Genomic DNA, 57,325 nt, shown 5'->3' with positions numbered 1-57,325 from the left:
GCCGTCGATGACGCCAGGCGAAATGCCTTCGCGATCGAGGAAGACCTGCAGCGCGGCGACTTCAGCCTGCGGCTTCTTGGTTACCGCGATGATCGGTTTCTCCGGCTCCAGCTGCTGAAGCGGTTGCTGTTCGCGCTCGATGGAGGCGTAATCATCCTGCGGCTGCTGCTCCTGCGGATAGGGCTGCTCGTCGAGCGGCAGGCGCGTGATGGAGCCGGGACCAGGAATGGAGCCGGTGATGGAGCCCGGTTCCTCGGGGCGGTACTCGCGATAGTCTCGATAGCCGGCGGTGTCACGGTACTCGCGGTACCCGCCCGGTCGGGGCGGATACTGGTCGACCCGTTGCGGTGCATAACCGTCGTTGCGCATTTCGGTTGCCACCACGTTGCCGTAGCGGTCGATCAGGACGCGGCGTCCCGCCCGATCGCGGCTGATCACCACGTCACCCTGTTCGGGGATATAATCCAGGATCGCGCCATCCGGTGCCACCAGCATGGTGTCGGATGCGTAGGGATCGTAGATTGACTGAGCTGATACCGCCGAGGCGCCCTGTGTCGCCAGAAAGGCAAATCCGAGACTAGCGGTTAGAAGCCTTTTCACGTTGCCACCGACCTTCTTGTTGAACAGAGATGAAATTGCCGAGGCAGCGAAACGTTCCACTCGTGCATCAGCTGCCACAGACAAGCTAATTTTGACGCTAGTGTGAAAAAGGTGAATTCGTCATGAACGCGGCGTTAATTTTCGATCACGTTCTGATAACAGAGTCGTTTAGGGAGTGAGGAGTTGAAATGAAAGCTTTTTCCGCAGCCGCCGGGCCACGTCTTTTGCTGGACGAGACCTCCGTCATGGATATCGGCTCCTGCTTCGTCGCTGAAGTGGACGTCGCGCCAGGACGCGCGATCCCTGACGACGGCGACCCGCGGATCGACCATTCGCTGGAAGGCTTCCTCTTCACGTGCGGCCCGGATCACATCCGTCATCCCGAGCCGATCCCCGGGCGCCGCGATGGCAAGAGCTACCCGCTGCACGGTTCCTTCTCGTCCCATCCGGCCGAGGTTCTTTTCTGGGATGTGCAGGACGGAGGTGCGGAATGCCGCGCCAGGGTCCCGGTCGATCTCGCAGATGGTGGGCGGGCGCTTCTGGAGCGTCACTGGCGCATCAACGGGGAGAGCAGCGAAGTCTGTCTGTTCGACACGGTGACCAACACCGGCACCAAGCCCTTTCCGGCGGTCCAGATGTATCACATGAACATCGGCGCCTGGCTGTTCGACAGCGAGGTGAAGCTGAACGGCAAGATGCTGGACGGCAGCCTGCCCTGGAATTTCGGCGAGGATCCGGGCGGCGTGTTCTGCGTGCCTGCGGCGACGGATGAGAGCGGCTGGGCCGAGGTGAGCCTCGGCCCGATTGCTGCGATCGGTGGCGCGACGCTGAAGGTGAAGTTCCGGACCGACACGCTTCCGCATCTGCAGGTGTGGCGCAATCAGCAGGCGCCGGCACATGTGCTGGGGATCGAGCCGGTTTCCCATCGCTGTGTCAGCCGCAAGGAACTGGCGGAAAAGGGCGAGCTGAAGCCGCTGAAGCCCGGCGAGAGCATCGATTACGCACTGCGCTTCTCGTTCACCTGAAACCATCTCAATTGACGCTCCGCCGGTGGCAGCGTAATGCAGGGCCCACGTCCCATCCGGAGGAATTGCCATGGACATCCGACAGATCAACGACGAATATGCCGTAACCGGCCAGATCACCACCGAGGATCTGGATCAGATCAAGGCGATGGGTTTCAAGTCGATCGTCTGTAACCGTCCGGATGAGGAAGAGCCGGGCCAGCCGAGCTTCGGCGAGATTTCAGCCAAGGCGGCAGAGCTTGGGCTTGAGATCAGGCATGTGCCGGTCGGGCGCATGGGTGTCGACGTAGAGGCCGTCAACGGCATGGTCGACGCCTTGGACGAGCTGCCGCGGCCGATGCTCGGCTACTGCCGATCCGGCGCGCGCTCGACGGCAATTTACGAAAAGAGCCAGCACATTCGCGGCTGACATCTTTCGCGGCCGGCCCAGCCGGCTACCGTTTCCAAACACAAGATAATCAGGAGCATTAATGAGCATCAAGCGCATCGAGCCCGGCGCCCGCATGAGCGGCGCCGTCGTGCACGGAAACACCGTGTACCTGTCCGGTCAGGTCGGCGAAGGCGAATCCGTGAAGGAACAGTGCGAGTATGCGCTGCGGGAAGTAGACCGTCTGTTGGCCGCTGCCGGCAGCGACAAGTCGAAGATCCTGCAGACGCTGATCTACCTCTCCGACATGTCCTACTTCGCCGAGATGAACGCTGTCTGGGAAGCCTGGATCGATCCGGCGAACACACCGGCCCGTGCAACGAGCGAAGCCAAGCTCGCAGCACCGAAGTACAAGGTCGAGTTTACCGTAACTGCCGCCATCTGAGCTGTGACACCCTGAATCCAGAAGCCGGCGCATCAGTCTGATGCGCCTGCTTTTTTCGTCTCAGGCCTTCTCGCGGATCTGCGTCAGCGTCCGTGTCGGCGTGATCGCCTCGCTGTCGAGCTTCACCTCGATGATCGCGGGCTTGCCGCTCGCCCGGGCGCGCTCGAAGGCAGGGGCGAAGTCTTCCGTCTTCTCCACAAGCTCACCGTGGCCCCCGTAGGCCTTGGCGAAGGCGACGAAGTCGGGATTGACGAGGTCGGTTGCGCTGACGCGGCCCGGATATTCCCGCTCCTGGTGCATGCGGATCGTGCCATAGGTGCCGTTGTTCACCAGCACCGTGATGATCGGCAGGTTGTAGCGCACCGCGGTGACGAACTCCTGGCCGTGCATCATGAAGCAGCCATCGCCGGCAAAGCAGATAACTTCGCGTTCCGGGAAAAGCTGCTTTGCCGCAACCGCCGCAGGCAGACCGTAGCCCATGGAGCCCGAGGTCGGCGCAGCCTGTGTATTGAACTTGCGGAAGCGGTGGAAGCGGTGAACCCAGGTGGCGTAGTTGCCGGCGCCGTTGGTGAAGATCGTGTCGTCCTTCGTGTTGGCGTCGAGCCACTCCATGATCGGGCCCATCTGCACTGCGCCTGGGCCAGTCTTCGGCGGCGTGGACCACTTCAGGTACGCGTCGTGCATCGCCGACCTGCGCTCCGCCCGAAGCGGTGCTGCCGGTGGGTTGAGGTGCTTTAGCGCAGAGGCAAACTCCGCCGGTGCCGCGCAGATCGCGAGATCAGGCCGGTACACCCGCCCCAGTTCTTCCGGGTCCGGATAGACGTGAACGAGCTTCTGCGCGGGGTAGGGAATGTCGATCAGCGTATAGCTGGAGGACGGCATTTCCGACATGCGTGCGCCAACGAGGACCAGCAGGTCGGACTCCTTGATTGCCTTCGCCAGCGCCGGGTTTATGCCGATGCCCACATCGCCGGCGTAGCTCGGATGCAGGTGGTCGAACAACATCTGCCGTCGGAAGGAGCAGCCCACCGGAACCTTGAAGCGGCTGGCGAAGTCCTGGAACTCGGCGACGGCCTGTTCGTTCCAGCGCGTGCCGCCGAGGATGAACATCGGCCGCTGCGCATCCTTCAGCATGCCCTCGAAAGTCTGCATCTGTCTCGGACCGGGATGCGCTTCTACGGGCATATAACGCTGTGCGGCCGGCGCCTCGACCTCTTCCACCAGCATGTCTTCCGGCAAGGTCAGCACGACCGGTCCGGGACGGCCGGAGGTCGCCACGGCAAAGGCGCGCGTGACAAATTCCGGGATACGGCGGGCGTCGTCGATCTCGCCTACCCATTTGGCGAATTCGGTGAAGGCACGGCGATATTCAACCTCCTGAAAGGCCTCGCGTTCGCGAGCATCGCGCTGCACCTGGCCGATGAAGAGGATCATCGGGACGGAATCCTGACGGGCAATGTGCAGGCCAGCGGAAGCATTGGTGGCGCCGGGGCCGCGGGTTACCATGCAGATGCCGGGCTGACCCGTGAGTCTCCCCCAGCAATCTGCCATCATGGCAGCGCCACCTTCCTGGCGGCAGACGAGCACGTCGATGCCGCTGTCATAGAGCGCGTCGAGCACGGCGAGATAGCTTTCCCCCGGCACGCAGGAGATACGCTCGACGCCATTGGCCTTCAACGCCTCGACGATCAGCTGTCCACCGGTTTTCATGATTTCGTTCCCTTAATCTCGTTGATGTTCAATTCGGCCAGCACGTCGGCGGTATGTTCGCCCAGCTTCGGGCTCGAGCGGGTGTAGGTCAGCGGCGTTTCGGAGAGGACGATGGGGGTGCGAACACCTGGGATCATCGTGCCGTCTGCCGCCTGAAGGTCGACCCGCAGCTTGCGCGCCTGGACCTGCGGGTCTTCGAACATCTCCGCGATGGAGTTGATCGGCCCGGCCGGCACAGCGTTCTCGCCGCAGGCCGCAAGCAGCTCCGCCTTAGTCCACTTCGCGGTTTCAGTAGTGACGAGACGGCGCAGCTGGTGGCGGTCGGAGACCCGGGCGCGGTTGGTTGCAAAGCGCTCGTCGTCGGCCAAGGGCTCGAGCCCCAGGATGGTGCACAGCCGGCGGAACTGGCCGTCGTTGCCGACGGCGAGGATGATGTGACCGTCCTTGACCGGGATCACTTCATAGGGGGTGATATTCGGATGGGCGTTGCCGAGGCGGGTCGGGGCGGTGCCGGAGATGAGGTAGTTCATGTTCTGGTTGGCAAGCACGGCCGACATCACGTCGAGCAATGCCATGTCGACAAGCTGTCCTTCGCCGGTCCTCATTGCGTGGATCAGCGCCGCCTGGATGGCTGTCACTGCGTAGATGCCGGTGAAGATGTCGGCGATGGCGACCCCGGCCTTCATCGGCTGTCCGTCCGGCTCACCGGTGATCGACATGAAGCCGGACATGCCCTGGACGATGTAGTCGTAGCCCGCAAGGCCTGCATAGGGGCCATCCTGACCGAAACCGGTGATCGAACAATAGACGAGCTTCGGATTGAGCGCCTTCAGGCGCTCGTAGTCGAGGCCGTATTTCGTTAGACCGCCTTGCTTGAAATTCTCGATTAGGACGTCGGCGGTGGCCACGAGCCGGCGGACGATCTCCTGGCCTTCTGCCGTCTTTAGGTCGACGGCGACGGAGCGCTTGCCGCGATTGGTGGCGTGGTAATAGGCGGCGGAAAGGTTTTCGCCGTTGTCGCTCTCCACGAAGGGCGGGCCCCAGGCACGGGTGTCATCACCACCCTCAGGGTTCTCGACCTTAATGACGTCAGCCCCCATGTCGGCCAGCATTTGGCCGGCCCAGGGCCCAGCAAGCACGCGGGCGAGCTCGATGACGCGGATGCCGGCGAGTGGAGGTTGCTTTTCTGTCTTCTTGTTCATTCTCTGGGCTTCACGGTTTCACTGCGACGTCGGCGGTCGTCACTGGCTTTGAGGCGACGCGGCGTTCGCGCAAGATGATGTAGAGGCCGGAGCCGATGATGATCGAGATTCCCAGCCACTTGCCCGCATCCGGAAAGTCGCCGAAGACCAGCCAGCCGAACAGCGTCGCCGAGATGATTTCGAAGTATTGCAGCGGCGCCAGAACCGAGGCGGGTGCCACGCGGTAGGCGTAGACGGCAAGGATTCCCGAGAGTGCCGCGAAGAAACCGACGCCGATCATGAAGAACGTGCTCGTCAGGCCCGGCATAGAGGGCGCGATGAAGTCGATGCCGCTCCAGTTGCCGACGACGAGAAGTGCCGCCGAGATCGGGATGCCCCACACCGACATCTGGAACTGCATCGCCCACGGGTTTTCCCGTGGCGCCAGCGCCCGCGTCATCAAGGCGAAGATTGCGACGCAGAAGGCGGTGACGATCGGCAGCAGGGCGACGTAACCAATATCCTGGAAGCTTGGCTGGATGACGATTATGGCGCCGAGGAAGCCGACACCACAGGCGGTGTAGCGCCGCCAGCCGATGGTTTCCTTCAGGAAGATGCTGGAAAGGACCGTCAGGATGATCGGCTCCACAAAGAAGATCGCCACCGCATCGGCTACTTCCATGACCGCGAGCGTTGCGACAAAGCAGATCATGCCGAGGGTGATCAGGCCCGCCCGCACGGCGTGAAACGCACTCATCCGCCAGGAGAAGCTGCGCCAGAGGCGCTGCCAAACGACGATCGGCAGCATGAAGATCGCCTGAAAGACGAAGCGCCCCGCGGTGATCATCGTCGGCGAGCTGCTGCTGGTCGCAAGCTTGGAGAAGGTATCTATGAGCGGTGCCGCCAGCATCGCCAGCAGCATCAGGAGGAGGCCGTTGACGATCTCCGCAGAAGGTGTGTTCGGTGCGGCAAGGCCGCCGGCGGGCGCGTTCATCCTGATCCACTCTTACGAGGTGCGGCCGACATCCGCCGCCACGCTCAACCTATAGCCAACGGCCGATCCGCTGGCACTTGAAGAATTGTAAATGCATCATTCCGCCGGGCTGAGGGCCCCCGAAGCCCAGGAGGCGAATTCTTCCATCGCCTTGTGCCGGACCTTGTCCTTCAGCGTCTCGTGGCGAGTGTCTGGCCAGATCCGGCTGGTGAGGCGGGTCAGGCCCTTGCTCCGCAGTTGGTGGGCAAGCCAGGTGATCTCACGACCGCCGTTCGTCGCCGGGTCGGTGTCGCCGCCGACGAGATAGACCGGCATGTCCTTCGGCAGCCGGTCTATAAGGCGCGGGCCGCGGAAGGTCAGCGCAAAGACATCTAGCCAGAGCGAGACGCTGGCGTCGAAGCCGCAGAGCGGGTCGGCATTGTAGGCGTCGACTTCCTCGGGCTGACTGCTCAGCCAGTCTGCCTCCGTCCGCTTCTCGGGCATGGACCGCCCCCAGGCGCGGAAGGTCGCGATCGGCAGGATGGTGCTTGGCACGTCTGCGCCCTTCAATGCCTTCTCCGTCAACAGCACGCCTTGGGCGAAACGTCCGGCAGGACCCGGATGAAAGTTGGAGTTCCAGATCGAGAGGCCTTCGAATGCGCCCGGGTTGTCGACCGCGGCGTTGAGAGCGGCAAGGCCGCCCATGGAATGGCCAAAGAGGATGACCGGCAGGCCCGGATGTGCGCGGGCGGCCAGATCGCGTATCGCCTGCACGTCCTCCAGAACCTTGCCGACCCCGTGGCGCCTCGCAAACCGACCGACCGTCGCGTCTGGTGCGCTAGTGTGGCCATGCCCCCGGTGGTCGTGGGCATAGACATGGAAGCCCCGGCCGCTCATGAATCGGGCAAACTCACCGTATCGGCCGGAATGCTCCGCCAGCCCATGGCAGATCAGCAGGATACCGCGAGCGGCGCCAACGGCAGCCTGGTGTCGGTAGGCGAGGCTGGCGCCGGTCGAACTTTCCTGCCGATTGATGCCCTCGAACATTCCCCGCACCTCCCGCTCGCGCATTGCTCCTGGCGCCCGTTTCGCCTAGATAGCGTCCAAACCCCAAGACGCCGGAGCATTTTTTCTAATGGCACGCCAGTTCATTTACCACATGGCCGGACTGAACAAGTCTTACGGCAACAAGAAGATCCTCGAAAACATCCATCTGTCCTTCTATCCGGACGCCAAAATCGGCATCCTCGGCCCGAACGGCGCCGGTAAATCGACCGTGCTCAAGATCATGGCGGGGCTGGACAAGGAATGGACCGGCGAAGCCTGGCTCGCCGACGGCGCCACGCTGGGCTACCTGCCGCAGGAGCCGCAGCTCGACCCGTCGAAAACTGTCTTCGAAAACGTGATGGAAGGCGTTGCCGACAAGAAGGCGATCCTCGATCGCTACAACGAACTGATGATGAACTATTCCGACGAGACGGCGGAAGAGGGATCCAAGCTGCAGGACGTCATCGACAGCCAGAACCTCTGGGACCTCGAGAGCCAGGTCGAGATGGCCATGGAAGCGCTCCGTTGTCCGCCTGGTGACGCCAATGTCGAGAATCTTTCCGGTGGTGAAAAGCGCCGCGTCGCGCTCTGCCAGCTCTTGCTGCGTCAGCCTGACCTGCTGCTCCTCGACGAACCCACGAACCACCTTGACGCCGAAACAATCGCCTGGCTCGAAAAGCACCTGCGCGAATATCCGGGCGCCATCCTGATGGTCACCCACGACCGTTACTTCCTCGACAACGTCACCGGCTGGATCCTCGAGCTGGACCGTGGCCGCGGCATTCCCTACGAGGGCAACTATTCCGCCTATCTGCAGGCCAAGGCAAAGCGTCTGGCACAGGAAGAGCGCGAGGAAGGAAGTCGCCAGAAGGCGCTGTCGCGCGAACAGGAATGGATTGCATCTTCGCCCAAGGCACGTCAGGCCAAGTCCAAGGCTCGTATCCGCGCCTATGATGAACTGGTGGCCGCGGCGGAAAACCGTCGTCCCGGTGAAGCACAGATCATCATCCCGGTCGGTGAGCGGCTCGGCAACGTCGTCATCGAGGCTGAGAACCTCAGCAAGTCCTATGGCGACCGCGTCCTCTTCGAAAACCTAACCTTTAAGCTGCCGCCCGGTGGCATCGTCGGCGTCATCGGTCCGAACGGCGCCGGTAAGTCAACTCTCTTCAAGCTGATCACTGGCCAGGAGAAGCCGGATAACGGCGAGATCCGCATCGGTGATACCGTCGATCTCGGCTATGTCGACCAGAGCCGCGACTCGCTCGACGGCAACAAGAATGTCTGGGAAGAAATTTCCGGCGGCAACGACGTGCTGAAGCTCGGCAAGTTCGAGATGAACTCTCGCGCCTATTGCGGCGCCTTCAACTTCAAGGGTGGCGATCAGCAGCAGAAGGTTGGCAACCTCTCCGGCGGTCAGCGAAACCGCGTGCATCTTGCCAAGATGCTGAAGTCGGGCGGCAACGTCATTCTGCTCGACGAGCCGACCAACGACCTTGATACCGAGACGCTGTCGGCACTCGAGGATGCGCTTGAAAACTTCGCAGGCTGCGCCGTCATCATCAGCCACGATCGCATGTTCCTCGACCGTCTGGCGACCCATATCCTGGCCTTTGAAGGCGACAGCCACGTGGAATGGTTCGAAGGCAACTTCGAAGACTACGAACAGGACAAAATCCGCCGCCTCGGCCCGGAATCGGTTAATCCGAAGCGTGTGACCTACAAGCGCCTGACGCGCTAGCCGTCGAGCCTTCTCAAGAGGACGAGCCGCCATGTCACGGCCCGTCCTCGCCTCTCATTCATATGAGAATATGCGAGTATATCCATATTATTAGAAAACTTGCGGTACCGACACAGGGCCACGGATGATCAGTGCCATTCGATTGACGTCATGAGAAGACCTCAACAGGAGTTTCGCATGGGTCTGATCCAACGCCTTTCGTTTCGCCAGTCTCTAACCATCTTAACGGTTACGCCCCTTGCAGCCGCCATCACTTTCGGCGGGTGGTAACTTACGAAGCCTACAAGACACGGGCCGCAACGCGGATTGCGGTACTGCTGGAGCGCCTCGCCCGGGCTGGAGGGAAACTTGCCGTGCTTATTCCCGGGGAAAGCGGAGCAGGAGCTGACCAGCGCCAGGCCCTGCGAAAGGCGACCGATGAGACCAAGGATGCGCTGCTCGAGGCTTACCAAGATGTCGTCGCTGCTAGCTATTCCGACCCGGCGCTGGCGGCGTATTATCCTCTCCCGCTTCAAGCTAGGGGACATCGTTCAGCAACTGTGTGGAGCGACAGATCAGATGCGTGGTCGGTCCAGGATGGCGCCTGCGTCAGGCGGTCAAGTGCCAGCAAAAGTGACGTCACGTCCGGTAATGCCGCTGCCGCGGCAGGCGGCATCCGGCAACGCAGCACTGGCAACCGCACCTGCGGATGGCTGGCAGGGATTTTGAGCGAAAGGGAGGTCAGTGACTTCCGGAAGTGCGGCCGTTGTGCCGCCCTTCCTCTTTTTGGTTCCTGCCGCTTTTAGGGGTTGCCACCCTCATTCTCAAGATATAAACATATCTTTATATCTTGATTGTGAGGATCGGTGGGCATGGGACTTTCGCTCGACACTTTGGTGGACGTGCTGAAAACGGCAGGGGAGCCGACGCGGTTTCGCCTGCTGGCGCTTCTTGCCGCCGGCGATCTGACGGTCAGTGACCTGACGGAGATCCTCGGCCAGTCGCAGCCGAGGATCTCGCGTCATCTCAAGCTTCTCGCTGAAGAAGATCTTATCGAGCGCTACCAGGAAGGCGCATGGGCCTATTTTCGTCTGAAGCAGGACGGGAAGGCGGCTGCCCTGGTGCAGACGCTGCTGGCTGCGACGGTGGAGGACGAGCCTGTTCTTCTGCGCGATGGCGAGCGGTTGACGACGGTCAAGCGGGCGCGGGCGGAGAAGGCGCAGGCCTACTTCAGTCGCAACGCTTCCGAATGGGACGAGCTGCGGCGCCTGCATGTCAGCGACGCTGCTGTCGAGAAGGCCCTGCTGCGCCTGATCGGCAAGAAGCCAGTTGACTCGCTGCTCGACCTCGGCACCGGCACCGGCTTGATCCTGCAGCTGCTGTCGGACGTCTACCGGCGGGCTGTCGGCATCGACGCCAGCCGTGACATGCTGTCGGTGGCGCGCGCCAATCTCGACAAGGCAGGCATCCTGAAGGCTTCGGTGCGGCACGGCGACATCCTCAACCTTCCGGTGGAGGGGCAGGACTTCGACCTCGTGACCATCCATCAGGTGCTGCACTTCCTCGATCAGCCGGAGTTTGCAATCGCGGAAGCCGCGCGCGTGCTGCGGCCGGGCGGGCGGCTGCTGATCGTCGATCTGGCACCCCATAACCTGGAGTACCTGCGCGACGAGCATGCCCATGTGCGCCTCGGTTTCTCGCACCAGATCGTCACCGACTGGCTGGAAAAGGTCGGCCTGGAGGTGCAGGAGGTCGTCGATCTGGCTTCGGCGCAGAAGGCGGCACCTTCGCTGACGGCGACCGTTTGGCTTGCGCGCGACAAGCGCCTGCTGATGGCCTGCTCCAATTCTGCCGACGAACTCACCGCTGCCTAGGAGACAAAGCATGAGAACTGCTCACCAGTCGCGGGAGCCTTTCAGCGTCTCCTTCGAGTTCTTTCCGCCCAAAGCGCCCGAAATGGAGGCGCAGCTGTGGGAAACGGTCGAGGCTCTGCGCGCGTGGAACCCGGACTTCGTCTCCGTCACCTATGGCGCGGGTGGCTCCACCAAGGCGCCGACGCTGGCGACGGTACGGCGGCTGATCGAAGAGACGCCGCTGGTGACGGCCGCACATCTGACCTGCGTCGATGCCTCACGCGACGAAGTGCAGGCGGTGGTTGCCGATTACAAGGCGCTGGGCGTGCGCCACATCGTGGCCCTGCGCGGCGATCCGCCAAGCGGCATCGGTACAAACTACCTGCCGCACCCTGAAGGTTTCGGCGATACAGCCGAACTGGTCGCAGGCCTGCGGGCGCTTGGCGATTTCGACGTCTCGGTTTCCGCCTATCCGGAAAAGCATCCCGAAAGCTACAACATGGCCGCCGACATTGAGACGCTGAAGCGCAAGGCTGATGCGGGTGCAGCGCGTGCGCTGACGCAATTCTTTTTCGACAACGACGTCTTCGAGCGGTATCTGGAGAAGGTGCGGGCGGCAGGGATCACCATACCGATCGTGCCGGGCATCATGCCGATCCAGAACCTTACACAGCTGAAGCGGTTCGCCTCCCGCTGCGGAGCGTCCGTTCCGTCATTTCTGGACGCACGGTTTGAAGGCTGCGACGAGAAGCCGGCGGAGCGGGCGAAGGTCTCTGCCGACGTTGCGGCCGAACAAATGGACGACCTGCGTCGCCGCGGGATCTACGACTTTCACATCTACACGATGAACCGCGCACCGCTTGTGAACGCGGTACTCGAACGTCTTGGCCGCTCCCGACAGCAACCCCGGGCCGGTGCCGCGGCCTGAGTCAAACAAGCAGGCACGAAAGAAAAAACGCAGCCTCTTCGGAAGCTGCGTTTTTTGCTGTCAAACTTTTATCAGAGTGTCACGGATGCCAGATATGTCCCGTAGTGGAGAGATTGTGGCGCTCAGATGAAGAGCATTGAAGCCACGAACACAAACGCTGCACCGACTACCAGGACATTGAGAGAGTATGCACGTCCCATGTCTGCCTCCTTGTGCTGACCTGGTCAGTGTATGTCGGTTTCCAGCTTCTTGAAAAGCGGATTTTGTGCTGCGCTGCAGCGGCGCGATCCATTAGCCATACAGAATGTGATTGCTATCACCCTGATTAAAAAGGAAATTCCTGATTAACGAGTATGGTGAATAATCCCTGAAATTTCCTCTCGTGACGTTAAGAAGCGAAACATCACGTGACGGATTTCTGCGCGAACGGGCATTCGCTACCGCGCTGCGATAGCCGGGCGCCTGCGGAAAAGCCGCCCGTCGAGGATCAGGAGCCCAACCCCGATAAGTGCCATTCCCGCCATCTCCGTCCATTCAAGCCGCTCGCCCAGGAAGACGGTGCCGAGGAGAATCGCCGACGGTGGAACGAGTAGGGTGACCAGCGACGTGTTGGTTGCGCCCGCCAGCGTGAGGATCCGGAAAAGCGCAGATAAGCGAAGGCGGTCGAAAGCAGCGCGAGGCCCAGGATTGCCGAGATGGCGCCGAGGCTGGGGAGAGGCAGCGACCAGGGCTGGTCGGCGAGAACGGCAACCGGCAGCATCATCAAGGACGACGCCGTCAACTGCCCGGTGGCCGTGACCGGGGCGCGGATGCCGCGGAAGCGCTTTCCGAAGGTGCCGGCAAACCCGTAGCAGATGGCCGCCAGCACGGGTAGGACGAGCGCCCAGACGGGGGCATGTGTGGCGGATCCAAGGGCCGGTCCGATGAGGACGGCCGTTCCTGCGAGACCGGTCAGGCAGCCGGCGATCTTCGCCGCCGTCAGCTTCTCGTCGGTCGTCCAGCGATTGGCGATCAGCACCGTCCAGATCGGCGTGGTGGCATTGAGGATGGAAGCAAGGCCGGCGCCGATCTCCGTCTGGCCAAAGAAGATGAGCGTGGGGCAGGGCGTTGTTGATCAAGCCCATCACCGCAAAGGCACGCCAATGGGGTCGAAGCGTGTTGTAGAGGTCATGCCGCCCGTGCAGGTAGATGTGCAGGGCGACCGCCGCGAGCGAAAGCCTGAGGAAGACGAGCGTGAAGGGCGGAACCTCCAGCACGGCCACGCGGGCAAAGAAGAACGAGCCGCCCCAGATCAGGCCAAGCAGGAGCAGCAGGCTCCAGGAGGTCCTTGTCAGTCTCTGTTGCGGTTGTGCTGCCACATCGATTCTCCTTTGCCGACACGGGAGCAATAGCGAGCGCCTCCCGTGTGTGCCACCCGAATCCTGCGGCAGGCCGTCTCAGAGCGCGCTCAACAGATCCCGTGTGGGCCAGCCGTCTGCCGGCAGACCGAGGCGCGCCTGTTCCTTCTGGACCGCCTGGCGCGTGCCCGAACCGAGAATGCCGTCGATCTCACCGACATCGTGGCCCCGCTGCTGCAGTTTTGTCTGCAGCGCCCTCATGCTCGCGTCATCCAGTCCCGCTTGCGGATTTCCCTTCTGGTAAGCCGGCGCTCCCATCAGCCGAGTGGCGAAATAGGCGGCCGACGTCGTGTAGATGAAGGACTGGTTCCACTCCAGATAGATGCCGAAGTTGGGATAGGTCAGGAAGGCCGGGCCATTGCGGCCCTGCGGCAGAACAAGAGCCGCGGGCAAGTTAGCAAAGTTAGTGTTGCCGTCGCGCGGCGAAACGCCCATCGCGAACCAGTCGCCAGCGGGCTTCTCGTTGCCGAGGCCAGTCTGTTCCCATTCAAGGTCCTCCGGAAGGGTCACTTCCTGGATCCATGGCTCGCCCGGGCGGTAGCCGAGGCTCTGGATGAACCTCGCCGCCGTCAGGATCGCGTCCGGCGAACTGCCCTTGACGTTGATATGGCCATCGCCGTCGCCGTCTACACCATAGGCGATGATGTCTTCCGGGAGCATCTGGACCTGGCCGATCTCACCGGCCCAGGCGCCCGTGTTGGTTGCGGGCTCGAGGTCGCCATGCTGCACCATCTCGATCAACGCCAGAAGCTGCGGACGGAAGAGTTCCGGGCGGCGGCAGTCGTGCGCAAGCGTCACCAGCGCGTTGCGCGTGTTGAAGTCGCCCTGAACGGCGCCGAAGTCCGTCTCCATCGCCCAGAAGGCGGCGATGACGCCCGGCGGTACGCCGAACTCCTGCTCGGCGCGCTGGAAGACATCTGCATACTGCTTGAGTTTCTGCCGCCCGATGTCGAGCCGGGCCTGGCTGACGGTCCGCTGCGAAAATTCGAGGAAGGTCTGCTTGAAGACGCCTTGTGCACGGTCGCGCGACAGCACCTTCTGGTTGACGCGCGCACCGGCCAGGGCGCGGTCCGCGGCCTCTGCCGGGATGCCCTTGGCGACGGCTTCCGCCTTGATGCCATCAAGGAAGATTGCGAGGTCGCCACCGCAGGTCTGGGCGGCCGCCGGTAGGGCGAAACAGGTCGACATCAGGGCGGACATGGCGAGACGGCGGGCGATCGGCATAACGGTTCTCCATCGCAGGAACAGGTTTGTGCCGGTCTCAATGATCAATGTGACGGAAGCGCGGCGGCAGCACCTGGCCAGCGGTCTGTCTTACTCCGTGGCTGCAGCCACCCAGACGTGCCAGTTCTTTTCCGTACCCGCGAAGACGTTGATGTCGGTATTGCCGTTGACGCCCGGCACGACGCCGGTTGCCGTATACTGCCAGAAGGCCCAGCGGCGGGAGGCATAAGTGCCTTCCGGGTGCTGAGCGGTCGAGCGTAGCCAGAAGTGATAGTCCTCGAAGTGGCCGACGAGATTGTCGCGGTGGAAGTCGACCGTGGTGTAGATGATGGGGCGCTTGCCGTAGTGGGCTTCGATGCGATCCATGAAGCGTTGCATGGCGGCGCGCACGGTCGCGGGCGGCGGCCGCAGCTTGCAGGTGGGCGACGCGTGGTTCCATTCCACGTCGAGCACCGGTGGAAGACGGACCGCGGCCTTAGGCACCTTGCGGATGAACCAGTCTGCCTGATCGTCCGGTGTCGAGCAGAAATAGTAGAAGTGGTAGGGTGCATGCGGCAGACCGGCGGCGGCGGCGCCGCGCCAGTTTGGTTCGAATCCGCTGTCGATGCGGTCTTTGCCCTCTGTTGCCTTGATGAAGGCGAAGGCGACGCCGGACTTCTTCGCCGCCTGCCAGTCAATGTTGCCGTTCCACTTGGAGACGTCGATGCCGTGGATGTCGTGCCTACCGGGATGCTTGTGGCCGAAGTCGACCGGATCGTTGTCCTGGAAGCGCGGCTTGACGACGGAGGCGGTGCTGAGCGCGTCATAGCTTACGGCGCTGCATCCGCTCGTGAGGAGCATAGCGGCGAGAAGTGCAAAGAGCAGGCGTGGCATCCAAGGTCCATCTGCTGGTGCTGCGCGACCGAAGCCTCGCGTGAAGCCGCAGTTCGTATGCCATAACGCCGCAAAATGCGTATCATGGCAAGCGCCTGACCTCAGCTGCGCTTGCGCAGGATGGCGTGCCAAGCATATCCGCGGCCGATCTCTTCGAAGATCATATCCGCGTCGGCTTGCTCCAGCCTGTCCTCCAGTGCCTCTTGCAGCAGTGCGCGCGGCGTCACGTGGAAGCGCTGCAGCCAGGCCTGCAGCGTAGACCGGAACCAACGGGGCAAATGCTCCTGCTGGCCGAAATCAACCACGTGCAGAGAGCCGCCGGGCGCCAGCGAAGCCAGTGCGGCATCGATCGCCTTCTCCCAATCCGGGATCATCGACAGCGCGTAGGAGATCATTACGCGGTCGAACCCGTCGATGCCGAAGTCGCCCGCGTGGAAGGTGGTGGCATCGGCGCGCACGAGAACCGGCTGCTGCGCCTTGCCCTCAAAGTGGCGGCGCGCGCTCGTTAGCATCTCGGCGGAGATGTCGAGGCCATAGAGCCCTGCGGTGGGGTAGAGCCGGTGCGCCACCAGAAGATTACGGCCTGTGCCGCAGCCGACTTCCAGCAGTCGGCCGCCCTGCGGAACCTGAAGATCGGCGATCGCCCGGTCGCGGCCAAGGAGGTAGTATTTCCGTGTCAGGTCGTAGATGTGCCGCTGATAGCGATACATGCGATCCATGCGTTCGGCGTGCGGGATCTCCTGCGGCTCCGCCGTCTGGATCTCCGTCATGCTCGCAGCTCGTAAATATGGAAGCCGCCGTAGATCGCTGAGCGATCGCGCAGGTTCAGCTCGGTCGACCGGTTCGCCAGGTAGTTCCAGCGGCGCAGGAGGTGCTGGCTCACCCGCCCTTCGACGACGCTCTCCTCGGCGGCGGTGCGGAAGATCACACGTCCCCCGGGGGCTGCCGTTCGGTCGATCTCCGACCACAGCTCATTCAGCTGCTCATCGGTCATCCAGTCTTGTGCGTCGAGTAGGACATAGCGATCGACCGAGGCGGCGGGTTTCGACCTGAGCAGCTCGGTGAAGCTGGCGTGGTGAACCGTAACGCGCTCCACGTTGTCCCGGATCGTCAGGTAATTCTCCGGACGAAGATAGGTCGGAAGGCTGCCTTCATGCGGTCGCGGATAGCGGCGCGCAAAGGCCTGCCAGGCGAAATGGTTGTCTCGCAGCGGGAAATGGCAGGCGAGCTTTTCCAAGCGCTGGCGCAGGACTGGAGCGATGGAGTTGCCGGCTGCATCGCGGGCCAATTCGTCGTACTGCTGCGGGGGAATGCCAAGACCGAAGAGCGAGCTCTTGCGGCCGGTGATGAAGCGGATCAGCGGCTTGTCGAACAGAGGCGCGATCTCAGTATCGAAAAACTGCCGCTGCTCGCGCAGAGAGCGTGCCTTGACGAACTGGGTCAGCTCGACACCGTGCAGGCGGGCGAGCAGGTGTCCCGCGCCGATGAAGCGGCCCAACAGGCCGGTGCGATAGATGTTGTCGTTCAGCACCTCGATCCGGCGGCGGCCGTTCATCCGGCGGCCTTCCCAATAGGCGCGGGTGGCCCGATCGAGGTTGCCCGAGATGAACGTGTCGTAGCTCGAGCTGTTGCTTTCGACCGCTTCCATACCGAACAAGCGCACGACATCGAGATGCGTCGGCAGGTGGCGGACGGCCGCGAGCTTCAGCCGGTTGAGCGCGATGTGGTGCGGGTTGAGGTCGACCACGTCGATGGATTTCGGGGCGCGGCTGAGATAGGCGAGCATGTTGCAACCGCCCGAGCCGATCGTGACGATGCTGTGATCCGGACCGAGCTCCATCGCCTGCATGTCGACATCGGCATCCTCCCAGATCTGCGGGTAGACGAGGCCGGAGAAAAGTAGGCCGAACAACCGTTCAGACAGGCCCTTGCGCGACAGCGCCTTGTGCTGCAGCAGCGCGTCCTTCAGCTTGCGATTGCCGAGATAGCCGCCTGGGTGGTGAGCAACATCCGCCATAATCAATCTCCCGCCGTGGTTTGCGGCCATTTAGACCGGCGATGCTACAGATTGATGACGTGGCCTGTGCGCAAACCTTGGAGGGGCTTTCCTCAGCGGAGGTTTGCTGCTTGCATTGCGGCACAACAGGAAGCCTCCATGTCCTATCTCCCCCGAATTTTTAAGATCCTCGCCGCCGTGCTCGTCCTCTGCCTGATCGGCAGTTTTCTTTGGCTCTACTTTGCATCGCCGGCCTTGCTGCGGGTCGGGGCCGGCTATACCGCCAAGATCGTCTGCTCAAACGTGTTCCTCGCCGGACGCGATCCCGAGGAGGTGCTTACCGTCGACGTGCAGGCTCCGGGCCATCCGCTGCTCAAGCTGATGAAGGTGGAGGTCGATCGTGACGAGAAGCGGGTGAGGGCGGCGCTGCTGGGCTTCATTGCGTCCAATGAGGCTGTTTATCGCGAGGGGCTCGGATGTGCTGCGGTACCGGAACACGTGTCGGCGGTCCCTGCTCCTTCTGCGCTAGGCCAAGCGTCCGGCGGTGGGCCAGATGCCTTTTGGCCGAACGGTGACATCGTTGAGTCGGATCAGGCCGTTGCAGCGGTTCTTTCAGATGCCGCTTTCACCGGATCGGCCATGCGAGCGGTGCTCGTCGTCCGTGACGGACGCATCATCGGCGAGCGCTATGGCGAGGGGTTTTCTGCAGACACGCCGCTCCTCGGCTGGTCGATGACGAAGACGGTGAATGCTGCCATCATCGGTACCTTGATGCGCGAGGGACGCCTGGAGCCCGACCAGCGGGCACTTCTGCCGCAATGGTCGGGCGATCCCCGGGAGGACATCACGCTTGCCGATCTGCTCTCCATGGAGGATGGCCTCTCGTTCAACGAGAACTACGGCTCGGTGACGGATGTCACGCAGATGCTCTATCTCGAACCCGATATGGCGGCCTTCGCCGCCGCCGCGCCGCTCGTGACCGGGCCCGGGACCAGCTTCAGCTACTCCTCCGGCAGCGCCGTGCTTCTGTCGCGCATCTGGATGAACGCATTCGCCGATCAGATGGTCGCTTTGCGCTACCCGAATCACGCACTCTTCCGGCCGCTCGGCATGCGAAGCGCCGTCCTTGAGACTGATGCGGCAGGGACGTTCGTCGGGAGCTCCTACATGTACGCGACCGGCAGGGACTGGGCCCGGTTCGCGCTCCTGTTGCTTCGGGACGGGGTGTGGGACGGCACTCGCATCTTGCCGGAGGGCTTTGTCGGCCTAATGGCTGAACCGAACGGGACGTCAGGGGGGCGGTATTCAAAGATGCAGACATGGCTGCCCGGCGAGGACGAAGCCGACCTGCCGGCCGACACCTTCTTCCTGCAGGGACATGACGGTCAGACGATCGCAGTCATTCCATCGCTCGACCTTGCGGTCGTCAGGCTGGGCCTCACGCCGCGCCGCGACGGATACGACGTAACGCCGCTGGTGCGCCGGATCGTCGAACTCAGCAAATAGTTAGAGATGGTGGGCGAGGCTACTGCTGCAGTACGTGCAACATTCCCTTGCGCTTGGCGTCGTAATAGTAGCCGCGTGCATAAAGCCGGATCGCATTGTCATTGCTGTTATCGGCAACCAGCCAGGCGCCGCGAAGATACTTGATCGCGTATTTCAGGTTGGTTTCCGCGTCGAGCAGGCCTTCGGGCGGACCGTCATATCCCATCGACTTCGCGGTGGCATACTTGATCTGCATGAGACCCCAGTAGCCGTTCTTGTGATAGGCCTTCGGGTTGTAGCGGCTTTCGCGGTGGACCACCCGGTGCACGAGCGATTCGGGGACGCCATAAAGACCGGCATAGCGCTTGATGAGCTTCGCGAGGTCCGCGGGAGCCTCCGCGGCGGTCGCGGGAAGCGGATCCCCCGGGGCCGGCGGGAACTGGTTGCGCGTATCAACCGACTGAAGGGTCGCCACGGCGGCCGGCGCCTCCGGAGTTGCGTAGGCCATCGCCTTCAGGTCCGGGCGCGGAATGGGGATGACAGATTGCAGGGCCTGCATGTCGGGCGTCAGTTCGTCTTCGTCCGGCGCGAGCGCCTCTGCCCGAAGCTGAGCAGTTGGAATGCTTGCGGTTTCGGTTTCCCCATCGACTGGGGCAGGCTCCGTCACGGATGTGATGGCCGCAGCAGCGCGCGTTGCCGAGACCGGATCGGTCGTCGCGTAGGCGACCTGAGGCGCCATCTCGGGAAGGGCCATCGCGGCATTCTGCGCCACGGCGACCGAAGTGGTATCGGGAATGGCCAACTGGATGCGGCCGGTCTTCGTGAGCGTCATGGCGCTCGTGCCTGTTGTCTCGGCGGGGGCTGCGGCAAGAACAGTTGCGTTCGCGGCGGAGGCACCTTCAGAAGCTGCGCCGTCCACCACGGCTGCTTGCTCGGTCGTTCCAGGAGCCTGCTGCAGCCGCGCTGTCTTCTTTGCGGCCGGCTCCACGCTCGAACAACCTGCCAGCGCCGAAGTAAAGGCCAACGACACGAGTGCCGTGCGGCTCAAGAACCGGTTCATCGCCATTGGGTTGCCCTCATGATCTTATCGATTTCCAGCCGCCCAAACGCCTTAAGACTGGAATCTCATTAACCTATCGCCTTGAGCCGGGCAAGCCGGGCTCAGGCCGCAATGCGGCGATACCCCGCGGTCACGGCGCGTCGCGCTATGAATCGCGTCCCCATCTTGTGCGAGGCTGGACGCGACCGGATGCCGTGACGCGACCGGCGCAGGGTTCGCTGCGGGAAGGCGACGTGCTTCAACGCTCCGACCGCGGCCAGCAACACGAATGCGGCCTGCATCTCAAGCAGGATCGCCGGAGCCTTGAGGACCGGCAATGGGAATTGCGCAAGAAGCGCCCCGAGAACCGCGACGTAGCGCAGGTCGCTAAGACAGGAGGCCACAAGCCGACCGAAGATCCTCACCGCCCGCTGTTCCGGCAGATTGTCATTATCCGCGACCTGACAGCGGATGGAGGGCTCCTGAAAGGACCAAAGAGCGTACAGCATCAGGTAGGCGAGCCCGAGCCAGGAGAGGGGCTCGAGAAGCGAAGGTGCGGCCCAGGCGATGGCGAGCAGCAGCAGCACTGCGACTGTCAGCGCAACGCCGAGGCCCAGGGCGATGGCGGGCACGGTGACGAAAGCCGTATGACGGCCCCGCTGGGTGGCGTAGCGGGCGACCAGGCTGGCGAGCGGGCTGGGCAGAGCGGTGACGAGGATCGAGGCAGCGCAGAAGGCTGTCCAGGTTTCGACCGTCATCGCTTCCTCCTCTTCCTCGCGTTCCGGACCCTATCAGGCTGCCTGGAAAGGCTGGCCGATGAAGTCCATCACCTCGCCGAACCATTCTGCCGACAGATCGAAATGTTTGCCACCCTTTATTCTCGGAAATTCGATCGTTCGCAGGCGCCCGCCTTGATCCTCGTCGTGGCCGGTGACGCCAGACGCCTTGTCGAGGGCGCTGTCGACGGCAAGGTCGACCATGCTCTGGATCAGGCGTAGATCGCCGGGATTGGCCGGAGCGGACCGGGCGAAGTAGCCGGACTTCTGCACCATCGAGCGCTCCGCATTCAGCCGGGCCGCGAAATGCTTCTGGAACCAGTTACCGACATTGATTGTATCGATCTTCACATGGCCGAAGGCGTCACGCTTGACCTCCTCGCCAGACGCCTCCCGCTCGGCGACGATAGCGTCAAGGCATGCGCCTTCGGAGACGAACAAGGTCACATAGCCGCGCTCGTCCATTACTTGACGAAGGCGCTCCGCCTCCTTTTCAAGGTCGAATGCCATCTCGGGCAGGTACAGACCGTCGATGTTCTTCATCGACGTGTTCATCATCAGGCCTTCGCAATATTCGTTGTGCTGGGTGCGCTGAATGTACTTGCGAGCCGTCGCGGCCGTCAGCCAGCCGCAGTGGCGCCCCATCACCTCGTGGATCACGAGGGTCCGTGGCGCAGCACTCTGTTCGTTGCTGACGTGGTCGAAGAAGTGGGCGCCGACTTCAGCGGCAGTCCAGGCGCCAAGCGACTGGCGGATCGGCACGATATCATTGTCGACGGTCTTCGGCAGCCCGACCACGGTCAAATCATAACCATTGGCGCCGAGATAGGCGGCAAGATCGGCCGCTGTCGTATTGGTGTCGTCGCCGCCGATCGTGTGGAGGATGGTGATCCCGTCTTCGGCAAGCCGGTCTGCCGCAACCTGGAGCGGGTTTTCGCCTTCCTTAACGAGGCCGCGCTTGACGCAATCGGCCGTGTTGGTGAGCTTCACGCGGCTGTTGCCAATGGGAGAGCCGCCATAGCGGTGCAGAAGGTGGGCGCCGGCGCGGATGTCGGGAGTGATCTCGATCCGATCTGCCTTCAGAAGACCCTGGTAACCGGACCGATAGGCGACGAGTTCGAACTCGGGCGCGAGATCGGTGTAGCGCTCGATCAACCCGCCGACAGCGGATGAAAGACATGGGGCCAATCCACCGGCCGTCAGCATCGCCACCTTCTGTTTCGCCATCTGTCCCTCCTTCAGCGCCACCCGCGTCAAATGTGAGGGTAGGATGTGGAGCAGCGGCGGTCAGGTGTAAAGCGGATTTTTTTGTAAGAAAAACGGGCATTTCCAGCGCCTGCGGCGCACCGGCCTCTGCGAGGGTCGATCTAATCGTTTCAAGTGAAGGTCCCGAAAGAGATCCGTCTGTGGAAAAACTCGCGTAAGACCGATGATGCATCGTCTCCTTTCTCCTTGCCGGCTTCCGATGGGGCTGTGCAAGGTGAAAAACAAGTTCTCCGGAACCGCAGCGGCGGCGAGAAGTTGGGGTCGTTGTTCGGAAAAGATGAACATAGTTTAACCTTTTCAGGATACTGAGGCTCCTTGCGTGCAACCCATTTATCTGGTCATTTGCGTCATGATCTTTGATTTTAACTGCTTCCAGATTTCCTCCCTTTGGGACCGGCTGCTCAACGCGATCGGCGATGCCGCTGATAGCGTACTTGGCCGCGTGGTTGAGGCGATCCGAACCGTCTTCGAAGGCGAACCCGAAACACGCCGCCAAGTGTCCTTTTCAGTCGCCATAATTGCGCTTTCCGCCAAGATGGCGAAGGCGGATGGTTTGGTGACGGAGAAGGAAGTTGATGCTTTCCGGCAGATCTTCGATTTTCCGGACGAGGAAGCCCGAAATGTCGCGCGGCTCTACAACCTCGCCCGCCAGGATATTGCTGGCTACGAGGCCTATGCGACGAAGCTCGCCGGCCTGTGCGGCAGCGGCAACGAGAACTGCCCGATGCTCGAGAACGTCATCGACGGGCTCTTCCACATCGCCAAGGCCGACGGCCTGATGCACGAGAAGGAACTGGCGTTCCTGTCGCGGATCGCCGAGATCTTCAAGATCGACGAAGAACACTTCCGCCGCATCCTCGCCCGTCATGTGCATCTAGAGGGCAGGGATCCCTATCTCGTGCTCGGCGTATCGCCGGAGGATGAGTTTTCCGAAATCCGCAAGACCTATCGCCGTCTTGTCTCGGAACATCATCCTGACCGACTGATCGCCCGCGGCGTGCCTGCGGCATTGCATGCGGCGGCCAATGAACGTATGGCAGCGCTCAACGCGGCTTATGCCGCGATCGAGAAAGAGCGCCGCGCTGCATGAATAACTTTGCCGCCGATTATCCCGGCGCAATAGTAAGACCCTCTCCGAACTTCGGGCCTCGCGTGGGTGACCGCGCGCCCGATATGATCGTTCTCCACTATACGGGCATGCCGGATCACGAGCAGGCGCTTGCGTGGCTCTGCAATCCGGAAAGCCAGGTGTCCAGCCATTACTTCGTTCACGAGGACGGGCGCGTCGTGCAGCTGGTGCCCGAAGGCGCGCGCGCCTGGCACGCCGGCAAGAGCTGCTGGGCGGGGGAGAGCGATATCAACTCCGCCTCCATCGGTATCGAGATTGCCAATGCCGGACATCCCAGCGGACTGCCGACTTTCCCCGATGCACAACTCGATGCCGTCGCGCAATTGTGTCGCCAATGCGGCTCGCGGTGGGTGATTCCGGCCGAGAGGGTGCTGGGACACTCGGATGTGGCGCCGATCCGGAAGGTCGATCCCGGTGAAAATTTCCCCTGGGCAAAACTGCACGCCGCAGGGGTCGGGCACTGGGTGGAGCCGACGCCGATCGGTAGCGGCCGGTTCTTCCAGCGAGGCGAGAGCGGGCAGCCGATCGAAGCACTTCAGTCGATGCTGTCCATCTATGGCTATGCCATTGAAGTGAATGGCATTTTCTGTGACCGAACGAAGGGCGTGATCGAAGCTTTCCAGCGCCATTTCCGCCAGCAGCGGATCGACGGGATCGCCGATATCTCGACCATCGATACGCTCCACCGGCTGATCGTCTCGTTGCCAAAGTTCAACCCCGCCTAATGCGCGGGTAGAGGTTTTGTTCCGCCGCCGCGGGACAAAAAAACAACCCTGCCACATCATTTCCTCATTGCCCCGTTTAAAACCACCTCCATCGACGTGGCCGCCACCGAAGGACGGGGGGGCTGCAAAACATCAATGAACCGTGGGTCTTACCCACTGCCGCAACGCTGGCATGGCGTGGTGCGCAGGGGCTGGCGCTTGGCCAGATGAGACCTCTCGTCCGGAGAGTTTTTTCGAAAATGAAAAGAGCAATTGTTGCTGCTGCAGCATGTGTCGTCATGCTTACCGCTGTTCCTCAGGCTGCGTTTTCCGAGGAGAAGGCAAAGACGAAGACTGTTGCGCTGCAATCCAAGGTCACCAAGCCTGGTTATGCCTCGCCCAAGAGCACGCTCGCTGCGGCCATGCAGTCGACTAATCCCTATTCGAAGATCATCACCAAATACGCCAAGGAATACGGCGTTCCCGTCGAACTGGCCCATGCCGTCGTCAAAGTCGAAAGCAACTTTAACCCAAAGGCCAAGGGAGCGGCAGGCGAGATCGGCCTGATGCAGATCAAGCCGGCGACCGCCCGGATGATGGGCTACAAGGGCAGCGTCAATCAGCTCTACAATCCGGAAACGAACATCGAGTTCGGCATGAAGTATCTCGGTGCAGCCCATGAACTGGGCGGCGGCAAGACCTGCGGCACGATCCTGAAGTACAATGCCGGCCATGGCGCCAAGCGCATGAACCCCGTCTCCAAGCGCTATTGCGGCAAGGTGCTCGCTCTTCTGGAAACCTGATCCCTCTGCGCCGCTTTGCCGCTGGCCATCCGCAGCCCGAACCGGTTAGAACTCCGGTCGGGAAGCGGGCTTCGGGATTATCGGCAGGGCATGGCAGAGCATTTCAGGTATATCGTCATCGGCGGCGGCATGATGGGTGCCGCTGCCGCACGTCATCTCTCCGAACATGCTGATGGCATCGCGCTGATCGGGCAGGGGGAGCCTCCCGACTACCACACGCATCAGGGCGTATTCGCCAGCCACTATGACGAGGCGCGGATCACCCGCCGATTTGACGCCGACCCGCTCTGGGCAAGCTTCGCCGCCCGCTCCATCGAACGCTACGGGGACATTGAGACGCGAAGCGGCATTCGCTTCTATACCGAAGCCGGATGTCTGTTTGCCGGTCCTGAGCCGCAATCAGACGCCGACTACCTTCGTCGCGCCGCCGATGTTGCCAAAGCCACTGGGCTTGCCGTCGAACGGCTCGGGGCACCAAAGCTCGCGTCGCGCTTCCCCCAATTTGCATTTCCCTTGCACCTCTTCGGCTACTACGAGGATACCGACGCTGGTCACATCAACCCGCGAGCACTGGTCCGTGCTCAAAAAGCAATTGCTGCCGAGCAGGGGACCCGGTGCATCGACGCCGTGGTGACGGCGGTTCGGGAAGAGGGCAGGCAGGTGCAGGTAGACACTGCCGACGGAGTGGTTTACCAGGCGCAGCGAGTATTGATCGCCACAGGCGCCTTCTCGAATTTCCACAACCTCCTTCCCCGCCCGCTCGACTTCAGGGCCGCGCCGCGCACCGTGGTCTTCTTCGAGCTCGACGAGGCAAGGCTCGAGCGCTTCGGCACCATGCCGTCGACCATCGTCTTCACGGAGCGGGAAGAGGACCACGTCTACATCCTGCCGCCGCTACGTTATCCAGACAGCAAGGTCTATCTCAAGCTCGGCGGCGATATCGAAAGCGGCAGCTTGGGCTCGCTCGACGACGTCCGTACCTGGTTCCGAAGCTCGGGCGATCCTGCCGAAGCGCGCCGGCTCACGGAGACCGCCCTGCAGTTGATGCCAGAGCTTTCCGGTTGCCGCACGACGTCGGCCCCCTGCGTTGCGACCTTCACGCCAACGGCGCATCCCTATGCAGGATTCCTGCCGTCCTCGAAGGTTGCGGTTCTGACGGGCGGGAACTTTGTGGCAGCAAAGTCCTCCGACGAACTCGGGCGGCTGGGGGCGCTGCTGATGCGGGAGGGCGGCCTCGGCGAAGCAGATTTCGGCAGCGCCATGACACCGATTTTTCAGTGAGGCTTTTTTCATGACCAGGCACTTCAAGTACATCATCATCGGCGCCGGCATGATGGGGGCGGCCGCGGCCCGGCATCTGTCGCAGTGGACGGACGGGGTGGCGCTCATCGGGCCGCAAGAACCCCAAGACAAGACCAGCCACCACGGCGTCTTTGCCAGCCACTACGACGAGGCCCGCATCACCCGCACAATCGATCCGGATCCGGTCTGGGCGCGGCTCGCCAACCAGTCGATCGCCCGCTACGGCCAGATCGCGACAGAGAGCGGCATCGAATTCTACACCGAGGCCGGCTGCCTTCTGGTCGGGCCACAGAGGACGGCGGCGCCTTCCTATGTCGGCAATGTCCTGGAGGCTGCAGACCGTCTCGGCGTCGCGACTGAGATCTTAAGCGACGGCGAGCTCTCGCGACGCTTTGCCTGCTTCGCCTTCCCGCAGGGCAGCGAAGGCGTGTGGGAATCGAAGAATGCCGGACACGTCAACCCGCGCCGGCTGGTCGAAGCGCAGACCGTACTGGCGGAGCGCCAGGGCTGCTCGTTCATTCGCGAGACCGTCAGCTCCGTTCGAGACGAAGACGGCCACGTCGTTGTCACGACCACCGAAGGAGGAGAATACCCGGCGGACAGGGTGCTGGTGGCCGCAGGCGGCTTTTCGATCAACGACGCCCTGTTGCCGCGTCGGCTGGACCTCAGCGTCTATGCCCGGACCGTCGCCTTCTACGAGGTGGACGAGAGCGCGATGGCCGAATGGGGGGCGGTGCCGTCGCTGATTTGGAAATGGAATGAGGAGGTGGACGGCATCTACCTCTTGCCGCCGGTGCGCTATCCGGATGACCGGATCTACCTGAAGATCGGCGGTGATCCGGATGATGTCCTGCTGGAGCGGGAATCCGATATCCGTAGCTGGTTCCGCAGCGGTGGCCGAGAGAGCACACACCGACACCTGACGCAGGTGATGGAGCGCCTGATGCCGCGGCTCGATCTTTCTCGCGCGTCCATGGCCGCCTGCGTCACATCCTTCACCCCGACCGGCTATCCCGCGATCTCCATGTCCGAATCGAGCCGCATCGGCGTGCTCTCCGGCGGTTGCGGCGCGGCCGCCAAGAGCTCCGACGAGATAGGGCGGCTCGGTGCCGAGCTGCTCCTGCATGGGGCGGTACGCGACGATAGCTATGCCGCTGACTTCGAAGCGCGCTTCGTCTGACCGGGGCAAGCGCGGTTTCCGCTGGCGTTTGCAGGTGAAGTCGACTATCTCACGCCTGCCAGTTGGCCGGGCAGCCGCGCTTCACCAATGCCGAAAGGCGGTGAGGTGAGGAAAGTCCGGGCTCCACGGAAACACGGTGCCGGATAACGTCCGGCGGGGGCGACCCCAGGGAAAGTGCCACAGAAAGCAAACCGCCCCGCCTGCTGTCCTGCTCTGTCGTCGAGCAGGAGAGGTGGCGGGGTAAGGGTGAAAGGGTGGGGTAAGAGCCCACCGCGGTCCTGGCAATAGGAACGGCAAGGTAAACCCCACCGGGAGCAAGACCGAATAGGGATGACGCGGGTGCCGCTTGCGGCGCTACAGCCTGTTTCCGGGCCAGTCATCCGGGTGGGTTGCGCGAGGCGATGTGTAAGCATCGTCCCAGATGAATGGCTGCCACGTTCCGGTGCTTGCACCGGGGCCATACAGAACCCGGCTTACAGGCCAACTGGCTCTTCTTTCCTTTCATTTATCCGAGATTCAAACGGCCGCTTATGCGGCCCGTTGGCGCTCGTCGAATCCCCGAAACTTATAGTGGTTCAGTAGCTTAATGGAAGTTTGACTTCGCTTCGCCGCTACTTCCGAACCTCCTTCTCGGCGACCCGCACTAACCCTTTGTTAAATTTAACAGCTCATAAATAAATGCTGTTGCGGCCTTGCTGCGGGGCCTCTTCCCATTGACGCCCATATGGTCCCATGCTATCCCATTCACGTACTGTTCAAGGGCAAATGAAAGCCCGCCAATCATCAAGTTTCGGTCGCTGCAGCGAACGGATGTTCATCCGTTTGGTGGGCGAAGCCTTGTCTGGTTCAGTCGTGTATCAGGGGCGTGTTGTCGCCCTGAGGAGCAGCGGGGCGGATGTCAGGCGTAACGAACCGTTTCCTGTCGAATGCCACCAATCGGATCGATGCCAAGAGTCGCGTTTCTGTGCCTGCAGGCTTCCGGTCCGTTCTGGTGGAGCGGGGAATCCAGGAGCTTTATTGTCTCCAGGATTTTGTCTATCCGGCGATCAGCGTCGGCGGTCCGGATCTGCTCGATCGTTACGAACGGCAGATCGCCTCCGTCGATCCGTTTTCGCCGGAAGCGAACAGGATGTCGCTGCTGGTTCACGGTGGCGGGGTCTTCATGAGGCTCGATGCGGAGGGCCGGCTGATGGTCACGGATTTCATCCGCGACTTCACGGGAATCGGCACGGAAGTCACCTTCGTCGGGCGCTCGGATCATTTTCAGCTTTGGCAGCCGCAGGCGTTTCAGGATGCGCAGGCGGCGGCGAGGGAGGCGCGTTTTTCATCGCGCCCCGCTTGAGACGGGGGATTGGAATGGCGGCGAGCATTGGCGGAGGGCAAACCGAGGCCGAAGGCGGACCTGTTCGCCACATTCCGGTTCTTCTGTCCGAGGTGCTTGCGGCGCTGGAGCCTCAGCCCGGCCAGGTGATCCTCGACGGCACGTTTGGTGCCGGCGGCTATACGTCAGCTATTCTCGAGACCGGTGCTTCCGTCATCGCGCTTGACCGGGATCCGACGGCAGTAGCTGCCGGGCAGGAACTGGTCGCGTCTAGCAGTGGGCGCCTTACGCTGATTCACTCCCAATTTTCTGATCTTGATGCCCATGCTCCGGCCGAGGGCCTCGATGCTGTGGTGCTCGACATCGGTGTATCGTCCATGCAGATCGACGAGGCGGAGCGCGGCTTCTCCTTCCAGAAAAACGGTCCGCTCGACATGCGCATGTCGGCTGCCGGGGTTTCGGCGGCCGATGTCGTCAATCGTGCCAAGGTGAGTGACCTGATCCGCATCTTCGGTTTCCTTGGCGAAGAGAAACATGCCGGACGCATTGCGCGGGCGATCGAGAAGCGTCGTGCGACCGAACCCTTCACCACCACCCGCGACCTCGCCAACCTCATCGAGAGCGTAAACCCGCGCAAGGCGAAGGACAAGATCCATCCGGCGACGCGGGTGTTCCAGGCGCTGCGGATCTTCGTCAATGACGAGTTGAGCGAACTGGCCCAGGCGCTTTTTGCCGCCGAACGGGCCTTGAAGCCCGGCGGTCGTCTGGTCGTCGTCACCTTCCACTCGCTCGAGGACCGGATCGTGAAGAAGTTCTTCGCGGATCGCTCCGGCAAGGCCTCCGGCTCGCGCCACATGCCGATGGTTGCCGAAAAGGCGGCGATCTTCGAGCCGACCGGTAGGGGCATGGTTTCGGCCAGCGAGGCGGAGGCGGACGTCAATCCGCGGGCGCGTTCTGCTAAGCTTCGTGCGGGGCGTCGCACGGACGCACCGGCCGGTGCAGCCGATGCCGCCATCTTCGACCTGCCAGACCTTACAGCACTCGCGAAGATGGGAGCCTAACATGCTCAGAAGCTTCGATCTTGTCTTGATCGGTGTGATGACCGCCGCAGCGGTGGTGACGTATTCGATTAAGCATCGCGCCGACGATAAGCTGCAGGAGGTTCGGCGGCTCGAAACCGAGATCCGCCTGGAGAAGGACACGATCGACCTGCTGAAGGCCGACTGGGCGCTTCTGACGCAGCCGAGTCGGCTGGAGCGGCTGACAAATGTCTACCAGTCCGAGCTGCAGCTCGTGCCAACCGCACCGACCCAGCTTGCGATGCCGGTGGAGCTGCCGATGCCCCGCTCGCAGCTGCCGATGCCGGAAACCACCATCGAGGATCTGATCGCCAGCGCCGGCGGCAATGTGGCGGCTGCCATCAAGGGCGTCGACGAGGCGCGCAATAGGGCGCCTGCCTCCGCGATACCGGTCCCGATCCCGCGCGGCGGCTTCCCTGTGGACATTATCTCAACCGGATCGGTGAAGCGCTGATGTCATTTCTGTCCCGCATCATGGTGTTGAAAAGCCGGGCACACCTTTCCGCCGGCACGCGCGGCAGCCGCGGCGTGCGCAGCAACGCCTTTGAGGGCTCTGCTAAGCGCAAGACCTCGCAGGCGCGCAACCGGGTCGGCCTCCTGATGGTCGGGTTCGCCGCCGTCTTCTGCGTCATCGGCGGCCGTCTTGTGCAATACGGGATGGCGCAACCGGAGACGACGTCGAGCATCATGCCAGCGGATCGGCTTCTTGCTTCGCGTCCGGATCTGCTGGACCGTAATGGAGAGGTTCTCGCAACCGACATCCGCACCGTCTCGCTCTATGCCGAACCCCATAAGATCGTCGACGCCGACGAGGTGATCGAGAAGCTCGCAACGGTGCTGCCGGATCTGGATGCCAAGAGCGTCTATGGACGATTGACGTCGAAGTCCCATTTCCAGTGGTTGCGCCGCCAGCTGACGCCGAAGCAGCAGAGCCAGATCCTGGCGCTCGGTATTCCCGGCATTGGTTTCCGTCCCGAAAAGCGCCGGTTCTATCCGGGTGGTGCGACCGCAGCCCACGTGGTTGGCCACGTCAACATCGACAACCGCGGCGTTGCCGGCATGGAACGCTTCGTGGACGGCCAAGGGCTTGCAGATCTCGCAGCCGTCGGCATGACGTCCGACCAGCCGCTCGAGCCGGTCAAGCTGTCCATAGATCTTCGGGTACAGTCGATCGTGCGCGAAGTGATCTACTCCGCCATCGACAAGTTCCGCGCGATCGGTGCCGGTGCCGTCGTCCTCGACGTGCACACGGGCGAGGTGCTGGGCATGGCGTCTGCACCCGACTACGACCCTAATAATCCCGCCGCCGGTGCCGAGGAAGGCTGGCTCAACCGCATGTCGAACGGCACGTTCGAGATGGGCTCGACCTTCAAGTCCTTCACCCTTGCCATGGCGCTCGATTCCGGCAAGGTCAACATGAATGACAGCTTCGATGCGCGCTATCCTATCCGCATCGGCGGCTTCACCATCAAGGACTTCCACGGGAAGGGTCGCTTCCTGACCGTGCCTGAAGTGTTCCAGTATTCCTCAAACATCGGCACCGCCAAGATGGCGGACGTGGTCGGTATCCAGGGGCACAAGGAGTTCCTGACCAAGCTCGGCCTGTTGACCAAGATGGACACCGAGCTCCCAGAGGTGGCCCAGCCGAGCCAACCACGCGAGTGGAAGAAGATCAATTCGATCACCATCTCCTTCGGCCACGGCGTAGCAACGACGCCGTTGCAGACGGCTGTCGCGGGCGCGGCTCTCGTCAATGGGGGAAAGCTGATCGAGCCGACCTTCCTGCCGCGGACGCGCGAAGAAGCCGATCAGGTGGCCAAGCAGGTGCTGAAGCCCTCGACCAGTGATTCCATGCGCTTCCTGTTCCACTGGAACGGCGTCAAGGGCTCCGGCAAGAACGCCCGTGTCGAAGGCTTCAACGTCGGCGGCAAGACCGGCACGGCCGACAAGGTCGTCAATGGCCGCTATGTCCACGACAAGAACTTCAATGCATTCCTTGCGGCTTTCCCGATCGACGATCCGCAATATGTAGTGCTGACGTTCATCGACGAGCCGAAGACGGACAAGGGCAATGGTGCCGCCCTTGCCGGCAACTCGGCCGCACCGATGGCGCATGACATCATCAGCCGCTCCGCAGCCATTCTCGGTGTAAAGCCGAAATTCGGCGATGACGGGTCTGCCCTGCTGGTGTCTTATTGAACAAGAACTAATCGGGCGGACGATTCGCGGAATCTGAGATCCGCTCGGATAAGAAAGTGCCGCCGATGAAATTGCGAGAGCTTGCGGGGAACGACTTCCCGGAGATCAACAATACCCTTGCCGGACCGACGGGTGACATAGAGATCGCTGGTCTGACGTCCAATAGCCGTAAGGCAGCGCCGGGCATGCTGTTTGCCGCCATGGCCGGAACCAAGGCAGACGGCGCGCAGTTCGTTGCGGATGCGGCCAACAAGGGCGCTCTTGCTGCCGTGGCCGGTGCACCTGTCGAGGCGCAGATCCCGGTTCTCGTCGTTTCCAATCCTCGCCGCTTCCTCGCGCTTGCCGCAGCGCGGTTCCACGGCGCCCAGCCTCAGACCATGGTGGCGGTCACCGGAACTGCCGGAAAGACCTCCGTTGCCTCCTTCACGCGCCAAATCTGGGCTCATGCCGGCATGGCGGCCGCGCAGATTGGCACGACCGGCGTCGTGTCTCCGACGCGCAATGAGTACGGCTCGCTGACAACGCCGGATCCGGTTGCGCTGCATGCGCTTCTGGCGGAACTCGCCGCCGAAGGCGTGACACATGCCGCGATGGAAGCGTCCAGTCATGGGCTCGACCAGTCTCGCCTCGACGGTGTGCGGCTGGCGGCGGCTGGCTTCACCAATCTCGGTCGCGACCATATGGACTATCACCCGACGGTGGAACGCTACATGGCCGCCAAGATGCGGCTTTTCGATTCGCTCCTGCCAAAAGGGGCGCCGGCTGTCACCTTCTCGGATGACGAATGGTCGGCGGAGGCTATCCGGGTTGCGAAGGCATCTGGTCTCGACGTGAAGACAGTCGGCCGCCGGGGGGATTACCTCAGCCTCAAGCGCGTCGAGCACTTCCGCCATAAGCAGATGGCAGAAATCCATGTCGGCGACGAGATCTTCGAGGTCGACATCCCGCTGGCCGGCGACTTCCAGGTGGCCAATGCGCTGGTGGCGGCGGGCCTCGCCATCTCGACGGGAACGCCGGCAGCCGTTGCGATGGCTGCACTTGAAAAGCTTCAGGGAGCAGCCGGTCGTCTGGAACTGGTCGGCCAGACGAAGCAGGGCGCTCTGGCCTATGTCGATTATGCGCATAAGCCGGATGCTTTGCAGAACGTGCTTGCTTCCGTGCGGCCCTTCACCACAGGTCGTGTCGTCGTCGTGTTCGGCTGCGGGGGCGACCGCGACAAGGGTAAGCGGCCGATCATGGGTGATATCGCAACGCGGTTCGCTGATGTGGTGATCGTCACGGACGACAATCCACGCTCGGAAGTACCTGAAGTTATCCGATCGGAGATCATGGCGGCAGCGCCGGGTGCCATGGAAATCGGAGACCGCGCCGAGGCCATTCGCCATGCGGTTGGAATACTGAACTCGGGCGATACGTTAATCGTCGCGGGAAAGGGGCATGAGGAAGGGCAGACGATCGGCGATCGCGTCTTGCCCTTCTCCGATCACGTGGAAGTACGAAAGGCACTGGAGGAGGCGGGATCTTGAGCTGGCTATGGACCACCGAGATGATGGTTTCCGTGATGGTGGGGCGTCCCGTCGGGACGCCTCCCGAGGGTATCACCGGCATCTCCATCGACAGCCGTTCGATCAGGGCAGGGGAGGCTTTCTTCGCCATCAAGGGCGACCGCGTCGATGGGCACGACTTCGCCAGCATCGCAGTGGCCAACGGAGCGTCGCTGATCGTCGTCAGCGAGGCGAAGCTGCCGGCAATGGGACGCCTGACCGTCCCGATGATCGTCGTGGACGACGTGCTCGCGGCACTGGGACGACTGGCGGAGGCGTCGCGCGAGCGGAGCCGGGCGCAGATCATCGCCGTCACCGGTTCGGTCGGCAAGACTACCACCAAGGAGATGCTGCGCCACGTCCTAGCTTCATCTGGGAAAGTGCATGCGGCGGTTGCATCTTTCAACAACCACTGGGGCGTGCCGCTGACGCTTGCCCGCATGCCGGCCGACACGCAGTTCGGCGTCTTCGAGATCGGCATGAACCACCCGAATGAGATCCGCCCGCTGGTGAAGATGGTGCGCCCGCATGTGGCGATCATCACGACGATTGCGGCAGCCCATCTTGGCCACTTCAACAGCATCGAGGAAATTGCTGCTGCCAAGGCGGAGATCTTCGAGGGCGTGGAGCCGGGCGGTGCCGCCATCCTCAACCGGGACAACAAGCACTTCGCGTTTCTGGAAGAACGTGCCCAGGAAGTTGGCGTCGAACGGATCTACAGCTTCGGCCAGCACGCGAAAGCCGATTTCCGTCTCGCAGATTTCGAGGGTGACGGGCACAGCTCCACCATCTGGGCAACCTTAAGCGGAGAAACGGTGGAGGTCCACATCGGCTCGCCCGGTCGCCATATCGCGGAGAACGCGATGGCTGCGCTCGGTGCCTGCCTTCTCGTCGGTGCGGATCTTGACAAGGCAGCGCAGGCTCTCGCCGATCTTCGTTCGGTCAAGGGCCGGGGAGAACAGCATCGCCTCGGCATTGGCGAAGGTTTCCTGACGCTGATCGATGAGAGCTACAACGCCAATCCCGCCTCGATGCGGGCGGCAATCGCGCTGCTTGCCGCCGCCGAGCCGGAAGCGTCGGGAAGGCGAATCGCGATCCTCGGCGACATGCTGGAGATGGGTGAGTTTTCACAGAAGCTTCACGAGGAGCTGGCGGGGCCGCTGCTGGCCGCCGGCATTGAGCATGTCTGGCTCGCCGGGCCGGAGATGGCGGCACTGCGCGATGCGCTGCCGGAGAGCGTGCAGGTGGAATATCGGGCGACGACCGACGACCTCACGCCTTTCGTGATCCGCTCCGTACTGCCGGGCGATGTGGTGATGGTGAAATCGTCGCTCGGGATCGGCTTCGGCAAGATCATCACGGCCCTTATTGACAATTACCCGGTAGTTCCCGACACGGACCGCCAACACTAATACGGCTTCTAGAAAGGGCCATGAATGCTCATTTGGCTTGTGGAACTGGCGGGCTCGTTCCAATTCTTCAATCTCTTCCGGTACATCACTTTCCGCACCGGTGCAGCACTGTTCACCTCGGCCCTCATCGTCTTCCTGTTCGGGCCGCAGATGATCTCGTCCCTGCGCGTGCGCCAGGGCAAGGGACAGCCGATCCGCGCCGACGGGCCACAGACGCATTTCAAGAAAGCTGGAACGCCCACGATGGGAGGGCTGATGATTCTCACCGGTATCATCGGCGGATCGCTGCTTTGGGCTGACCTCTCGAACGTCTATGTCGTCGCCACCCTGCTGGTCACACTCGGTTTTGGCGCCATCGGCTTCTACGACGACTACCTGAAGGTGACGAAGCAGACGGACAAGGGCTTTTCCGGCAAGGCGCGCCTCGGGATCGAGTTCCTGATCGCGGCGATCGCCGTCTTCTTCATGATGCGGATTGCGCTCGCCACAGGCCAGTCCACCAATCCGACCCTCGGCTCGTCGATTGCCTTTCCCTTCTTCAAGGACTTCTTCATTGATCTCGGCATCTTCTTCGTGTTCTTCGGCGCCTTCGTCATCGTCGGTGCGGGCAATGCGGTGAACCTGACGGACGGGCTGGATGGTCTGGCCATCGTGCCCGTGATGATCGCGGCCGCCTCCTTCGGGGTCATCGCCTATCTCGCCGGCAACGGCGTCTTCGCCAACTATCTGCAGATCAACTTCGTGCCCGGCACGGGGGAGCTCGCCGTCATCCTTGGAGCAGTGATCGGCGCAGGCCTTGGCTTCCTCTGGTTCAACGCGCCGCCGGCGGCCATCTTCATGGGCGATACCGGTTCGCTGGCACTCGGGGGTCTCATTGGGTCGGTTGCCGTGGCGACGAAGCACGAGATCGTCATGGTGATCATCGGCGGGCTCTTCGTCATGGAGACGCTGTCGGTCATCATCCAGGTCGGCTTTTTCAAGATGACCGGCCGGCGCGTCTTCCTCATGGCGCCGATCCACCACCATTTCGAGAAGCTCGGCTGGACCGAAAGCCAGGTCGTGATCCGCTTCTGGATCATTGCGGTCGGGCTGGCGCTGCTCGGTCTCTCTACCCTCAAGCTGCGGTGAGCCGATGATCCCGGTCACCACATTTGTCGGAAAGAAGATCGCGCTCTTCGGACTCGGCGGTTCGGGCCTTGCGACGGCGCAGGCGCTGGTTGCCGGCGGCGCGGAAGTGACGGCGTGGGACGACAACCCCGACAGTGTCGCCAAGGCCGAAGCGGCGGGTGTGAAGACCGCCGACCTGCGCGGCATCGAATGGGCGGGGCAGGCCGCGTTTGTGCTGTCGCCCGGCGTTCCGCTGACGCATCCGAAGCCGCATTGGACGGTCGATCTGGCCCGCGCCGCAGGCGTCGAGATCATCGGCGACATCGAACTCTTCGTGCGCGAGCGTCGCGCTCATGCGCCTGATTGCCCGTTCATAGCGATCACCGGCACCAACGGCAAGTCGACGACCACGGCGCTGATCGCTCATATCCTCAAGGCTAGCGGCCGGGACACGCAGCTCGGCGGCAACATCGGGACGGCCGTGCTGACGCTCGATCCACCGAAGGGCGACCGCTATTACGTCGTCGAATGCTCGTCCTATCAGATCGATCTCGCGCCGACGCTTGATCCGGCCGCCGGCATCCTCCTCAATCTCACCCCCGATCATCTCGACCGTCACGGCACGATGCAGCACTATGCCGAGATCAAGGAACGGCTGGTCGCGGGAAGCCAGACCGCCATCGTTGGCGTCGACGACACCTTCTCTGCGCTGATCGCCGACCGGATTGAACGGGCAGGGGTGGCGGTCCGGCGGATATCCAAGCGGAATGTCGTGGCTGACGGCATCTATGCCGAAGGCAGCCGGATCTATGCCGCCAACGGCGGGACGAGCGCGCTCTTCGTCGATCTCGGTGGCATCGACACGCTGAAGGGCAGCCACAACGCCCAAAATGCGACTGCGGCGATCGCCGCCTGCCTCGCCGTCGGCGTCATCGCAGATGATATCCGCGAAGGCCTGCGATCCTTTCCGGGACTGAAGCACAGGATGCAGCCGGTCGGACGGCGCGGGCAGGTGGTCTTCGTCAATGACTCGAAGGCAACCAATGCGGATGCCGCGGCACCGGCCTTGTCGAGCTACGACCGGATCTACTGGATTGCCGGCGGCCTTCCCAAGGAAGGCGGCATCGCAAGCCTCGCGCCACTCTTCCCGCGTATTGCCAAGGCCTATCTGATCGGAGAGGCAGCACCTCAGTTTGCCGCAACCCTGGGAGAGGCGGTCCCCTACGAGATTTCGGGGACGCTGGAGCAGGCGGTCGCGCGTGCCGGAACGGATGCTGCCGCGGCCGGTGAAGCTGCAGCGGTCATGCTGTCGCCAGCCTGCGCGAGCTTCGATCAATACAAGAACTTCGAGGTCCGCGGCGATGCGTTCGTGGGCCATGTCGCTGCGCTCGACGGTATCACCATGCTGATCGGGACGAACAAGGAGAGCTGACTATGGTAAGCCGCGCTGACCGTGGACCGCTGGCAGACTGGTTCTGGACGATCGACCGCTTCTTTCTGGCGGGCTTCATCCTGCTGATGGGCATCGGTTTCATGCTGTCGTTTGCCGCCTCGCCACCGGTTGCCGAGCGGCTGGGTCTCGATAGCTTCCACTTCGTGCAGCGCCATGCGGTCTTCATCGCCCCCTCGCTGATGGTGATGATCGGGCTCTCATTCTTGACGCCGCGGCAGGTCAGGCGCACGGCAGTGATTCTCCTGACCGTTTCGCTCCTGATGATGGTGATTGCGCTCTTCTTCGGCGTTGAAGTGAAGGGATCGCGGCGCTGGGTTTCGATCGGTAGCTTTTCCATCCAGCCGTCTGAGTTCATGAAGCCCGCCTTTGTTGTCGTTTGCGCCTGGCTGTTTGCCGAGCACGCGCGCCAGCCGGAAATTCCCGGCAACCTGTTCGCCATCATCCTGTTCGGCATCGTCGGCGCGCTGCTCGTGGCGCAGCCCGACCTTGGCCAGACGATCCTAACCTCGGTCGTCTGGGGCGGCATGTTCTTCATGGCTGGCATGCCGTGGCTTTGGATCCTCGTGCTGGGCGCGCTGGGCGCCGGCGGGTTCGTCACCGCCTATTACATGCTGCCGCACGTGGCCGGCCGTATCGACCGATTTCTCACCGGCGAGGGCGATACCTTCCAGGTGGATACGGCGCGCGAAGCAATCATCCGTGGTGACTGGTTCGGCCAAGGGCCGGGCGAGGGGATCGTCAAGCGCATCATCCCGGACAGCCATACCGATTTCATCTTCTCGGTCGCGGCGGAAGAATTCGGGATCCTGTTCTGCATGCTGCTGGTGATGATCTTCGCCTTCATTGTGCTGCGCGGCCTCAACCACGCCTTCAAGGAACGCAACGATTTTGCGCGTTTCGCGGTTGCGGGCCTGGTGCTGCAGATCGGCATCCAGTCGATGATCAATGTCGGCGTCAATCTCGAGCTGCTGCCCGCGAAGGGCATGACACTGCCGCTGATTTCCTACGGTGGCTCCTCTATGATCGCAATCGCCGTCACTGCCGGCTTCATCTTGGCACTTACTCGTCATCGCCCGGAAAAGCGTGCGCAGGAGCGCAGCCTGTTCCGGGTCGCGTCCGGCGTTCCGGCGGAGTAGCATCATGAGCAAAGGCATCATCCTGCTTGCAGCCGGTGGAACCGGTGGACATTTGTTTCCGGCGGAAGCGCTGGGCCACGAGCTGCGTTCGCGCGGCTATTCCGTCCACCTCGTCACAGACCGCCGCGCAGAACGCTTCGCCGGCAAATTTCCGGCTGATGAGATCCACGTCGTGCCGTCTGCGACCTTTGCCTCCAAGAACCCGATCGCGCTCCTGCGCACCGGCTGGACGCTGTGGAGCGGCCTGCGCAAGGCGCGCCACCTGATCGGGCGGCTGAAACCAATCGCCGTCGTCGGCTTCGGCGGCTATCCGACGGTGCCGCCGCTGCTTGCGGCCACGTCGATGGGCATTCCGTCTCTCATCCACGAGCAGAATGCCGTCATGGGCCGCGCCAACAAGGCGCTCGCTTCGCGCGTCCAGGCAATTGCCGGCGGCTTCCTGCCCGAGGGCACCGGTGCGCACGGCCAGAAGACGGTCACGACAGGTAACCCGGTGCGCCCAGCTGTGCTGGAGGCGGCGAAGACCGTTTACCGCCCCTCGACGGAAAGCCAGGACTTCCGGCTTCTCGTGTTCGGTGGCAGCCAGGGCGCGCAGTTCTTCTCCAAGGCCATTCCGGCGGCCGTGGCCCTCCTTGAGCCGGCACAGCGCGCAAGGTTGACCGTCACGCAGCAGGCGCGGTCGGACGATGCCGCCTCGGTGACCAAAGCCTATCACGTACTGGATATCCCGGCAGACGTTTCGTCCTTCTTCGGCGACATGGCCGAGCGGCTGGCGGATGCGCATCTGGTGATCTGCCGCTCCGGCGCCTCGACGGTTTCGGAAATTGCGGTCATCGGACGCCCGGCGATCCTGGTTCCCTATCCCCATGCGCTGGACCACGACCAGGCTGCGAACGCTGCGGCGCTCGTCGCCAGGGGTGGTGCTGAGGTCGTCCCGCAGGCGGAGCTGTCGCCGGAGCGTCTGGCACAGATGATTTCCGCCGCGATGAACGAGCCGGAACGTCTCCAATCAATGGCGCAAGCCGCCAGGCGGGCCGGTCATCCGGACGCTGCAGCCTTGCTCGCGGACCTTGTTGTCTCTATGTCCGCCCGTCAGACGGTACAGCAATATAAAGGAGAGCATCCATGAAGATGCCGAAGGCCATCGGGCTCGTTCATTTCATCGGCATCGGCGGGATCGGCATGAGCGGCATTGCCGAAGTGCTGCACAATCTCGGGCATCGGGTGCAGGGCTCGGACCAGGCGGATGGCGCCAACGTTCAGCGCCTGCGCGACAAGGGCATTCCGGTCTTTGTCGGGCACACGGCGGAGAACCTTGGCGATGCGGAAGTGGTGGTCGTCTCGACCGCCATTAAGAAGGACAATCCGGAGCTGATGACGGCGCGTGAACGTTCGCTCCCCATCGTGCGGCGCGCCGAGATGCTTGCCGAACTGATGCGCTTCCGCAATGCGATCGCCATCGGCGGCACGCACGGCAAGACGACGACCACATCCATGGTCGCGACGCTGCTGGACGCCGGCGGCCTCGATCCGACCGTCATCAACGGCGGCATCATCAACGCCTACGGCACCAATGCGCGCATGGGCGAGGGCAAGTGGATGGTCGTCGAGGCCGACGAGTCGGATGGCACCTTCCTGAAACTGCCGGCCGACGTTGCGGTGGTCACCAATATCGATCCGGAGCATCTCGATCACTACGGCAGCTTCGATGCGGTTCGCGCGGCATTTCGCCAATTCGTCGAGAACGTGCCCTTCTACGGGTTCGGTGTGCTCTGCATCGATCATCCGGAAGTGCAGGCGCTCGTCGGCAAGATCGAGGATCGCAAGATCGTCACCTATGGTGAAAACCCGCAGGCGGATGCGCGCTTCTCCAATATCCACATGGAAGGCACCAAGTCGATCTTCGACGTCGAGATCCGCCGCCGGCGCACCGGACGCGTATTCACGTTCAAGGACCTGGCGCTGCCGATGCCGGGCCGCCACAACATCTCCAATGCCACGGCTGCGATCGCCGTCGCCAACCGGCTCGGGATATCCGAAGAGGATATCCGCAAGGGTCTCGCCGCCTTCGGTGGCGTCAAGCGGCGCTTCACGCTCACCGGAACCTGGAACGGCGTCTCCGTCTTTGACGATTACGGCCACCATCCGGTAGAGATCAAGGCGGTTCTAAAGGCCGCGCGCGAAGCGTGCTCGGGGCGCATCATCGCCGTCCACCAGCCGCACCGATATACGCGGCTCTCCAGCCTGTTTAACGACTTTGCCACCTGCTTCAACGACGCCGACAGCATTCTTCTGGCGCCGGTCTATGCGGCTGGTGAAGAGCCGATCGGGGGCGCAAACTCGGAGGCTCTCGTCGCCCAGATCCGCGCTGGTGGCCACCGTGATGCGCGCATTATCGCCGCGCAGTCCGATCTGGCGCCGATCGTCGCCGGCATTGCGAAGCCGGGCGATTTTGTGGTTCTTCTGGGGGCTGGCAATATAACCCAGTGGGCAGCAGCGCTGCCGCGGGAACTGGAAAGCATTTCGGGACAGTAGGCATGAAACAGGTGAACGGGGAAAGATTGCTGGCGTCGCTGGGTGAGGGCGTCAAGGACATACGCGGTCGGCTGACGCCTGATGCACCGATGGACCGGGTCACATGGTTCCAGGCCGGCGGGCTGGCGGAGCTGATGTTCCAACCCCACGATCTCGATGACCTCACCACCTTCCTCAAGATCCTGCCGGAAGACGTGCCGCTGACGGTGGTGGGCGTCGGTTCCAACCTTCTGGTGCGCGACGGGGGTATTCCGGGCGTTGTTCTGCGGCTTTCCGCCAAGGGCTTTGGTCAGGTCGATCTTGTCGGCGAGAACCGCATCCAGGCCGGCGCGATCTGCCCTGACAAGCATGTCGCGGCCATGGCCATGGACAATGGCATTGGCGGCTTTGCCTTCTACTACGGCATCCCTGGCTCCATCGGCGGCGCCCTTCGCATGAATGCCGGCGCCAACGGGACCGAAACCGTCGACCGCGTCGTCGAGGTGCACGCGGTCGACCGCAGCGGCAACCGGCACGTCTTGAGCAAGGCCGATATGGGCTACAGCTACCGCTATTCCAGCGCACCTGCCGACCTGATCTTCACCCACGCGATCTTCGAGGGCTACTCCGACGAGCGGGCGAAGATCCGTCAGGAGATGGATGCCGTGCGTCAGCACCGGGAATCCGTCCAGCCGGTCAAGGAGAAGACCGGAGGCTCGACGTTCAAGAACCCGGAAGGGCATTCCGCCTGGAAGCTGATCGACGAAGCGGGATGCCGCGGGCTCGTCTGCGGCGGTGCGCAGATGTCGTCGCTTCACTGCAACTTCATGATCAACACCGGCCATGCCAGCGGCTACGACCTCGAATATCTCGGCGAGATGGTGCGGCAGCGAGTCTTTGAAAGCTCGGGAATCGAGCTCCAGTGGGAGATCAAGCGCCTCGGCATCTTCATGCCCGGTCGTGAGGTTCGTCCGTTCCACGGGGTGACGACGGAATGAAGATGACTTTGAGCAAAAAGGCCGCCATCCCAACGGGTTGGCGGCCTTCTTTATTGCTTTGATTCAGCCGCGACGAAGCCTGCTGGACGTTTGAATTTCTTACACGAATCCGGCCTGGTTAACGAAAGTAAACGGTTCATTAACCATATGCCGCCAGTATGGGTCCTGCGTTGGGGAGAGGCGGAATCAGTCCGGTCAGCCTAGCGCAAGTGAAGTGTGGCAGGGATGCGTTCCTTTTCCGGAGGTTGGCGATGAGTGGCAAGCATGTGGCTGTTCTGATGGGGGGGATTTCCTCCGAACGGCCCGTAAGCCTGTCTTCCGGAAAGGCTTGTGCCGACGCTCTTGAGCAGGAAGGCTACCGCGTCACTCGCATCGATGTGTCCCGCGATGTTGCTGCCGTGCTTGCGGAGTTGACGCCGGATGTTGCCTTCAATGCTCTGCATGGACCTTATGGCGAGGACGGCACCATCCAGGGCGTCCTCGAATATCTTGAGATCCCCTATACCCACTCCGGCGTCCTCGCCTCGGCTCTGTCCATGGACAAGGGGCAGGCGAAGCATGTTGCGCGAGCTGCCGGCATCCCGATCGCCGAAGCGCGTGTGATGAGCCGCTTTGATATCGGCAATGATCATCCGATCGAGCCGCCCTATGTCGTGAAGCCCGTCCGCGAGGGTTCATCCTTCGGCGTTGTCATCGTCAAGCAGGATCAGTCGCATCCGCCGCAGATCCTTGCTTCAAGCGAGTGGCGCTATGGCGATGAGGTCATGGTCGAGCGCTATGTCCATGGTCGCGAGTTGACCTGCGGCGTCATGGGCGGCGAGGCGTTGGGCGTTACAGAGGTCGTCCCGACCGGCAACGCCTTTTACGATTATGACGCGAAATATGCCGAAGGTGGCTCCAAGCACGTCATTCCGGCACAAATTTCACCGGATGTTTACCAAAAGATCCAATCCTATGCGCTTAAGGCGCATCAGGCGATGGGCTGCCGCGGCGTGAGTCGGTCCGACTTCCGCTACGACGACCGGTTCTCCGAGAATGGCGAGATCATCTGGCTGGAAGTGAATACGCAGCCGGGCATGACCCCGACATCGCTGGTGCCCGAAATGGCCGCGCATGCCGGCTATTCTTTCGGTGAACTCGTCCGTTGGATGGTGGAGGACGCATCGTGTCTGCGTTGAGCGGCAAAATCTCCGGCAGGTCGGGCCATCGGGCCGAGGCGTCCTATGCGGGTGCAGATGAGCGCCGCGTGCTGCCCCGCCCGCTGCGCCGCGTCGTCCGCTTCACCGTCGCGCTGGCAACCGGCCGCATCTATATTCCGCGCCATATCGGCACCGTTTCCACCTTCGCCTTCCTCGGCGTCGTCGGTCTCTACGGCATGTCGGTCGGCGGCCACACGGAAGTGGTGGCTCAGTCCGTGACGGCGTCTGCAGGTTTCGCCATCGAGGACGTTCGCGTATCCGGCAACGAGCAGACTTCCGAGATCGACATCCTGCAAATGCTCGGCCTCGATGGCACGACGTCGCTCGTTGCGCTCGATATCGAAGCTGCTCGCAAGAAGCTCGCGGAGCTTCCCTGGGTCGAGTATGCCGAGGTTCGCAAGGTTTATCCGAAGACGATCGAGGTGATGCTCAAGGAGCGTCAGGCGTTCGGCATCTGGCAGCACGGGGACGAGCTTTCGTTGATCGAGCGCAACGGCAAGATTATCGCTCCGCTGCGTGACAGCAAGTTCGCGACCCTGCCGCTCTTCGTCGGTCGTGACGCTGAAACCGCTGCGGCTTCCTTCGAGCAGGAACTCGCCGGCTGGCCTGAGCTGAAGAACCGTGTACGGGCGTATGTCCGCGTCGCCGGTCGCCGCTGGGATCTGCATCTCGGCAACGGTGTGGTGCTGAAGCTTCCCGAGCGCAACGTAGATCAGGCGCTCGCCGTGCTTTCACGCCTCGAGGCGGAGCAGGGCATCCTGGAGCGCGACATCGCCGCCATCGATCTTCGTCTCGGCGACCGCACCACCGTTCAACTGACCGCCGGCGCCATGGATCGCCGCAAGGAAGCGCTGGAAGCGCGTTCGAAGGCCCTCAAGAAAGCGGGAGTGGACTCATGAGCCTCTTCGGTTCGTCGCACTTCCTCCCGCGCCTGAAGCCGCTCTCTTCCAAGCGCAGCCATGTTGTATCGGTGCTCGACATCGGCTCCACCAAGGTCGTTTGCATGATAGGCCGCCTGACGCCGCGTCAGGAAAGCCTGGTGCTGCCCGGCCGCACGCACAACATCGAGATCATCGGTATCGGCCACCAGCGTTCGCGCGGGGTGAAGTCCGGCGTGATCGCAGACCTGGATGCAGCGGAAAGCGTCGTCCGTCTGGCCGTCGACGCCGCCGAGCGCATGGCAGGACTGACCGTCGACAGTCTGATCATCAATATCTCGGCCGGCCGCCTGGCGAGCGACGTCTACACGGCGACAATCGATCTCGGCGGCCAGGAAGTGGAGGGCGCTGATCTTCGCAAGGTGCTGATATCCGCCAGCCAGCAGTCGCAGCGCCAGGATCGGGCCATCCTTCATTCGCTCGCCACCGGCTACTCGCTCGACGGCGAACGCGGCATCCGCGATCCGCTCGGCATGTTCGGCGACGTTCTCGGTGTCGACATGCATGTCGTTACCTCGGAACGCGCAACGCTCAAGAACCTCGAGCTCTGCGTCAACCGCGCGCATCTTTCCGTCGAGGGTATGGTGGCAACGCCTTACGCTTCCGGTCTTGCTGCACTCGTCGACGACGAAGTCGAACTGGGTTGCGCGGCGATCGACATGGGCGGCGGCACGACGACGATCTCCGTCTTCGCGGAAGGCAAGCTCGTGCACACCGATGCCATCGGACTCGGCGGCCATCACGTCACTACTGACCTCGCACGGGGTCTTTCCACGCGCATCGAGGACGCCGAGCGGCTCAAGGTCGTCCACGGCTCCGCATTCCCGAACGGTGCAGACGAGCGCGAACTGATCTCGATCCCGCCGATTGGCGAAGATGATCGTGATCAGCCGACGCAGGTACCGCGCGCCCTGGTCACGCGGATTGTCCGGGCTCGCATCGAAGAGACGATGGAACTGATCCGGGACCGCATCCAGGCGTCCGGCTTCAGCCCGATTGTCGGAAAGCGCGTCGTCCTGACGGGCGGCGCCAGCCAGCTGACGGGGCTGCCCGAGACCGCACGGCGGATCCTCGCCCGTAACGTCCGGATCAGCCGCCCCATGGGCGTCTCCGGCCTGCCGGTGGCAGCCAAGGGTCCCGCGTTTTCGACGGCGGTCGGACTGATGATCTATCCCCAGGTCGCGGACATGGAAACACATGCGTCGCAGGGAGGGTTGATCGCCTCCCTCGGCAATGGGAACGGCAGATTGTCCCGCATGGGACAGTGGCTGAAGGAAAGTTTCTGACCCGATCCCCGCGCGGGTAGGGCTCAAGAATAGGCAATGAACAGGCCGGCGGCGATGCGGCCAGAGTGAGAAGGAACGGGTACAATGACCATCAAGCTGCAAAAGCCCGATATCACCGAGCTGAAGCCTCGGATCACCGTCTTCGGCGTCGGTGGTGGTGGCGGGAACGCTGTCAACAACATGATCTCCGCCGGTCTGGAAGGCGTTGACTTCGTCGTCGCCAACACGGACGCCCAGGCGCTGACGATGACCAAGGCCGAGCGAATCATCCAGATGGGCGCGCAGGTGACCGAAGGTCTCGGCGCCGGCTCGCAGCCGGAAGTCGGCCGCGCCGCCGCTGAAGAGTGCCTCGACGAGATCGTCGACCACCTCAACGGCACGCATATGTGCTTCGTCACCGCAGGCATGGGCGGCGGCACCGGCACGGGGGCAGCCCCGGTCGTCGCACAGGCTGCCCGCAGCAAGGGCATCCTGACCGTCGGCGTCGTTACCAAGCCGTTCCACTTCGAAGGCCAGCGCCGCATGCGCCTTGCCGAATCGGGCATCCAGGAACTGCAGAAATCGGTCGACACGCTGATCGTTATCCCGAACCAGAACCTCTTCCGCATCGCCAACGACAAGACCACGTTCGCCGACGCATTCGCGATGGCCGACCAGGTGCTCTACTCGGGCGTTGCCTGCATCACCGACCTGATGGTCAAGGAAGGCCTGATCAACCTCGACTTCGCTGACGTCCGCTCGGTGATGCGCGAAATGGGCCGCGCCATGATGGGCACTGGTGAGGCTTCGGGCCCGGGCCGCGCGATGCAGGCTGCGGAAGCAGCGATCGCCAACCCGCTGCTCGACGAGACCTCGATGAAGGGCGCCCAGGGCCTCCTGATCTCCATCACCGGTGGTCGCGACCTCACCCTCTTTGAAGTCGACGAAGCAGCAACCCGCATTCGCGAGGAAGTCGATCCGGACGCCAACATCATCCTTGGCGCCACCTTCGACGAAGCACTTGAAGGTCTCATCCGCGTCTCGGTTGTCGCCACTGGCATCGATCGCAGCGCCCACCATGGCGATGTCCGCGGTTTCGAGGCTCAGGCCGCTGCTCCGGCACGTCCCGTGATCCGTCCTTCGTCGGCCGTTGCTCCGGCTCCGGCCGCAGTGCAGCCTGCTCCGCTCATGCAGGCACCGAAGGCCGATCCGGTCGCTGAGACGATCCGTCAGGCGGAAGCCGAGATGGAACGCGAACTCGCAATCGCCGAAGCTCCCCGTCCGGCCGCACCGCAGCCTGTCGCACCGCAGCCGGTTGCTCAGCAGGCCGAACCTGAATTCCGCCCGCAGAGCCGCATTTTTGCAGCCGCTGCCCCGGCAGAAGCTCCGGTTCTGCGCGCTGCTGCCGCACCGCAGATGCAGGCTCAGCCTGCTCCGATGATGCAGGCCGCACCGCGCATGCCTCAGCCGGAAGCACCCGCTCCGGTTATGCGCGAAACCGTCGAGCAGGTCCGCATGCCGCGCGTCGAGGACTTCCCGCCGGTCGTCAAGGCCGAGATGGACCACCGCGCCCACCAGGTCCAGCACGTCCAGGAAGAGCGCGGCCCGATGGGTCTCCTGAAGCGGATCACCAACTCGCTCGGCCGTCGTGAAGACGAGGATCAGGGTCACGCCGAGATGGCGGCTCCGGCCCCCGCCGCGGCTCCGCAGCAGCGTCGTCCGCTCTCGGCTGAAGCAAGCCTCTATGCACCGCGCCGCGGTCAGCTTGACGATCACGGTCGTGCGGCCCCGCAGGCTCCGGCCCGTCAGGAAGACGACCAACTGGAGATCCCCGCTTTCCTGCGTCGCCAGCAAAACTGATCGACTTCTGGAGCATCAGAAGAGGCAAGGCTCGGATCGCAGGATCCGGGCCTTTTCCGTACGCGGAATTTCCGGGTGGAATTACAGAAGCGAATCAAACGGTTATTGACGTAACAATCCGAAAGAAACAGTGATTTGGATTGTTGTTCCAGGCTGCGTATGTAGGACCATGAAATAGATGCAGCTTCGCCTTAGGCGACACGCCTGCAGGGAATTGCCCGCCGCTTCAGGGTGGCGGGAACATGACAAGGCAACTGACATGACGATCGGACTTCTCGGATTTCAAACCAGCATCGCTGCTCCCGTCACTCTGACGGGCATCGGCGTTCATTCGGGTACGCCGGTCACGCTCACCTTCCAGCCTGCCGACGCAGGAACGGGCGTCATGTTCAGCCGCACCTTGGCAGACGGCACCTGCGTCGAATACCGCGCGGTTTCTTCGCAGGTCGGCCCAACCGATCTCTGCACCATCCTCGGTGGTTCGCCGGCAACCTGGATCGCGACAATAGAGCATGTCATGGCGGCACTTTATGCGCTCGGCATCGACAACGTGGTTGTCGAAGTCGATGCCGGCGAGATGCCGATCATGGACGGCAGCTCCTTTGCCTTCATCGAGGCCATCGAGCAGGTCGGGATCGTCAACCTGGGCGTCAAGCGCCGCTACATCCGCGTGGTGAAGCCGGTGCGGATCGATTCGGGCGCTTCCTGGTCGGAGTTCCGCCCCTATGAAGGCACGCGCTTCGAGGTGGAGATCGACTTTTCCACGCCGCTGATCGGCCGGCAGAGCTGGAAGGGCGACCTGACCGCTGCGACCTTCAAGGAAGAATTGTCGCGCGCTCGCACCTTCGGCTTCATGCGTGACGTCGAGCGTCTTTGGGCTGCCGGCTATGCGCTGGGCTCGTCCCTGGAAAATTCGGTCGTCATCTCCGACGACGACACCGTCGTCAATGTCGAGGGCCTTCGCTACAAGGACGAGTTCGTGCGTCACAAGACGCTCGATGCCGTCGGCGATCTTGCGCTCGCGGGCGCCCAGTTCATCGGCTGCTACAGGTCCTATCGCGGTGGCCACAAGATGAATGCCAACGCGCTGAAGGCTCTGCTCAGCGATCCGACTGCCTACGAGATCGTCGAGGCGCCGGTGCGCAGCCATCGTGTTCGTGCCGGAGAATTCGTACCGGTCAAGGCGCCGGAGTTCGTCGCCGAATTTGCGTAATTTCGCTTGCTTCCAGTCCAACTCGCCGCCCCTCGTGGGCGGCTTTTCTTTGTGTGGACGTAGGCGACGGAGAAATTGGAACAGTCATCAACTGGCGGTGAAGAAGGCTGTGCCACAAAATTGCGTTAATGCCTCCGCATTGCGTTGCTCTCAGCCTGCTTGTAAGGCTAGAAGGCCAACTTGAGCTGCGGCACTTGTGCGCGTGACGATCAGGAACTTGCGAATGGTTTATGCGAAGTCTGTTGTGATGAAGAAAGCGGCGAGGATTGCCTTAATGTGCCTGGCACTTGGCGTTGCCGGAGCCGCCGTGACGTCCTGCCAGTCGGACAAGGACATCGACATCACCAAGCTGGGCTTCGAAAGCGAGCCGCCGGAGCTGCTCTACAATCAGGGCTTGGCGAACATGAAGGCGGGCAACATCGCCGAAGCCTCCCGCAAGTTCGACGCCATCGACCGGCAGCACCCGTTCACCGAGTGGGGTCGCAAGGCGCTGGTGATGAGCACCTTCAGCAAGTATCGGCTCGGCCGCAATGACGAGGCGATCAGCACGGGCAACCGCTACCTGAAGCAGTACCCGAATTCGGAAGACTCCGCTTACGTCCAGTATCTCGTCGGCCTGTCATATTCCAAGCAGATTGCCGACGTGACCCAGGACCAGAAGGCCGCATCGCAGACGATCGACGCGATGCAGCGGGTGGTGACGGATTATCCCGATTCCGAATATGTCGAGGATGCGCAGGCGAAGATCCGTTTTGCGCGCGACCAGCTCGCCGGCAAGGAAATGCAGGTCGGCCGTTATTATCTCGAGCGCAAGGAATATCTTGCCGCGATCAAGCGCTTCCGCGTGGTCGTCGAGGAATATTCCAACACCAATCAGGTCGAGGAAGCGCTCGCACGCCTCGTCGAGGCTTATTATGCGATGGGCATCGTTGAAGAGGCGCAGACGGCGGCGGCGGTTCTGGGCCGCAACTACCCGGACAGCCAGTGGTATGCGGACTCCTATAAGCTGCTGCAGACGGGCGGCGTCGAGCCGCGGGAAAACCGCGGCTCCTGGATCTCGCGGGCCGGGGCCAAGCTCATCGGCGCCTAAGCGATGCTCGTCCAGCTTTCGATCCGCGATATCGTCCTGATCGAGCGGCTGGATCTCGATTTCGAGTCTGGCCTGTCGGTGCTGACGGGAGAGACCGGGGCGGGCAAGTCCATCCTTCTCGACAGCCTTTCGCTCGCCCTTGGCGGGCGCGGCGATGGCGGACTTGTGCGCCATGGTGAGGACAAGGGGCAGGTGACGGCCGTCTTTGACGTTTCCGGCCAGCATCCCGCAAGACTGCTTCTGCGGGAAAACGGCATCGATGACGACGGCGACCTGATCTTCCGCCGCATCCAGTCGGCCGATGGCCGTACCCGTGCCTCGATTAATGATCAGCCGGTCAGCGTCCAGCTCATGCGTCAGGCAGGGCAGGTGCTGGTCGAGATCCACGGCCAGCACGACGACCGCGCTCTCACCGACACCAATACCCACCGCACGCTGCTCGATGCCTTTGCCGGGCTGAAGGACGAGAGCCAGAAGGTGGCCGGCCTCTACCGCATTTGGAAGGATGCCCAACGTGTCTTCAAGGCACATGGGGCCAAGGTTGAGGCGGCCGCGCGAGAGGCCGATTACATCCGCTCCTCCGTCGAGGAGCTGAAAACCTTGAGCCCGCGCGACGGCGAGGAAGAGGAGCTCGCCGAGCAGCGCTCGCAGATGCAGAAGGCGGAGCGGATTGCCGGCGACATCTCGGAGGCGTCCGACTTCCTTAACGGCAACGCCTCGCCGGTGCCGCTGATCGCCTCGATGGTGCGGCGTCTCGAACGCAAGAGCCACGAGGCGCCCGGACTGCTGGAGGAGACGGTCGAGCTTCTCGATGCGGCGCTCAACAGCCTCTCCAACGCCCAGATGGAGGTGGAAGCGGCGCTGCGGAAGACGGAGTTCGATCCGCGGGAGCTGGAGCGCGTCGAGGAGCGACTTTTTGCCCTTCGTGCTGCTGGCCGCAAGTATTCCGTTGCTGTTGCCGATCTTCCGGCGCTGGCCGAGAAGATGGTCGCGGATCTTGCCGATCTGGATGCGGGCGAGGAGAAGCTCGGCCAACTGGAGACGCAGGCGGTTGCGGCCAAGGCGGATTTCGACGCGGCGGCACTGTCGCTCTCGGAAAAAAGGCGCGATGGCGCCACGGCTTTGGCGGAGGCGGTGATGGCGGAACTGCCTGCGCTGAAGCTGGAGCGCGCGCGTTTCATGGTTGAAGTCACCATCGACCCGGAAGCGGCGACGGCCGAAGGTATCGATACCGTCGAATTCCACGTGCAGACCAACCCCGGCACACGGCCCGGCCCGATCATGAAGGTCGCCTCCGGCGGCGAACTTTCGCGGTTCCTGCTGGCGCTGAAGGTCGCCCTTGCCGATCGCGGCTCTGCTCCGACACTCGTCTTCGATGAGATCGACACCGGCGTTGGCGGTGCCGTGGCGGATGCGATCGGCCAGCGGCTGAAGCGGTTGTCGGAAAAGGTTCAGGTGCTTTCTGTCACGCATGCGCCGCAGGTGGCAGCGCGTGCGGCCACGCATCTGCTTATCTCCAAGGGACCGGCCGGCGACGGATCCGAGAAGATCGCCACGCGCGTCGCCACCATGGCGCCCGAACACCGCGCGGAAGAAATCGCACGCATGCTCGCCGGCGCATCCGTCACCGACGAGGCACGCGCGGCGGCAAAGAAGCTGCTGGCCGGGGCGGACTGATCAGGCTTGCTTTAGCGTAGGGATTGGGCAGCCTCCAGATTGCGCCGATGAACAGCTTCATACGGCGCAAAGTAATCGATTATCCCGGCCGCGACGTCCTCCGCCACCAGTTCCTTCAAAGTTGCGGGCAGGGGACCTGTGCCGGTGATCGCTTCGAGATAGCGCCGGTTCGCCTCGATGAAGTCAATGGAGTAGCCGCCCGCGGCTATTCTCTCGGCGGAGCCGTGGTTGGGCAGGATGCGCAGGATCGGCCACTCGCGCATGCGCCGAAGCTCCCGGATGTGGACCGGAATGTTCTCCGGCTCCGAGACATAGGTCACCGTGTCCTCCAGAGTATCGCCCGCCAGCAGCAGGCCGTCATCGGGAAGCCAGAGCACGTTGCCGTCGGCGCTGTGGATGTTGAAATGGTGCAGCTTGACGCGGCGCCTGCCGACCGTCAGGGCGAGGCTCGTCTCGAAGGTATGCGTCGGCATGACGAGCGGATCGATCGGCGGCTCACGGGTCGCGAGAGATGTGCGTTTCTCTTCGAGAGTCTTTGCTGTCAAGGAAAGGGCGACGATTTCGCAGTCTTGGAAGACGGCGTTGCCGGCAACGTGGTCGGCATGCCAGTGGCTGAGAACGACACGGATCGTGGTGACACAGAGGCTTTCCAGATGATCGCGAACGAACCGCGCATGTTCAAGCGACAAGTGCGTGTCATAGACCACGGCCTCTCCGCCATCGACGATGGTATAGCACGCCGATCCAAGCTCATAGGCGCCATCGTCCAGCCAGTTCGGCTTGTCGGAATAGAGCCGCTTCCCGAGAACACGCCCGTCGTAATAGGCGAAGATGCCCGGATAGGGTTCGAGGATGCGCAGAGTGGAAATGTCGATCGCCATGGCGCGTTCCTCAGCTTGCGACTATCTACCCGCGCTGTCTTCGCGCTGACAAGGCGTTCTTTGCCAACCGCTTGTTTGCTTTCCGGGAATCTGCGCTAAAACGGATAAGCAAGACCGTGGAGCGAGACGAGCATGGCCGCCGACAAGACACCCGTTGAGACGCTGACCGAGAACGAGGCGGCCGCAGAGCTTGCCTTTCTTGCCTCGGAGATTGCGCGTCACGACGAGCTCTACCACGGGCACGATGCCCCGGAAGTCTCCGACGCCGAATACGACGCCCTGAAGCGCCGCAACGATGCGATCGAGGCGAGATTTCCGCAGTTGCGCCGCGCCGATAGTCCGTCGCTCAAGGTGGGGGCTGCGCCGCTACCCACATTTGCGCCGATCACGCATTCGCGGCCGATGCTTTCGCTCGACAACACCTTCTCCGACGAGGACGTGCGCGACTTCATCAACTCGGTCTACCGCTTCCTCGGCCAACTGCCGGACGGCTCGATCGCCTTCACGGCGGAGCCGAAGATCGACGGGCTCTCCATGTCGATCCGCTACGAAAACGGCAGGCTTGCCAATGCCGCCACGCGCGGCGACGGCACGACCGGGGAGAACGTCACCGCCAACATCCTGACCATCGACGAGATACCGAACACGCTGCCGAAGGGCGTTCCCGCAGTCGTGGAAGTGCGCGGCGAGGTCTACATGACGAAGAGCGACTTTCTGGCGCTCAACGAGAAGATGGCGGCCGAAGGCAGACAGACCTACGTCAACCCACGCAACACGGCTGCCGGCTCGCTGCGCCAGCTCGACCCGAAGGTGACGGCGAGCCGCAGACTGCGGTTCTTCGCCTATGCGTGGGGCGAGATTTCCGAACCGAACGACCTGCCGAAGACGCAGTACGAGATGGTCCAGACGTTCAAGGATTGGGGCTTCCCGGTCAATCCGCTGATGAAGCGGCTGAACTCCGTCGAGGACATCATCGAGCACTATAAGGAGATCGGCCTGAAGCGCCCGGATCTCGACTACGAGATCGACGGCGTCGTCTACAAGGTCGACCGGCTCGACCTGCAGCAGCGGCTCGGCTTCCGCTCCCGCTCACCGCGCTGGGCAACCGCCCACAAGTTTCCGGCCGAGCAGGCCTTCACCAAGGTCGAGAAGATCGACATCCAGGTCGGACGCACGGGTGCGCTCACCCCTGTCGCGCGGCTGACCCCTGTGACCGTCGGTGGCGTCGTCGTCACGAACGCGACGCTGCACAACGAGGACTACATCAAGGGCATCGGCAATTCCGGTGAGCGGATCCGCGAAGACGACCACGACATCCGCATCGGCGACACCATCATCGTGCAGCGGGCAGGGGATGTCATCCCGCAGGTCCTGGACGTGGTGATGGAGAAGCGCCCGGCGGACGCAGTGCCTTACGAGTTTCCGAAGAAGTGCCCCGTCTGCGGCAGCCATGCCGTGCGGGAAAGGAACGAGAAGACCGGCAAGCTGGACTCCGTCACCCGCTGCACCGGCGGCTTCGTTTGTCGCGCGCAGGCCGTGGAGCATCTCAAGCATTTCGTGTCCCGCAACGCCTTCGACATCGAAGGGCTGGGGTCCAAGCAGATCGACTTCTTCTTCGAGGCGGAGGATCCGGCGCTGACGATCAAGACCGCGCCCGATATCTTCACTCTGAAGAAGCGGCAGGAAGCCTCGCCGCTCACGAAGCTTGAAAACATCGAAGGCTTTGGCCGGGTCAGCGTCCGCAAGCTGTTCGATGCGATCGACGAGCGCCGCCCGATCGCACTCGCCCGCTTCATCTATGCTCTCGGCATCCGTCATGTGGGCGAGACGACGGCAAAACTGCTGGCTCGCCACTATGGCACCTACGACGCCTTCCAGTCAGCCATGACGGAGGCGGCTTCGTTTGCCGGCGACGCCTGGTCCGACCTCAACAACATCGAGGGCATCGGTGAAGTTGTGGCCCGCGCCATTGTCGAGTTCTTCAAAGAGCCGCGCAATCTTGAAGTCATCGGCCGGCTTCTGGAGGAGGTGACGCCGCAGGCCGCCGAGCAGGTATCGACCAGCGGCAGCCCCGTCTCGGGCAAGACCGTGGTCTTCACCGGCAGCCTGGAGAAGTTCACCCGCGAGGAAGCCAAGGCGCGCGCCGAAAGCCTCGGCGCGAAGGTCGCCGGTTCTGTCTCCAAGAAGACGGACTACGTCGTCGCCGGCCTCGGCGCCGGCTCCAAGCTGGACAAGGCGAAGGAGCTCGGTGTCCAGGTGATGGACGAGGACGAATGGCTGGCGTTGTCGGCGGGTGATGGTTAGCGTTTAAGCCGCGCCATGGTGAAGGCATCGACATAGCTTCCGTTGCGGAAGGCGAAATCGCGGAGGCGGCCTTCTATCTCGAAACCGAACTTCCGGTAGAGCGCCACGGCAGCGTCGTTGTCGGTGTAAACCGTCAGTTCGATCCGACGGATGTTCAGCCAATTGTACGCCACCCCGACCAATTCTTTCAGGAGAGCGCTGCCGACCCCGCGCCCGCGGTAATCATCATGGACGCCCATTCCGATAGCAGCCGCGTGGTTTCTTCGTTCCAGGAAACGGTTGATCCCGCCGTTGCCGATGATCTGGTTCTGGTAGGTGGCCACCAAGCTGATCGATCCGGCGCTAGCCTCATCCAGCCATTTGCGGGTCTCCGCCACCCGCTGGAACGGCAGGCGCAGTGTGCCGTAGCGATAACCGGGCAGGTTGGCGAGTGCAGTGATCTCCTCCGCATCCGCGGGAGTGGCAGCACGGATCGTCAGGCCCTCGAGCCTTGCCGGTCTCGCTGGCTTGTCATCGATGTCGTTTTGTATGCTGTCCATTTCGCTCTCCTTGGGTTTGTTGAGGCAGAGCGGAATGTCCATCCCTGCCATTTGTCGGCAGGGTGGGACGGAGTGATCGACTAACGCGCCAAGACCGCCACGCGCCCTGCAGGGCGAATGGTCACGGTAAGATGCATGGGCGCAGCGAAGCTGATCATGTCGGTAGGAGAGGGGAAATCCTGGCAAAGATCAAGCTGCGATATCTCACGCTCTTTGCGGAATCATTTCGCGGGATCTACAAGGAGAAAACATCATCCGGACCGACCGCTTGAAAACCATTGCCATCGACTTCGAAACCGCCAACGAAACGCGCGGCAGTGCCTGCTCGGTTGGGCTGGCGTGGATCGAGGACGGCGAGGTGGTGCGGGTGGAAGAGCGGCTGATCCGGCCGCACGACATGCGGTTCTCCTCTTTCAACATCGCGATCCACGGCATCCACCCGGAAGATGTGGAGGATGCTTCCGCGTTTCCGGAGGTGATGGATGAATTTGCCGACGACTTTCGCGACGCCACTATGATCGCCCACAACGCCGCCTTCGACTTCAGCGTCTGGCGCGCCTGCCTCGATCTCTACCGGCGCGGTTATCCGGAGCTTTCCTATCTCTGCAGCGTGAAGATGGCCCAGAAGGTCTGGCCGCATCTCGGTTCCCATCGGCTGAATGCGCTGGCGGCACATCTCGGGCTCAGCTTTCTGCACCACAATGCCGCGGAAGACGCCGCCGTCTGTGCGCGCGCGGCCATCGCCATCGGCAGGTCGCTCGGCGTCTCCCATGTGCGGGAGATCCCGGCGATGATTAACATGAAGGTCGGGCGCTTGTTTGACGGCGGCTATGCCCCTTGCACCTGCCGGCTGAAGTAGCAAGTCGGCCGACACGGCTTGCAACCTGTCACCGCGCGCTTATCTCTGATCACAGATGGTTTACCGGAGAATGTTGCTGATGAAACGCGTTGCCCTTCTTTCGTTCGCCGCCACCCTGTCCTGCGGCTTTCTCGCCGCACCCTCCATGGCTGAAGTCGTAGGTGAAGTCGGCGTCGACTGGATTGGCAACGACATCATCGTCGAGGCTGTCGCCGATCCGGAAGTGAATGGTGTCACCTGCCACGTCACCTATTTCGATCGCTCCATCATCGACCGGCTGAAGCAGGGCAACTGGTTCGAGGATCCCTCCAACAGCTCGATCGCTTGCCGCCAGACCGGGCCTATCGAGATCGGCGACATCGACCTGTCGAAGGGCGGCGAGGAGGTCTTTCGCCAGGGGCGCTCGCTGATCTGGAAGGATCTGCTCGTCAAGCGGATCTACGACAAGGCAAACGACACGCTGATCTATCTCGCCCATTCGCGCCAGGTGGTTGAGGGCTCGGCGAAGATGTCGGTCTCCACCGTCCCGCTCTATGGCGAAGAGGTGACCTGGACGAACGGCAAGCCGTAAGGCGTTAGGCGACGGCCGCCGCAGCCGCCGCCCTGCGATCCCGTCCGGAAAACAGGCACCCGCCGAGGAAGGTGCCTTCCAGCGCCCGGTAGCCGTGCATGCCGCCACCACCGAACCCTGCGGCCTCGCCCACGGCGTAGAGCCGGGCACCACTTCTCCGCCAGCATCCAGCACGCGCGCGGAAAGGTCGGTTTCCGGACCACCCAGTGTCTTGCGCGTCAGGATATTGAGCTTCACCGCAATCAGCGGCCCGTGTGCCGGATCAAGGATGCGGTGCGGCCGCGCCGTGCGGATCATCTTGTCGCCGAGCGAGCGGCGGGCATTGTGGATGCCCATCACCTGCGCATCCTTTGCGTACGGGTTCATCATCTGGCCGTCGCGTGCGGCAATTTTCCGCTCGATCTCGTCGAAGCGCAGCAGGCCGCCGCCCGCCACCCTGTTCATTCCGCGCACGAGTTCGGCTAGGTTGGATGCGACGGCGAAATGCTCGCCGTGCTCCTTGAAGGCCTCGACCGGCGCCGTTGTCCGGCGTCCGATCGCGCGGCGGGCGGTCAGGCGCCAGTCGCGGCCGGTGATATCCGGGTTCTGCTCGGAGCCGGAGAGCGCGAACTCCTTGCGGATGATGGTCTGGTTGAGGATGAACCAGCTGTAGTCTTAGCCGGTAGCAAGAATGTGCTGCAGCGTCCCCAGCGTATCGTAGCCGGGGAAGAACGGGGCCGGCAGGCGCTTGCCGGTTGCGTCTAACCAGAGAGAGGAGGGGCCGGGGAGGATGCGAATGCCATGGTTCTCCCCAGATGGGATTCCAGTTTCGCAGGCCTTCGGTGTAGTGCCACATGCGGCCGCGGTGGATGATCCTGCCGCCGGCCTCTTCGGTAACGCCCAACATACGACCGTCGACATGCTTCGGCACGCCGGCCACCATGGTCTTCGGCGCCGGCCCCAGGCGGGCCGGCCAATTCTTCCGGAAAAGCTCCGGATCGCCGCCAATGCCGCCGGACGGACGATCACCGCCTGTGCGCTCAGCTCAAAATCGCCAGTGACAATGCGCGAGCTTTCGGCACCTCTCGGTGTCGCACGAGATTCAAGCACGCTACCGGCCACACCGGTGACCGTATCACCCGTCTTGATCAGACGGTCCACCCGGTG

Annotated in this window: 48 protein-coding genes, 1 other RNA gene and 2 pseudogenes (2 of these 51 only partly in view); 35 read left to right on the top strand and 16 right to left on the bottom strand. The window is 62.7% G+C overall.

The window, feature by feature from the left end:
- Window positions 1-600 carry the 5' portion of a L,D-transpeptidase family protein gene (locus tag MUU54_RS06305; RefSeq protein ID WP_376742062.1) on the bottom strand. The gene continues 771 nt to the left of window position 1, outside the view, so 600 of the gene's 1,371 nt are visible here — the first part of the coding sequence; its start codon is at window positions 598-600; its stop codon lies off the left edge, out of view.
- Between the two features lie 188 nt (window positions 601-788).
- On the opposite strand from MUU54_RS06305, the gene MUU54_RS06300 reads away from it, so the two are divergent.
- The 3 genes from MUU54_RS06300 (at window position 789) to MUU54_RS06290 (ending at window position 2,437) form a co-directional block, all read left to right on the top strand.
- Window positions 789-1,625 carry a DUF4432 family protein gene (locus MUU54_RS06300; protein WP_247243175.1) on the top strand — a complete coding sequence of 279 codons (837 nt, stop codon included), beginning with the start codon at window positions 789-791 and terminating at the stop codon, window positions 1,623-1,625.
- 70 nt (window positions 1,626-1,695) lie between these two features.
- Entirely contained in the window at window positions 1,696-2,034 is a 339-nt protein-coding gene (locus MUU54_RS06295; RefSeq protein ID WP_247243174.1) for a protein tyrosine phosphatase family protein, read from the top strand.
- 61 nt (window positions 2,035-2,095) lie between these two features.
- Window positions 2,096-2,437 carry a RidA family protein gene (locus tag MUU54_RS06290; protein ID WP_247243173.1) on the top strand — a complete coding sequence of 114 codons (342 nt, stop codon included), beginning with the start codon at window positions 2,096-2,098 and terminating at the stop codon, window positions 2,435-2,437.
- Between the two features lie 60 nt (window positions 2,438-2,497).
- On the opposite strand, the gene MUU54_RS06285 is transcribed toward MUU54_RS06290, so the two are convergent.
- From MUU54_RS06285 to MUU54_RS06270, 4 genes are all read right to left on the bottom strand, one after another.
- Window positions 2,498-4,147: a thiamine pyrophosphate-binding protein gene (locus MUU54_RS06285; RefSeq protein ID WP_247243172.1), complete on the bottom strand. Its 1,650-nt coding sequence runs from the start codon at window positions 4,145-4,147 to the stop codon at window positions 2,498-2,500.
- Complete coding sequence (gene caiB / locus MUU54_RS06280; RefSeq protein WP_247243171.1) at window positions 4,144-5,349, bottom strand: succinate--glutarate CoA-transferase; 1,206 nt, start codon at window positions 5,347-5,349, stop codon at window positions 4,144-4,146. Before caiB ends, MUU54_RS06285 begins: the two co-directional genes overlap by 4 nt.
- Window positions 5,350-5,359: 10 nt before the next feature.
- Complete coding sequence (locus MUU54_RS06275) at window positions 5,360-6,322, bottom strand: DMT family transporter (RefSeq protein ID WP_247243170.1); 963 nt, start codon at window positions 6,320-6,322, stop codon at window positions 5,360-5,362.
- A gap of 96 nt (window positions 6,323-6,418) precedes the next feature.
- Window positions 6,419-7,348 carry an alpha/beta fold hydrolase gene (locus MUU54_RS06270; protein ID WP_247243169.1) on the bottom strand — a complete coding sequence of 310 codons (930 nt, stop codon included), beginning with the start codon at window positions 7,346-7,348 and terminating at the stop codon, window positions 6,419-6,421.
- A gap of 88 nt (window positions 7,349-7,436) precedes the next feature.
- Between MUU54_RS06270 and ettA the strand changes: the two genes are divergently transcribed.
- The 3 genes from ettA to metF all read left to right on the top strand — a co-directional run bounded on the left by ettA (window position 7,437) and on the right by metF (window position 11,846).
- Window positions 7,437-9,086, top strand: coding sequence for an energy-dependent translational throttle protein EttA (gene ettA / locus MUU54_RS06265; protein WP_247243168.1), 1,650 nt, complete (start codon window positions 7,437-7,439; stop codon window positions 9,084-9,086).
- Window positions 9,087-9,937: 851 nt separating this feature from the next.
- Entirely contained in the window at window positions 9,938-10,939 is a 1,002-nt protein-coding gene (locus MUU54_RS06260) for an ArsR/SmtB family transcription factor (RefSeq protein WP_247243167.1), read from the top strand.
- A gap of 10 nt (window positions 10,940-10,949) precedes the next feature.
- Window positions 10,950-11,846 carry a methylenetetrahydrofolate reductase [NAD(P)H] gene (gene metF, locus MUU54_RS06255; RefSeq protein WP_247243166.1) on the top strand — a complete coding sequence of 299 codons (897 nt, stop codon included), beginning with the start codon at window positions 10,950-10,952 and terminating at the stop codon, window positions 11,844-11,846.
- 437 nt (window positions 11,847-12,283) lie between these two features.
- On the opposite strand, the pseudogene MUU54_RS06250 reads toward metF, so the two are convergent.
- The 5 genes and pseudogenes from MUU54_RS06250 to MUU54_RS06230 form a co-directional block, all read right to left on the bottom strand.
- Window positions 12,284-13,204 (bottom strand): annotated as a pseudogene (locus MUU54_RS06250) (DMT family transporter).
- Window positions 13,205-13,282: 78 nt separating this feature from the next.
- Window positions 13,283-14,443 (bottom strand): lytic murein transglycosylase, encoded by a 1,161-nt coding sequence (locus MUU54_RS06245; protein WP_376742061.1) that lies wholly within the window; start codon window positions 14,441-14,443, stop codon window positions 13,283-13,285.
- A 114-nt stretch (window positions 14,444-14,557) separates the two neighbouring features.
- On the bottom strand, window positions 14,558-15,340 hold the full coding sequence (locus MUU54_RS06240) for a glycoside hydrolase family 25 protein (protein WP_247243164.1): 783 nt from the start codon (window positions 15,338-15,340) through the stop codon (window positions 14,558-14,560).
- Window positions 15,341-15,441: 101 nt separating this feature from the next.
- Complete coding sequence (locus tag MUU54_RS06235) at window positions 15,442-16,110, bottom strand: class I SAM-dependent methyltransferase (RefSeq protein ID WP_247243163.1); 669 nt, start codon at window positions 16,108-16,110, stop codon at window positions 15,442-15,444.
- On the bottom strand, window positions 16,107-17,357 hold the full coding sequence (locus tag MUU54_RS06230) for a BtaA family protein (protein WP_247243162.1): 1,251 nt from the start codon (window positions 17,355-17,357) through the stop codon (window positions 16,107-16,109). The genes MUU54_RS06235 and MUU54_RS06230 overlap by 4 nt, the downstream gene beginning before the upstream one ends.
- Before the next feature lie 138 nt (window positions 17,358-17,495).
- On the opposite strand from MUU54_RS06230, the gene MUU54_RS06225 reads away from it, so the two are divergent.
- Window positions 17,496-18,842 (top strand): serine hydrolase domain-containing protein, encoded by a 1,347-nt coding sequence (locus MUU54_RS06225; RefSeq protein WP_247243161.1) that lies wholly within the window; start codon window positions 17,496-17,498, stop codon window positions 18,840-18,842.
- A gap of 19 nt (window positions 18,843-18,861) precedes the next feature.
- On the opposite strand, the gene MUU54_RS06220 is transcribed toward MUU54_RS06225, so the two are convergent.
- From MUU54_RS06220 to MUU54_RS06210, 3 genes are all read right to left on the bottom strand, one after another.
- Entirely contained in the window at window positions 18,862-19,887 is a 1,026-nt protein-coding gene (locus MUU54_RS06220) for a lytic transglycosylase domain-containing protein (RefSeq protein WP_247243160.1), read from the bottom strand.
- Window positions 19,888-19,982: 95 nt separating this feature from the next.
- The gene (locus MUU54_RS06215; RefSeq protein ID WP_247243159.1) at window positions 19,983-20,618 is read right to left on the bottom strand and encodes a hypothetical protein; all 636 of its coding nucleotides are present in this window, start codon (window positions 20,616-20,618) and stop codon (window positions 19,983-19,985) included.
- A gap of 33 nt (window positions 20,619-20,651) precedes the next feature.
- On the bottom strand, window positions 20,652-21,863 hold the full coding sequence (locus MUU54_RS06210; protein ID WP_247243158.1) for a pyrophosphate--fructose-6-phosphate 1-phosphotransferase: 1,212 nt from the start codon (window positions 21,861-21,863) through the stop codon (window positions 20,652-20,654).
- A 388-nt stretch (window positions 21,864-22,251) separates the two neighbouring features.
- Between MUU54_RS06210 and MUU54_RS06205 the strand changes: the two genes are divergently transcribed.
- From MUU54_RS06205 to recN, 25 genes are all read left to right on the top strand, one after another.
- Complete coding sequence (locus MUU54_RS06205; protein WP_247243157.1) at window positions 22,252-22,992, top strand: J domain-containing protein; 741 nt, start codon at window positions 22,252-22,254, stop codon at window positions 22,990-22,992.
- Window positions 22,989-23,756: an N-acetylmuramoyl-L-alanine amidase gene (locus MUU54_RS06200; RefSeq protein WP_247243156.1), complete on the top strand. Its 768-nt coding sequence runs from the start codon at window positions 22,989-22,991 to the stop codon at window positions 23,754-23,756. Before MUU54_RS06205 ends, MUU54_RS06200 begins: the two co-directional genes overlap by 4 nt.
- Window positions 23,757-23,995: 239 nt before the next feature.
- Entirely contained in the window at window positions 23,996-24,538 is a 543-nt protein-coding gene (locus MUU54_RS06195; RefSeq protein WP_247243155.1) for a lytic transglycosylase domain-containing protein, read from the top strand.
- Window positions 24,539-24,628: 90 nt separating this feature from the next.
- A complete protein-coding gene (locus MUU54_RS06190) occupies window positions 24,629-25,819 on the top strand; it encodes an FAD-dependent oxidoreductase (RefSeq protein ID WP_247243154.1) in 1,191 nt (396 codons plus the stop codon).
- A 10-nt stretch (window positions 25,820-25,829) separates the two neighbouring features.
- The gene (locus MUU54_RS06185; RefSeq protein ID WP_247243153.1) at window positions 25,830-27,020 is read left to right on the top strand and encodes an NAD(P)/FAD-dependent oxidoreductase; all 1,191 of its coding nucleotides are present in this window, start codon (window positions 25,830-25,832) and stop codon (window positions 27,018-27,020) included.
- A gap of 58 nt (window positions 27,021-27,078) precedes the next feature.
- Window positions 27,079-27,512, top strand: an RNA gene (gene rnpB, locus MUU54_RS06180) — RNase P RNA component class A.
- 403 nt (window positions 27,513-27,915) lie between these two features.
- The gene (gene mraZ / locus MUU54_RS06175) at window positions 27,916-28,362 is read left to right on the top strand and encodes a division/cell wall cluster transcriptional repressor MraZ (protein ID WP_247243152.1); all 447 of its coding nucleotides are present in this window, start codon (window positions 27,916-27,918) and stop codon (window positions 28,360-28,362) included.
- Between the two features lie 14 nt (window positions 28,363-28,376).
- The gene (gene rsmH / locus MUU54_RS06170) at window positions 28,377-29,402 is read left to right on the top strand and encodes a 16S rRNA (cytosine(1402)-N(4))-methyltransferase RsmH (protein WP_247243151.1); all 1,026 of its coding nucleotides are present in this window, start codon (window positions 28,377-28,379) and stop codon (window positions 29,400-29,402) included.
- A 1-nt stretch (window position 29,403) separates the two neighbouring features.
- Entirely contained in the window at window positions 29,404-29,874 is a 471-nt protein-coding gene (gene ftsL, locus MUU54_RS06165) for a cell division protein FtsL (RefSeq protein ID WP_247243150.1), read from the top strand.
- Window positions 29,874-31,619: a peptidoglycan D,D-transpeptidase FtsI family protein gene (locus tag MUU54_RS06160; RefSeq protein ID WP_247243149.1), complete on the top strand. Its 1,746-nt coding sequence runs from the start codon at window positions 29,874-29,876 to the stop codon at window positions 31,617-31,619. The genes ftsL and MUU54_RS06160 overlap by 1 nt, the downstream gene beginning before the upstream one ends.
- A 65-nt stretch (window positions 31,620-31,684) precedes the next feature.
- Window positions 31,685-33,145, top strand: coding sequence for a UDP-N-acetylmuramoyl-L-alanyl-D-glutamate--2,6-diaminopimelate ligase (locus MUU54_RS06155; protein WP_247243148.1), 1,461 nt, complete (start codon window positions 31,685-31,687; stop codon window positions 33,143-33,145).
- Window positions 33,142-34,575 carry a UDP-N-acetylmuramoylalanyl-D-glutamyl-2,6-diaminopimelate--D-alanyl-D-alanine ligase gene (locus MUU54_RS06150; protein WP_247243147.1) on the top strand — a complete coding sequence of 478 codons (1,434 nt, stop codon included), beginning with the start codon at window positions 33,142-33,144 and terminating at the stop codon, window positions 34,573-34,575. The genes MUU54_RS06155 and MUU54_RS06150 overlap by 4 nt, the downstream gene beginning before the upstream one ends.
- A gap of 24 nt (window positions 34,576-34,599) precedes the next feature.
- Window positions 34,600-35,703, top strand: a complete 1,104-nt coding sequence (gene mraY / locus MUU54_RS06145) for a phospho-N-acetylmuramoyl-pentapeptide-transferase (protein ID WP_247243146.1) — start codon at window positions 34,600-34,602, stop codon at window positions 35,701-35,703.
- 4 nt (window positions 35,704-35,707) lie between these two features.
- The gene (murD, locus tag MUU54_RS06140) at window positions 35,708-37,114 is read left to right on the top strand and encodes a UDP-N-acetylmuramoyl-L-alanine--D-glutamate ligase (protein ID WP_247243145.1); all 1,407 of its coding nucleotides are present in this window, start codon (window positions 35,708-35,710) and stop codon (window positions 37,112-37,114) included.
- Window positions 37,115-37,116: 2 nt separating this feature from the next.
- A complete protein-coding gene (gene ftsW, locus MUU54_RS06135; RefSeq protein ID WP_247243144.1) occupies window positions 37,117-38,271 on the top strand; it encodes a putative lipid II flippase FtsW in 1,155 nt (384 codons plus the stop codon).
- A gap of 4 nt (window positions 38,272-38,275) precedes the next feature.
- On the top strand, window positions 38,276-39,400 hold the full coding sequence (gene murG, locus MUU54_RS06130; protein ID WP_247243143.1) for an undecaprenyldiphospho-muramoylpentapeptide beta-N-acetylglucosaminyltransferase: 1,125 nt from the start codon (window positions 38,276-38,278) through the stop codon (window positions 39,398-39,400).
- The gene (murC, locus tag MUU54_RS06125) at window positions 39,397-40,806 is read left to right on the top strand and encodes a UDP-N-acetylmuramate--L-alanine ligase (RefSeq protein WP_247243142.1); all 1,410 of its coding nucleotides are present in this window, start codon (window positions 39,397-39,399) and stop codon (window positions 40,804-40,806) included. The genes murG and murC overlap by 4 nt, the downstream gene beginning before the upstream one ends.
- A gap of 2 nt (window positions 40,807-40,808) precedes the next feature.
- Window positions 40,809-41,783, top strand: a complete 975-nt coding sequence (gene murB / locus MUU54_RS06120; protein ID WP_247243141.1) for a UDP-N-acetylmuramate dehydrogenase — start codon at window positions 40,809-40,811, stop codon at window positions 41,781-41,783.
- 251 nt (window positions 41,784-42,034) lie between these two features.
- On the top strand, window positions 42,035-42,961 hold the full coding sequence (locus MUU54_RS06115) for a D-alanine--D-alanine ligase (protein WP_247243140.1): 927 nt from the start codon (window positions 42,035-42,037) through the stop codon (window positions 42,959-42,961).
- On the top strand, window positions 42,949-43,881 hold the full coding sequence (locus MUU54_RS06110; RefSeq protein ID WP_376742057.1) for a cell division protein FtsQ/DivIB: 933 nt from the start codon (window positions 42,949-42,951) through the stop codon (window positions 43,879-43,881). Before MUU54_RS06115 ends, MUU54_RS06110 begins: the two co-directional genes overlap by 13 nt.
- A complete protein-coding gene (gene ftsA / locus MUU54_RS06105; RefSeq protein WP_247243139.1) occupies window positions 43,878-45,206 on the top strand; it encodes a cell division protein FtsA in 1,329 nt (442 codons plus the stop codon). The genes MUU54_RS06110 and ftsA overlap by 4 nt, the downstream gene beginning before the upstream one ends.
- Before the next feature lie 84 nt (window positions 45,207-45,290).
- The gene (ftsZ, locus tag MUU54_RS06100; protein ID WP_247243138.1) at window positions 45,291-47,045 is read left to right on the top strand and encodes a cell division protein FtsZ; all 1,755 of its coding nucleotides are present in this window, start codon (window positions 45,291-45,293) and stop codon (window positions 47,043-47,045) included.
- Window positions 47,046-47,304: 259 nt separating this feature from the next.
- On the top strand, window positions 47,305-48,258 hold the full coding sequence (gene lpxC, locus MUU54_RS06095; protein ID WP_247243137.1) for a UDP-3-O-acyl-N-acetylglucosamine deacetylase: 954 nt from the start codon (window positions 47,305-47,307) through the stop codon (window positions 48,256-48,258).
- Window positions 48,259-48,481: 223 nt separating this feature from the next.
- Window positions 48,482-49,348 carry an outer membrane protein assembly factor BamD gene (locus MUU54_RS06090; protein WP_247243136.1) on the top strand — a complete coding sequence of 289 codons (867 nt, stop codon included), beginning with the start codon at window positions 48,482-48,484 and terminating at the stop codon, window positions 49,346-49,348.
- A gap of 3 nt (window positions 49,349-49,351) precedes the next feature.
- The gene (gene recN, locus MUU54_RS06085; RefSeq protein WP_247243135.1) at window positions 49,352-51,025 is read left to right on the top strand and encodes a DNA repair protein RecN; all 1,674 of its coding nucleotides are present in this window, start codon (window positions 49,352-49,354) and stop codon (window positions 51,023-51,025) included.
- An 11-nt stretch (window positions 51,026-51,036) separates the two neighbouring features.
- On the opposite strand, the gene MUU54_RS06080 is transcribed toward recN, so the two are convergent.
- Window positions 51,037-51,906 (bottom strand): MBL fold metallo-hydrolase, encoded by an 870-nt coding sequence (locus MUU54_RS06080; protein WP_247243134.1) that lies wholly within the window; start codon window positions 51,904-51,906, stop codon window positions 51,037-51,039.
- A gap of 132 nt (window positions 51,907-52,038) precedes the next feature.
- Between MUU54_RS06080 and ligA the strand changes: the two genes are divergently transcribed.
- Complete coding sequence (ligA, locus tag MUU54_RS06075; RefSeq protein WP_247243133.1) at window positions 52,039-54,210, top strand: NAD-dependent DNA ligase LigA; 2,172 nt, start codon at window positions 52,039-52,041, stop codon at window positions 54,208-54,210.
- On the opposite strand, the gene MUU54_RS06070 is transcribed toward ligA, so the two are convergent.
- Window positions 54,207-54,740 carry a GNAT family N-acetyltransferase gene (locus MUU54_RS06070; protein WP_247243272.1) on the bottom strand — a complete coding sequence of 178 codons (534 nt, stop codon included), beginning with the start codon at window positions 54,738-54,740 and terminating at the stop codon, window positions 54,207-54,209. The two genes, ligA and MUU54_RS06070, sit on opposite strands and share 4 nt — an antisense overlap.
- 277 nt (window positions 54,741-55,017) lie before the next feature.
- Between MUU54_RS06070 and MUU54_RS06065 the strand changes: the two genes are divergently transcribed.
- Both MUU54_RS06065 and MUU54_RS06060 read left to right on the top strand, forming a co-directional pair.
- Window positions 55,018-55,608, top strand: a complete 591-nt coding sequence (locus MUU54_RS06065) for a 3'-5' exonuclease (RefSeq protein WP_247243132.1) — start codon at window positions 55,018-55,020, stop codon at window positions 55,606-55,608.
- Window positions 55,609-55,753: 145 nt separating this feature from the next.
- On the top strand, window positions 55,754-56,179 hold the full coding sequence (locus MUU54_RS06060) for a CreA family protein (protein WP_376742060.1): 426 nt from the start codon (window positions 55,754-55,756) through the stop codon (window positions 56,177-56,179).
- Between the two features lie 201 nt (window positions 56,180-56,380).
- Here the strand turns inward: MUU54_RS06060 and MUU54_RS06055 are convergent.
- A pseudogene (locus MUU54_RS06055) lies at window positions 56,381-57,325 on the bottom strand (FAD-binding protein); its annotated part runs 515 nt beyond the window's last position; the annotation flags it as partial.

It is taken from the genome of Pseudorhizobium tarimense, from assembly GCF_022968135.1.
Lineage (GTDB): Bacteria > Pseudomonadota > Alphaproteobacteria > Rhizobiales > Rhizobiaceae > Neorhizobium > Neorhizobium tarimense.
Note: the sequence above shows the minus strand (reverse complement) of the source record. Positions and strands in the feature narration are given on the sequence as shown.

Bases quoted from the DNA above. Each gene is read 5' to 3' on its own strand.
- ftsZ (WP_247243138.1), top strand. From the start codon at position 45,291: ATGACCATCAAGCTGCAAAAGCCCGATATCACCGAGCTGAAGCCTCGG.
- MUU54_RS06285 (WP_247243172.1), bottom strand. From the start codon at position 4,147: ATGAAAACCGGTGGACAGCTGATCGTCGAGGCGTTGAAGGCCAATGGC.
- MUU54_RS06300 (WP_247243175.1), top strand. From the start codon at position 789: ATGAAAGCTTTTTCCGCAGCCGCCGGGCCACGTCTTTTGCTGGACGAG.
- MUU54_RS06185 (WP_247243153.1), top strand. From the start codon at position 25,830: ATGACCAGGCACTTCAAGTACATCATCATCGGCGCCGGCATGATGGGG.
- murC (WP_247243142.1), top strand. From the start codon at position 39,397: ATGAAGATGCCGAAGGCCATCGGGCTCGTTCATTTCATCGGCATCGGC.
- ettA (WP_247243168.1), top strand. From the start codon at position 7,437: ATGGCACGCCAGTTCATTTACCACATGGCCGGACTGAACAAGTCTTAC.
- MUU54_RS06295 (WP_247243174.1), top strand. From the start codon at position 1,696: ATGGACATCCGACAGATCAACGACGAATATGCCGTAACCGGCCAGATC.
- MUU54_RS06270 (WP_247243169.1), bottom strand. From the start codon at position 7,348: ATGTTCGAGGGCATCAATCGGCAGGAAAGTTCGACCGGCGCCAGCCTC.
- MUU54_RS06235 (WP_247243163.1), bottom strand. From the start codon at position 16,110: ATGACGGAGATCCAGACGGCGGAGCCGCAGGAGATCCCGCACGCCGAA.
- MUU54_RS06160 (WP_247243149.1), top strand. From the start codon at position 29,874: ATGTCATTTCTGTCCCGCATCATGGTGTTGAAAAGCCGGGCACACCTT.
- ftsA (WP_247243139.1), top strand. From the start codon at position 43,878: ATGAGCCTCTTCGGTTCGTCGCACTTCCTCCCGCGCCTGAAGCCGCTC.
- murG (WP_247243143.1), top strand. From the start codon at position 38,276: ATGAGCAAAGGCATCATCCTGCTTGCAGCCGGTGGAACCGGTGGACAT.
- murD (WP_247243145.1), top strand. From the start codon at position 35,708: ATGATCCCGGTCACCACATTTGTCGGAAAGAAGATCGCGCTCTTCGGA.
- ligA (WP_247243133.1), top strand. From the start codon at position 52,039: ATGGCCGCCGACAAGACACCCGTTGAGACGCTGACCGAGAACGAGGCG.
- MUU54_RS06230 (WP_247243162.1), bottom strand. From the start codon at position 17,357: ATGGCGGATGTTGCTCACCACCCAGGCGGCTATCTCGGCAATCGCAAG.
- MUU54_RS06060 (WP_376742060.1), top strand. From the start codon at position 55,754: ATGGCTGAAGTCGTAGGTGAAGTCGGCGTCGACTGGATTGGCAACGAC.
- MUU54_RS06205 (WP_247243157.1), top strand. From the start codon at position 22,252: ATGATCTTTGATTTTAACTGCTTCCAGATTTCCTCCCTTTGGGACCGG.
- MUU54_RS06155 (WP_247243148.1), top strand. From the start codon at position 31,685: ATGAAATTGCGAGAGCTTGCGGGGAACGACTTCCCGGAGATCAACAAT.
- MUU54_RS06220 (WP_247243160.1), bottom strand. From the start codon at position 19,887: ATGGCGATGAACCGGTTCTTGAGCCGCACGGCACTCGTGTCGTTGGCC.
- MUU54_RS06190 (WP_247243154.1), top strand. From the start codon at position 24,629: ATGGCAGAGCATTTCAGGTATATCGTCATCGGCGGCGGCATGATGGGT.
- rsmH (WP_247243151.1), top strand. From the start codon at position 28,377: ATGGCGGCGAGCATTGGCGGAGGGCAAACCGAGGCCGAAGGCGGACCT.
- caiB (WP_247243171.1), bottom strand. From the start codon at position 5,349: ATGAACAAGAAGACAGAAAAGCAACCTCCACTCGCCGGCATCCGCGTC.
- MUU54_RS06260 (WP_247243167.1), top strand. From the start codon at position 9,938: ATGGGACTTTCGCTCGACACTTTGGTGGACGTGCTGAAAACGGCAGGG.
- MUU54_RS06200 (WP_247243156.1), top strand. From the start codon at position 22,989: ATGAATAACTTTGCCGCCGATTATCCCGGCGCAATAGTAAGACCCTCT.
- ftsW (WP_247243144.1), top strand. From the start codon at position 37,117: ATGGTAAGCCGCGCTGACCGTGGACCGCTGGCAGACTGGTTCTGGACG.
- recN (WP_247243135.1), top strand. From the start codon at position 49,352: ATGCTCGTCCAGCTTTCGATCCGCGATATCGTCCTGATCGAGCGGCTG.
- MUU54_RS06195 (WP_247243155.1), top strand. From the start codon at position 23,996: ATGAAAAGAGCAATTGTTGCTGCTGCAGCATGTGTCGTCATGCTTACC.
- MUU54_RS06275 (WP_247243170.1), bottom strand. From the start codon at position 6,322: ATGAACGCGCCCGCCGGCGGCCTTGCCGCACCGAACACACCTTCTGCG.
- MUU54_RS06245 (WP_376742061.1), bottom strand. From the start codon at position 14,443: ATGTCCGCCCTGATGTCGACCTGTTTCGCCCTACCGGCGGCCGCCCAG.
- mraZ (WP_247243152.1), top strand. From the start codon at position 27,916: ATGTCAGGCGTAACGAACCGTTTCCTGTCGAATGCCACCAATCGGATC.
- MUU54_RS06210 (WP_247243158.1), bottom strand. From the start codon at position 21,863: ATGGCGAAACAGAAGGTGGCGATGCTGACGGCCGGTGGATTGGCCCCA.
- MUU54_RS06115 (WP_247243140.1), top strand. From the start codon at position 42,035: ATGAGTGGCAAGCATGTGGCTGTTCTGATGGGGGGGATTTCCTCCGAA.
- murB (WP_247243141.1), top strand. From the start codon at position 40,809: ATGAAACAGGTGAACGGGGAAAGATTGCTGGCGTCGCTGGGTGAGGGC.
- mraY (WP_247243146.1), top strand. From the start codon at position 34,600: ATGCTCATTTGGCTTGTGGAACTGGCGGGCTCGTTCCAATTCTTCAAT.
- MUU54_RS06225 (WP_247243161.1), top strand. From the start codon at position 17,496: ATGTCCTATCTCCCCCGAATTTTTAAGATCCTCGCCGCCGTGCTCGTC.
- lpxC (WP_247243137.1), top strand. From the start codon at position 47,305: ATGACGATCGGACTTCTCGGATTTCAAACCAGCATCGCTGCTCCCGTC.
- metF (WP_247243166.1), top strand. From the start codon at position 10,950: ATGAGAACTGCTCACCAGTCGCGGGAGCCTTTCAGCGTCTCCTTCGAG.
- MUU54_RS06290 (WP_247243173.1), top strand. From the start codon at position 2,096: ATGAGCATCAAGCGCATCGAGCCCGGCGCCCGCATGAGCGGCGCCGTC.
- MUU54_RS06080 (WP_247243134.1), bottom strand. From the start codon at position 51,906: ATGGCGATCGACATTTCCACTCTGCGCATCCTCGAACCCTATCCGGGC.
- MUU54_RS06240 (WP_247243164.1), bottom strand. From the start codon at position 15,340: ATGCCACGCCTGCTCTTTGCACTTCTCGCCGCTATGCTCCTCACGAGC.
- MUU54_RS06090 (WP_247243136.1), top strand. From the start codon at position 48,482: ATGGTTTATGCGAAGTCTGTTGTGATGAAGAAAGCGGCGAGGATTGCC.
- ftsL (WP_247243150.1), top strand. From the start codon at position 29,404: ATGCTCAGAAGCTTCGATCTTGTCTTGATCGGTGTGATGACCGCCGCA.
- MUU54_RS06215 (WP_247243159.1), bottom strand. From the start codon at position 20,618: ATGACGGTCGAAACCTGGACAGCCTTCTGCGCTGCCTCGATCCTCGTC.